Consider the following 55677-nt stretch of genomic DNA (forward strand, 5'->3'; position numbering starts at 1 on the left):
AAATTCGAGAATGTGAAAGAGCTTGAGATGGGCTTGAAGGAGTACATCCACTACTACAACAACGATCGGATCAAGATCAAACTAAAAGGGCTGAGTCCTGTGCAGTACAGAACTCAGCCCTCTATGGCCTAATCAGCCTTTTAAACCGTCCAACTTATTGGGGTCAGTTCATTGCTGTGGCTTTTTCTTTGGGACCCGCGACGGTCAGCGTGCAGGCCAGATCACTGATCGCTCAGGCGATCACTTCTTGTTTTTCTTATTGCTTTTTTTGTGTTTCTTGGCAGCTTTTTTGTCAGCCTTTTTGACCGCTTTCTTGGCGTGCTTTTTCTTGGCAGGAGCTTGTGCGTTGGTGGCCGGTGTCGTGTGGGTTTCTGGCGCAGCGGCTGCAGCCACGACAGGCACGGCAGCAGGTACTGTTGCAGGTGTGACAGTTTGTGCCATGGCGGCAACTGCCAACAAGCTGGTCACAAGGGCGGAAATGGACTTGATCATGCTAGGCCTTTTTGATGTTGTTGAGTTAAAAGACCACATTATCTTTGCCAAAAGTGGAAATTTTCGGATGCGATATTTTTTAATCGATGTCGAAAGCATGTGTTTCAAATTCTCCACTTTGACGATCTGCAAAGTAATGCACCAGGGTTTCGCGCACGGTTCTGAAGGCGAGTTCGTCCCAAGGGATCTCAGATTCGGAGAATAATTTGGCTTCCATCGTTTCATGGCCGGGGTCGAATTGGTCGCTGGTCAGGCGGGCCCTGTAATACAAATGCACCTGGCCCACTCGGGGCACGCTCATCACCGTGAACAGATTTTCCATGATGAATTGCGCGCCTGCTTCTTCGGTGGTTTCCCGGGCCGCGCCCTGTGAGGTGGATTCACCCAGCTCCATGAAGCCCGCGGGCAAGGTCCATTTGCCCTTGCGCGGCTCAATGTTGCGTTTGCACAGCAAGACCTTGTCGCCCAGCCATGGCACGGTGCCCACCACATTGAGCGGGTTTTCGTAATGGACGGTGTGGCAGGCCGTGCAAATGGCGCGCTCTTTGGTGTCACCATCATCGGGCAGGCGCCGCGCTACGGGGGCGCCGCATTGTCGGCAGTGTCGAATGGTGCGGTCAAACATCATGGGGGCTCAATGGGTGTGTGGCTGAAGTGTTCAGACAGAGTCTAACCACTTGAGTGCATGAAAAAGCCCCCAAGGTCATGAACCGAGGGGGCTTGGAAGCTTTCAGTGTGTCAGATCAGGTGAGGTACTGGATCAGAAACAGCGAGATGCCAGGGAAGAACAGCAGCAGCAAAGTGCGGATGGTGTCGCTGATCAGGAAAGGCATGATGCCTTTGTAGCTTTCGCTCAGTGGCACGTCTTTGGCCATACCGTTGACCACATAGACGTTCAGCCCCACTGGCGGTGCCAGCATGCCAAAACCCACGGTCATCAGCACCATGATGCCGAACCAGATGGCGGTGTGCTCGGGCGTCATGCCGAAGTCCAGCTTCATGATGATCGGGAAGAAGATCGGGATGGTCAGCAGCAGCATGGACAGCTCGTCCATCACCGCACCCAGCACCACGTACAGCAGCAAGATGCCCGAGACCACCATCAGCGGGGCCAGGTTCATCGACACCACCAGCTCGGCCAACTGACCGGGCACTTGGGTGCGTGCCAAAGACGCGTTCATGACGTCAGCGCCCATGAAGATCATGAAGATCATGGCGGAGCTGATGGCCGTGGCGTGGAAGCATTCCAGAAACTTGCCCCAAGTCAGCTCGCGCTTGAGCAAGGCTGCAACGAAGGTGGACGAAGCACCGACTGCAGCACCCTCTGTGGGCGTGAAGTAACCGGCATAGATGCCACCAAACACGATCACGAAGATGGTGGCAATCGGCAAGATGCCTTTGAGCGATTCAAAAGTCAGCTTCTCAACTTCTTCGGTGTCAGGGGCTTGGCCAGGCACCACGCGCACATAGATGGCGATGGCGATCATGTAGCCCACCATGGCGATGATGCCGGGCAGCATGGCGGCCGCAAACAGCTTGGCAATGTTCTGCTCCGTCAGAATGGCGTAGATCACCAGGGGCACGGACGGTGGGATCAAGATGCCCAAAGTGCCGCCTGCGGCCAGTGTGCCGGTGGCCAAGCGACCCGAATAGCCGTGACGCTTCATCTCGGGCAAGGCCACACCGGTGATGGTGGCCGCTGTGGCCACCGACGAGCCGCAGATGGCACCAAAGGCGCCACAAGCGAGCACGGCACCCATGGCCAGACCACCTTTGAAGCGGCCCATGACGGCGGCAGCGAACTGGAACAAGGCCTTGCTGATGCCGCCTTGCGTGGCAAAGTGGCCCATCAAAATGAACAAAGGGATCACCGACAGGTCATAGTTAGCAAGTCGGGCAAAAGCCAGGTTGTTCAAGAAGTTCAAGAAGGGCGAGACGCCTGTCTGCAGGATGAAGCCGGCCGCACCGGCCAGGAACATGGCGCCAGCGATGGGCACACGCACCACCATGAGCAGCAGCATGATGCCGAAAATCAGCAAAGCCAAAGTGATCGGGGTCATGACGAGGCCTTATCGTTGTTTTCAAATTTGGAGAGGGCTTGCATCGCTGCGATGAAAGCGGTGATCCCGAAGGGGATGCACATGCTGGTGAACACGATCCAGTCGGGAAAGCCCAGCAGCATCGAGGCGCCCATGGTCTCTTTGGCGTTGATGGCCGCAGCGCCGCAGCGCCATGACAGCAAGACAAAAATGACCGTCATGAACAGGTCACCCAAACGGTCGAGTTTGAAGTTGAAGGCTTCACTGCGGTTGGCGGTGAAGAAATCAACAATGATGTTTTCTCGCTTGAGTTGGCACAGTGGCATGAACAGCGCAATGGCGGCTCCTGCGCCGACCCCAGTCAGCTCGAAGTCACCGATCAAGGCGGTGTCGAAAATGTTGCGGCCAATCAGGCTGTAGCAAGTCATCAGCATCAGGCCGGTCATGACCAAGCCCCCTAAGATGCTGCAGAGCCGTGCTATCCGCTCTAAAGAGTGTGAAAACATCATGGTGTTTGCAGGATAAAAATAATAAAAATGTGCCTAATGTAGGGCACGGATGCTGTGGGTATCAGGACACAACAGCAGCAATAAAAAACCTGAGCAAGCTGCCTTCAGCCATTGCCCAGGTTCTCAGTGGTGCATTTACTTGGTGTATTGCTTGATCAGATCGGTCGCGCTTTGCAGCATGCCCTTGCCGTCCATGCCTTTGCCAGTCATTTCAGCGACCCAAGCATCGTCCAGTTGGTCGGTGGCTTTCTTCCATTTTTCCAGCTCAGCCTTGGGGATGATGCTGATTTTCTGGTTGGCAGAAGCTTCAAAGACCTTCTTGCTGGGTACGTCCTGACCGGCTTGGGTTTTGCCCAAGAATGCAGACAGTTCGCGACCGGAGTTCTTGTCGATGACCGCCTTCAAATCAGCAGGCAAAGATTCGTACTTGGCCTTGTTCATGGGGACCACGAACACGGTGGTGTACAGCGCGTTGTAGCTGCGGTCGGTTTCGGCGGTGAAGTTGGTCAACTCGTTGACCTTCAGGCCAGGTGCCACTTCGTATGGAATCACGGCACCGTCGATCACGCCTTTGGACAAGGCTTCAGGCACTTGCGGCACGGGCATGGCGACAGGCGTGGCGCCCATCATGGCGACCATTTTGTTGACCTGGCGTGTAGGGGCGCGCACTTTCATGCCCTTGAGGTCGGCCATGGTTTGCACGGCTTTGCTCTTGGAGTAAATATTGCCTGGGCCGTGCACGTGAATGGCCAGCATCTTCACGTCCTTGAAGTCTTCTTGGGCATATTTTTGCCCGAAGTCCCAAGCAGCGCGGCTGGTGGCTTCTGCGTTGGTCATCATGAAGGGCAGCTCGAACACTTCCAGCTTGGCCAATTTGGGGGTGTAGGCTTGCAGTGTCCAGGCCACATCGACCACGCCGTCACGGGCTTGTTCATACAACTGCACCGGTGTGCCACCCAATTGCATGGCGGGGAAGATGTCGCATTTCAGGCGGTCTTTGGAGTCACGGGCAATGGCTTTGCACCAGTCGCCCAGCATGGTGGTGTGCTGAATCGACTGTGGGCCCAGGAAGTGGTGAACCTTCAGGGTGATGGTCTGGGCTTGAACGCCCAAACCTGCGAGTGCCAAGCCAGCGGCCAGAACGGTTTGTTTCAACAGTTGTTTCATGCGAAGAACTCCTTTGAGGTTTGTCTGCGGACAATCATAAAACCAACCGATCGGTCGGTTAATTGGTGTTTACCCAATGCGTGCGCATCCATTTGGAAAAAGGGATCACATTGAGATGGATTGACATGAATTATGTTGCAAGTTGTTCTGATTTATATCGGGGTAAATACCGGTATTTCAGAAATTCATGCACTTTTTTTCATTTTTGAATGTCGACGGTCAAACTGCCCAAGCCAGTGACTTGGCCGACCAGTCGATCGCCTTGAACGACTGCCGCCACGCCTTCAGGAGTGCCTGTGAAGATCAGGTCGCCGGGTTGAAGTTCCCAGGCCGCTGACAGGTGCTCGATGGTTTCGGCAATATTCCAGATCAATTTGTCAATACTGCTGCGTTGACGGTCTGCACCGTTGACTTGCAAGCTGATTTCAGCGTTGATCACATCACCGGCTTTGTCTTTGGGTGTGATGGGGCCGATGGGGCCCGATTGGTCAAAGGCTTTGCCAATGCACCAAGGGCGCCCCTGTTTTTTCATGTCGTTTTGCAAGTCACGACGCGTCATGTCCAAGCCTACGGCGTAGCCGTATATGTGTTTCTCGGCATCGGCGGCTTGGATGTTTTTACCACCCACACCAATGGCCACGACGAGTTCAATTTCGTGGTGCAGGTTTTGGGTGAGGCTGGGGTAGGGCATGCTGCCGATTTGGCCGGCATCCACGACCACCAGGCTGTCGGTGGGTTTGAGAAAGAAGAAAGGTGGTTCACGCCCTGTGAAGCCCATTTCTTTGGCATGTTCTTCGTAGTTGCGGCCCACACAATACACGCGGTGGATGGGAAAACGCTCGGGCTGGCCTACAACCGGCAAGGCAACAGTGGACGTGGGTTCAAATACAAAACTCATGGAAGGCTTTCAGTGAAGAGGGTGAAAGAGCGGTGCTGTGATTGTTCGTAAGTGGGCTTACTATACGGGTTCGGCGCTGCAGTGCTGACCCGCAATAACCCTAGAAACATGGAAGCAGTGAGAGCATGACGAAGCATTTGGATGTGGCCACCGCGCCAGGGCACTTGATTCGCCGTGCGCAGCAAATCGCAGTGGCGATTTTTGCCGAACATTTGGCCGCAGCGGACATCACGCCTGTTCAATTTGCGATCTTGAATGCTTTGCGTGACACCCCCGATATCGATCAAGTGACTTTGGCCAAACGCGTGGCTTTTGATCCGGCGACTTCTGGCTCGGTGATCGGTCGTTTGGAGGCCAAGGGTTGGCTCAGTCGCCAGCCGCACGCCACAGACCGTCGCCGCAAATTGCTGGTGATCACGCAGCAAGGCGTTCAGGCCTTGGCGAACATGCAGGCCGCAGTGGCTCAGGTGCAGACACAGATTCTGGCCCCACTCAGTCTTGACGAGCAAAAACAGTTCGTGGCTTTGCTGGGCCGTTTGGTGGCGGGACACGAGGCGCAGTAAGGCCTGCAGGGCCGCAGACTCAGGCCGACTGGTACGTCAAGGCGAAGTGTTCGACTTGGGGTGGCACCGCAAAGAAGGGGCCCACAATGGCACGCCACTGCGTGAACAACTCGGATTCGCGAAAGCCGACGGTGTGGTCTTCCAGGGTGTCCCAGAAAATTTGCAAGACAAAGCGCTCGGGGTTTTCGATGCCGTGGTTGACCTTGGCACCGCGAAAGCCTTTGGCTTGGCTGGCGACCGTGTTCAGGCCATGTTCGATGGCTTTTTGAAAGGCGGCTTGCTGGCCGGGCTGGATGCGGATGTCGGCGATTTCAAGGATCATGGGGGGCTCCATCTGGCGGTTGCAAAGCCAAGACCTTAACGCAAGTTAAGGGGTGTTGGCCGGTGCCCAGGTTGCCTGCGCGACTGTTCAGATGGCCGCAATGCCTTGGCTCAGTTCAAGCGCGGCGGGCGTGATGCATGCCACACCAGCGCCGCAAACAGAAGGGACACGATGGCCAGTGCGCCTGTGCTGGTCATCCAGAAGGTGTCTACGCTGGGGCGTTGCGCCCAGGTTCCAAGGCCTTGGTAAGCCAGGCGATAACCGCCATACAGGCCCATGCCCCAAAGCAAGGTGGTGTACAGGATCAAGGGCGCCAAAGTGATGCGGTAGCACCGCAGTAAAAAGGCGCACACCGCTTGCACAGCATCCGCCAGGTGGTACAGGGCGACCCAGCCCAGCCACACCGTTGCAGCTTGTGCCACGGCGGCATCGCTGGTGAATGCCTGCGCAATCTCGCGGCGCCATGTGCCCAGCAATCCCGCACCGAGCAGGGCTGCTAGCACGGTCAATCCAATGCCCATGCCTGCGGCTTGCCGCGCCTTGAACGCTTGAGATGCGCCCAGCCAATAACCCGTGCGTGCGCTGCTGGCGATCCCCAGCGCCAGAGGCACCATGTACAGCACAGCAGCCAAGCTGGCGGCGATTTGGTGGCTGGCCGAGGACACAGCGCCCAGGCGTGCGATGAACAAGGCCATCAAGGTGAACGAGGTGACCTCGACCATGATGGACAAGCCCGCTGGCACGCCCAGTTGCAAAAAGCGCCAGAGCGTGGGCCCATGCGGGGCCTCCATTTTCTGCCACAGTTGATGGGGGCGGTAGATGTCTTGTGTGCGCAGCAGATACAGACCCGTCAGGCACATGAACAGGTTCACCCCCAGCGTGGCCCATGCACAGCCCACCACCCCCATGCCATCGATCTGGACACTGCCCAGCTGGAGACCAAAGGTCAAAGCATAGGACAGTGGGATTTTCACCAGCAAGGCACCCGCTTGCAGCGCGGTCACCAAACGGGGGTAGCCCAAACTCTGGTTGAGTGTGCTGTACATGCGAAACAGCAAAGAGGGTATCAAGGCAATGGCCAGCACTTGAAGGTAGCTGCGCACTTCTGGCCAAAGCGCGGGCGGCACATCGGTCCAGGCCAACCAGGGCTGTGGAAACCACAAAGCGGCGAAGCCGATCAGGGCCGCGCCTGCGCAGATGTAGAGCGCTTGTCGCACCGATGGTCCAATCTCGGCCAGTCGACCTGCGCCGCGCAACTGAGCCCAGACGGGCAGTGCCGATTGCAGCATGCCGTTGAGCGCCACATAGATGCTGATGTAGATCGATGACGCCAGCGACAGCACCGCCAGGGCTTGGGGGCTGTAGCGTCCAGCGATCAGGGTGTCGGCAACGCCAAAGGCCATGACGGCCAATTGCCCGACGAGAACAGTGCCCGCGTGGCGGGCGATGATGCCCAGCTCAGACATCGTTCAGGGCATGGCCGCTGTGGGCTTGAAGATGACAATGCTTTCTTCTTTGTTTTCCACACGAGGTGCTTGGGCCACTTCAGTCCAGCCGAGTTGTTTCAGTTTGGTGGACAGCAAGGACAGGTTGGTGCGATCCACAATCAGCCAACGGCAATCTGTTTGCGGCATGTGGACCGACATGAGTTGTACTTTGGCGTGAAATCGTAAGGCAGCGCCTTGCGCTCGGCTGATGCCTGCGTATTGGAGGCAATTGACAGGCCCTGTGAGTTGGGTGACTTTTTTCACCATGAGGACATAGCTGCGTGAGAAATCAAGCAAGGACAACCACAGGCTCATGACCAGCATCCAACACAGCACAGCACCACTGGCTGGTAACACCATGCTCTTCCAGATGGCCGTCCGATGGTGGCCAATTCGCCATTTGACGAGCCAGAACCAGGCCAGTGTCGCTGTCAGCGCAAGTGAAAAAGTGGCCCATGAGAATTCAGGTGCGAATCCTGGCACCAGTCTGGCGACATTGATTGCGGGTTGGGCAGGCATGCCTGTTTGCATTGAGATCCAGACGACCCAGACGATCAGTGCACAAATGCTGAAAAACAGCAGGGTGAACCAGTCAATCCAAGCGCTCAGGCTCCTGCGCAATGTGGGTAAAGCAAAAGCAGCCAACGTTGCCACGGCGGGCAGCGAGACAAGCAAAGCGCGGTCAGACAAGCCAGTGACCCATGTCGTTCCAATGGTCACTGAGGCAAACCACAGAGGGAGTCCCAGATGCGGATAGCGCCATCCCTGCGAGAGTTGGCCGCGCCAACGCCACAAAGACCACAATGCCAAGGGCCAAGCGGGCCAAGTGAACCACATCATGAGTTTGGCCAAGATGTGCAGGTCCACCATGTGATGAGGAACAACACGCCAGCGCCACAGATCCAAGACTCCTGCAGTGGTAATGCACAGCAGGCAAATCAGCGCCAGCAAACCCAACTCGAGCATGCTCAATCGCCGCTGACTCGGATCGGGTTGCGCGATGGCTCGAATCCATGAGCCACCAACGCCCAGCCATAACGCCAAACTGGGCGCACCCGACAAGGTCAGACCCAGCATGCCCACTGCAAAAGACAAACCGCTGTAGATGCGATGGTTGGGCAAAGTAGACAGGCCCAGAAAAAGCAAGGAGGCCAGACACAACTGACTGAGTGCAGGTGTTATTTCATGCGACAAGCGCGCTAGGCCAAGACATGCCATCAGCGCCAGTAAGCCGCCATCGGCCAGTGCGCAGGCGTAATCTTTGGGTTTGGCTTCCCCTCCAAAAGCGAAGGCAACGGGTTGCGCTGCAGGGTGACGGGCCAGCGCGTAAACAGCGTACCAAGTGGATGCAAGGGTCAGTGCCAACATGCCCATGAAAGGAACACGGGCAAAAAAATCTTCCCAGCCAGTGGGTGCAAGGCGGATAGCGGCGGCACCCAGCCAGAAAGGCAGCAGTGCCAGACTGTCGTCCTGCTGTCCGAGCAAGGTGGGTTTGAGCCAGCTGACAGCCTCGCCCCAGGCAGGTTGGGCCAATTGAAGCATGTAGCCAAAGGCTTCTATGTCTTCGGACTTCCAAGGTGCACGACCCAAAAAACCAGGCAGTACATAAGCAGCGCACAGCAATAGCAAGGCCAAACGTGGCAGACGGCGTACAGCATGTTGTGCAACGATGGCGGGGGTGGGCTGGTTCACAGGATCAGAAGATAGCAGGTCTGTTGCAAAAGAGGTGCCAGAGGCCATGCCAAGGCAAAAGGTTTTCCCAATGCAACAAGGGCAGACCGGTTGCCCGGACTGCCCTTGCGGGGAAGAAGAACAGCAGATTATTTGCCGCTGGAAATCTTGCCGAAACGGTTGCGGAATTTCTCCACGCGGCCACCCATGTTGTCCACTGACTTTTGTGTGCCAGTGTAGAAGGGGTGCGACTCGCTGGTTGTGTCCAGCTTGTACCAAGGCAATTCGCGACCGTCTTCCATTTTGATCATCTCTTTGGTGTTAGCGCATGAACGGGTCACGAACTTGAAACCATTGGACATGTCTTGGAAGCAAACTTCACGGTAGTTGGGGTGAATGCCGTCTTTCATGGGGAAATCCTTTTATTTTCGCTACGGTAGCCACACTTCAGACCATCTGAGTGCACTTTCCGCAAAACCTATCGATTATAGGGCATCAGCCGCCGCGTCGCATCATGTCGAAGAATTCGGAGTTGTTCTTCGTGGCTTTCATGCTCTTCAAGACCATTTCCATCGCCTCGATTTCGTCCATGTTGTACATGAATTGACGCAGGATGCGGGTTTTTTGCAGCACTTCGGGCTGCAGCAGCAACTCTTCGCGGCGGGTGCCGCTGCGGTTGAGGTTGATGGCTGGGAACACGCGTTTTTCGTACAGGCGGCGTTCCAGATGGATCTCGCAGTTGCCGGTGCCCTTGAATTCTTCAAAGATCACCTCGTCCATGCGGCTGCCAGTGTCAACCAGCGCCGTAGCGATGATGGTGAGGCTGCCGCCTTCTTCCACTTTGCGTGCGGCACCAAAGAAGCGCTTGGGGCGTTGCAAAGCGTTGGCGTCCACACCGCCCGACAACACTTTGCCCGAGGAAGGCACCACGTTGTTGTAGGCGCGGGCCAGTCGGGTGATCGAGTCCAGCAAAATGACCACGTCTTTTTTCAGCTCGACCAGGCGCTTGGCGCGCTCAATCACCATTTCGGCCACGTGCACATGGCGGGCAGCGGGTTCGTCGAAGGTGGAGGAGATCACTTCGCCGCGTACGCTGCGCTGCATTTCGGTTACTTCTTCCGGGCGCTCGTCGACCAGCAAGACCATCAGGTGCACATCGGGGTAGTTGGCCGTGATGGCGTGCGCGATCTGCTGCATCATCACCGTCTTGCCCGACTTGGGCTGGGCCACGATCAAGGCGCGTTGGCCGCGGCCAATCGGGGCAATGATGTCGATCACGCGGCTGGTGATGTTTTCTTCACCCTTGATGTCGCGCTCCAGGCGCATCTGCTCTTTGGGGAACAGCGGCGTCAAGTTCTCGAACATGACTTTGTGTTTGTTGTTCTCGGGCAGGTCGTCGTTGACCTTGTCGAGCTTGGTCAGGGCAAAGTAACGCTCGCCGTCTTTGGGAATGCGCACTTCGCCTTCGATCATGTCGCCGGTGTGCAAATTGAAGCGTCGTACCTGGCTGGGGCTGATGTAAATGTCGTCTGTGCTGGCCGTATAGCTGGAGTCGGGGCTGCGCAAAAAACCAAAGCCATCGGGCAGGATTTCGAGCACGCCATCGGCAAACACCTGTTCACCGCCTTTGGCGCGCTTTTTGATGATGGCAAACATCAGTTCCTGTTTGCGCATGCGACCCGTGTTCTCGATTTCGAGCGTATCGGCTTGCTTCAGGAGTTCGGACACATGAAGTGCCTTGAGTTCATTCAAATGCATGGGAGTTGGCCTGTATATCAACGATCCGTTGGGGATCGTCATCAGTGAACCGGGTGGAGGTGTTCAGAACCGGAGGTCGCCCGGGGTCAGGGGCAGTAAGTACCGGTGGTCAAGGCGGATTTCCCTGTTGGGGGTGCCTTAAGGGAAATTATGACAGGTTTTTGGCCGTGCCAGAAAAAGAAAAACCGGGTACGAATGTCCCGGTTTTATCTGCTGTCCTGCGGGTCATTCCGCCGACATCTTGATCAGGCCAATTGCTGGTCGATGAAGGCGGTCAATTGCGATTTGCTCATGGCACCGACTTTGGTAGCTGCCAGTTGACCGTCTTTGAAAATCATCAAAGTGGGGATTCCACGGATGCCGAATTTGGCCGGGATGTCGCGGTTTTCGTCCACGTTCATCTTAGTCACTTGCAGTTTACCTTCGTAGGCACCAGCCACTTCGTCCAAGATCGGGGCGATCATTTTGCAGGGGCCGCACCATTCGGCCCAGAAGTCCACCACCACCGGTTGGCTCGACTGGAGCACGTCGGCGTCAAAACTGGTGTCGGTGATGTGTTTGATCAAATCGCTGGCCATGGCCTTTTCCTTGTGAACATTGCAGATGCGGCTAAAGTTACGGCTATTTTGACAGAATCCAGACATGCGCATCTGTCACGCGTGTGTTGCCACCCTTTGTTTTGATGTCTTTGATCACACCAACTCCCCAAGTCACGCCATCCTCCGATCTTTCAGTGGATGTCGCCATCATCGGAGGCGGGCCTGCTGGCCTGATGGCTGCCGATGTGTTGTCTCATGCCGGGGTGTGTGTGCATCTGTTTGACGCTATGCCATCTGTGGGGCGCAAGTTTTTGCTGGCGGGGCGTGGTGGCTTGAACCTCACCCATTCCGAGGATGCAACTTCATTTCGCCATCGCTATGGTGAAAAGGCTGCCCAAGTCGGGCGCTGGCTGGATGTCATGGATGCGCAAGCGGTCAGGGATTGGGCGCATGATTTGGGCATCGAAACGTTCGTCGGTACGTCCGGACGTGTTTTTCCGATCGAGATGAAAGCAGCCCCGCTGCTGCGGGCCTGGCTTCACCGATTGCGGCATCCCGCCTCGGGTGTGCCTGTGCAGTTCCACATGCGCCACCGCTGGCTGGGTTGGCAGCAGGAGAGGCTGCTTTTTGATCAATCTGTGCAAGCGACGACGCTGGCCGTGCGTGCCAAAGCGACCGTATTGGCTTTGGGCGGTGCGAGCTGGCCACGTCTGGGCTCGGATGGCGCCTGGGTGCCTTTGCTGGGTGCCCGAGGTGTTGCTGTGAATGCCCTGAAACCTGCCAATTGCGGTTTTGATGTTCTTGGGCGGGGGGCGGCCGGTTGGAGCGATCACTTTCGGACGCGATTTGCAGGGCATCCTGTGAAGTCGGTGGCGATTTTGGTGCCAGCTTGGGCTGACGACAATGCGCCAGCGCGGTTTTTACGCAAAGGCGAGTTTGTGGTGACCGAGTCCGGCATCGAGGGCAGTTTGGTGTATGCCGCATCCGCATGGATGCGTGATGATCTGCAAGACCACGGTCAAGCCCGACTGCTGATGGATTTGCTGCCGGACAAGTCTCCGGAGCAGGTCCTGTCCGCGGTCAAGTGGCCTCGGGGCAGTCGCAGCTTGTCCAGCCATCTCAAGAGTCGTCTGGGCTTGGACGGGGTCAAAATGGGCCTTTTGCACGAGCTTTGCTCCCCAGAGGTGCTCAGCCAGCCCGAAAAATTAGCCCAGCAGATCAAAGGGTTGCCTCTGCCACTCAAAGCAGCCAGACCTGTAGACGAAGCAATCAGCACAGCCGGAGGCGTGGCATTCGAGGGCTTGACGGCAAGTTTGATGGTTCAAAATTGTCCCCATGTCTATTGCGCCGGTGAGATGCTGGACTGGGAGGCGCCCACTGGGGGCTACCTGCTGACGGCTTGCCTGGCCAGTGGAAAACATGCTGCGCACGGTATTTTGGAAAATATTTTCAAAAAAACTTGAGATCGATGTATTCCAAACTGTCTTGTGCTGCGTTGAGGATGTGTGAGTAACTTCATCCAATGAACGAGGTCGACATGACTCCAGATACATCCAAGGAATACCAGTGTGCCGTTGAAGAGGCTGCCAACGCCTTCATGAAAGTGATGGCCCTGCGTGGTTTCAGTGTTCGAGACTACCCTCAAAATTTTGTGGCTCAAATGGCCCAGCAAACCCGTCTGGCCTTTGAATCCAACCGCACTGGCGCACATGCCAATGCCAATGCGTTGGTTGCCGAGTTGTTGCGCGCAGCGCCTGAGGTGCCTCGTTTGGTGAGCTCCAATAAAGTTAAATCTTTGCCATTTCCATCCTTGCGTCGCCGCATGGCCTGATATTTTCGAATGGTTCGCTTACAGCGGGCTGGTTTGCCGAGGCACCCTTTGGGTGCCTTTTTTTTGGGGTTAACCAGCCGTGGGTTTTCCGATTGGAATATCGGCCAAGTGGCACTGGAACCTGTGTGCCTGAGTTTTGATAACGCCAAATCTTTCAGGCACCAAAAATCAACACAAGTTGTCATTGAGATGACATTTATATCTGTTTAGGCACTTTTTCTGGGCGAAACCATAAAAAATCATCATCACGGGTGCCGTGATGGAGGTCATGGGTTGGCACATTTGTTGCGTTGCAGCAATGGATGCAATTTGCATTCCTTTGTCATCCACCCGGAGGTCTCATGAAAACTGTGTTTCAAAAATCATTGCTCGTGTGTTTGTTCGGCAGCGTGGGCTTGTCAGCCCAAGCGGAAGGCTTTAATTTTTACGCCCTGCTTGACGGTGGTCTCGCCAGCACGTCCATCAACCATGGTGGCGGCAGCAAAACAGAATTTGTGACGGGCGGCTATGCCCCCAACTTCATGGGTATGAGCAGCGAAAAAACTTTGGGCAACGGGTTGTCGGCTGGCTTCAAACTGGAACAAGGGTTCTTGCTCAATGCCAAGGACGGCACTTACTGGTGGTTTGGCAAGGACAGTTTGTTCAACCGCCAAGCCAATTTGTACGTCAAAGGTGGCTTTGGCACCGTCACAGCCGGTACGCAAGGCAATTTGGCATTCAGCAGCGTCTTGTTGGGGGAGCCACGCGCTGGCTCCAACTATGGCAGCGCGCTGGCCTCCATTGCCATTGACGGCGGTTTGGGAACGGTTGATCAAGGCACCATTGCCTACACTTCGCCCACAGTCAATGGCTGGACGGGGGCTGCGGCTTATGTGCCTGAAACTGCCTCGGTCAAGTCGGGTGAGCGTTATTCGGTGACCTACGCGTCTAAAGACTACGCGGCTACCGTTGCGGGTTATGCCAACGACTTGGGTGCCAGCAAAGCCAAAGGTTATGTGGCGGGCGCATCCTATAAATTGGGCGCGTTGACGGTCAAAGGTTTGTTCATGAACCAAGACAATGGCAGCACATTGGCCAATTTGGAGACCTATGGTGCAGGTGGTAGCTACGCCGTCACGCCAGAGCTGACAACCGATTTTGGCCTGTACAAATCGTTTGATTCCTCCGCCAGCTACAAGACATCGACTTTTGCAGTCGGTTTGCAGTACAAATTCCTGAAGGATCTGGTGGTGTATGGCCAATATGCCAATGTCAAGAATCAGGACGTCAAGGCCGTCGCCTTTAATTTTGCAGGCCCGACTTTGCTGACCGGCTCTGTGGCGGCAGGCCAAACCGCCAGCACCGTGAACGTGGGTTTGCTGTACAGCTTTTTCTGAGTATTTCGCTTCAGAAACAAAAATGCGCCCTGCGGGGCGCATTTTTTATCGGGTGTTAGTTGACGAGCCTTGACCCCGGCACTGGCTCCACAGTTAGGGCTGCTTGGTTCCCCACCTGACCCTGTAGACCATTCCACAACTTGGTCAAACGATGCTCAACTTTATCCCCAGGTGCTACATTGATGTGCTACAAAAAATGGCAGTGTAAGCGTGTCTAAACGGCCTGGCAAGTTGATGTCGGTCCACCATCCGTCAGGTTGAAGTACAGCCTATCTTCACAGCGTCGATCCAGTCGAATAGTGTCAGGATAGATTCGATATTTATTTCTTTGACACTCTGTAAAGGTCCATCTAAGATCCTTGTTAGACAAAACGAGGTATCAAGCGATGGCAAAAGGACAATTGGTCGGTTACATCCGAGTGAGCACTGAGGAGCAAAACACCGCTCGTCAGCAAGAGGCATTGGCCGACTTCAATCTTGACAAGACCTTCACCGACAAAGCCTCGGGCAAAGACACTGAGCGCCCACAACTTCAGGCAGCTCTCGCCCATCTTCGTGAGGGCGACACATTCATCATTTATTCCATGGACCGGCTGTCCCGCTCACTGACTGACCTGATCAACACGGTCAAGGGGCTGACTGCCAAAGGCGTGAAAGTTCAGTTCATCAAGGAAGCGCTGACCTTCACGGGCGACAACAATCCGATGGCCAATTTGTTGCTCGGCGTTATGGGATCACTTGCTGAGTGGGAACGAGCCGTGATCCGTGAGCGTCAGTTGGCCGGCATCGCCATCGCCAAGACAAAAGGTGCCTACAAGGGCAGAAAGCAAGCCCTGAACAGCGAAGAGCAAACCCAGCTCAAAACACTTGCCGAATCTGGTGTCAGCAAGTCATTGTTGGCCCAGCAATTCGCTGTGTCCCGTCAGACGGTCTACGCCTATCTGAAATAAAAAATCAGATATTTGATTGCCGGGATAAATACCTGGCATGAGAACAACCCTTCAAGATCAGATCACAGACGCTGCCGAGCAGCGCCAGCAAGCTCACAAGCAAGACCACTTCGAGTGGATGCTTGCCCATGAGCGCCTGATCACCCATGCCGTCACACTGACATTCGATCCTAAAAAGATCGATGGTTATACCGCTGCCTTCAATCGCTCACTCACTCGGAACCATCCGGAAATGATCGAGCGCTACAAGGACAGCGTGAAACTGTTTGCCAATATTCTTGACCGCTCCCTGTTCGGGAACATGAGTCAACGAAAAGGCAGTCCGTTCCTGTTTGTGCCGGTGATTGAGGGAATGAACAACGGGCAAGTCCCACACTTTCATTGCTCAGTTGGCATCCCGGAAAACCGATTTGATGTCTTTGAGCAGAAGGTGCTGGATGCTTGGCAGTGTGTGCCGTTTTCAGGCTTTGCCATAAAAGTTGTGCCATATCGTGATGAGGGATGGCTCACCTATTCAACCAAGGGAAGCAAGTTCCCCAATCGTGAATCCATCGATTGGCTGAATGTCCGTATTCCCAGAAGTCCTGACCTCATCACCACCAAGTCCTGAGCCACGCTCGTCAAGGTGTAGGTCCAGCCGCTCTCTCAAGGGATCGGTAATGGCCTCGCCATGCCGATTGATGCTTCAATGTCTGGTTCATATCAATAAAGATGCTAAATTCGGTAACTTCTGGTAGAATGAAAAGTAAAATATTATCAAAAATTTTAAATTGGATAAATTGATGAATCAAGACAAACTCTCAAATTTTGAAATTGAAAAAACATTGAAAGAAATATCTGAATATTGGGGACTTGTTGTGTCATCCCCGAATAGTTGGAAGGCTCAATTTGAATGTGAATTCAATGGCGAAAAAGTAATCTGTAACGTTTTGCCGTTATCACTTACTTTTGGTAGTGACATTCCTACAGATAATAATTTTTTCGTTTTTTCAAATAATCAAAAAGTCGATTTTGATGGCAAAGATGGCTATGTAATTGATTATCGCGGTGAATCGTGTGTAATGAGAGTATTGAGAGCTATTGATAGAGACAATGGTGTGGATTATATATATTTGATGAAAAATTCTTTTTCAGGAGAAATGTTGTCTTGGCAACTGATAAGACCTGACATTAGGAATTCATAAGAATTCACGGGCTCATCAATAGTGATTGAAAACAGCAGAACACCTGCCAAGATGAAATCAAGGCTCCCGATTGATGTCTGCCAGTTGATTCTGAGCATCACGAACCCGATTGATGGCCTTCGTCTTACGATTCTTCTTGCTGATTGCCCGCTTGGTGTCTGCCATTGCCTTCTTCATGCCCTGTGATGGAGTCATGGGCTTGATCGGTCGAATGATGCTTGGCGACGGTCCGACAGGCTTGATTGACTTCTCCAGCACGGTCTGATGAATGCTCAGGATATTGGCGCGACCGTAGACCCTAGCCAGTAAATACCTAGCCAGACTGAGACCATCACAGCGTATCTGAACCCGTGTGGTCATCGCTCCCATGCCATCGACAGCACAGCGAACCATGGCCTCAAAGGACATCAGGCCATCACCAACGACTTCGCTGATCTTCATTTCATGCCCCAGATGACTTCGAGGTAGCGACCACACATGTCACGGGCATTGCCGCTTTCATGACTGAGCCTCAGGGCATCCAGTGCCATGTCGAGGTTCTGTTTTGACCTGAAGACGGGTAACCAAATATTGGCAATGACCTCGGCAATTTCCTGATCGCTATCGCTATCGCCGTCGGCATAGTTCATTGCTTCGGCGAGCACTTCGATAGCGCTGGGTGGGTGTTGAGTGGCTTGGGTGTTCATGTCTTATTTATTTGATTTCGACAAAACACCACTCGACCTGTATTTGGTTGCCCAGCCACGGCACATCGCTGGAAAACAGGAAAACGCTCTTGTGATGAATAAATACATCAATCAAACAAGGAGCACAGACCACCATGATGCTGAACAAAATTCCAGCCAACACCTCTCTTCAGTCGATACTGACCTACCTCGACACGTCAACCAAGTGGGGAGCCAGAAATCGGGCGTTATTCGCCATTCGTCAGCAGCTCAGGATCAAGGACATCTCGGATCTGCTCGTGTCTGACATAGTCAAACCCGACATGACCCTTCGTCGGATCTTCATTTCCAGAGATGGCACCCGGTTCGAATTGAGCGAAGAAGTTCAGGCTGAGGTTCGCCGCTATTTGATTGCCCGCTTCGACATCAAGGGCACATCTCTCGAACCGCTGCTGGCGCTGGACCTCAACGTGTCTATGTTCCCGACCCAAAAGCGTTGTCAGTTCTCGCCGAACACACTTGCCCAGCACTTCAGCCACCTTGACAAAAGAATCCAGGAGCGGTTCCAAGCGACAGTACGAGGCAGGAGCGATCAAAATAGATCAGACAGTAGTGCCATGACAGCGCCAGCGAAACAGTCGCCCTTAACCCGGCTTATTCTGTTGCTCGGAGGGCTTGAAAAACGTAGATGAACATCCAGTAAATCGATACTTATCTTGTCAGTAGTCTAATGGAGCAAGAGAAATTTTTTATTTTAACTAGGTTAGAGCTTTCTTTTTTCTATTATCTCTTTCAGCTGAGCGGCTGTAGGACTTTTCGTCGCGAACATATTGCCATTTCTTTTTGAATATTCTTCAAAAGAAGTTGTGTTTCTGAGTTTTTCCTCTAAATCCTCTAGTGATAAATGGCTAAAATCCCCTATGGATTCATTTAACTGAATTGTCAAATTATTTTCGATTTCAGAAAGTTCATTTATTACTCGAGTTGGAGCGCCAAATCTTTTGGCGATAAAAATATGTTTCTTGAATTCTTCTATTAATAGGCGTCTATCATTGTTGGATTTCGGTGAATTTTCTGAAGGATAGTTTTTTTCAATGTAAAATCCATTATCTGTAATAAGCCAGCGTAAATCCTCGGAAATTCGCGCCTCTATACCAATTCCAGTGGAATTCCTTAGAGAGCTTGTCCAGATATACATCCAGCCTCTAAGTGTGTCTGATGTTACATTTTGAGAAACGGCTTCGCTGATATTAATTTTTCTTTCAAGAACATTGGCCATTCCGCTCAAATTGAATACATTTTTATTTCTAGACGCGGTGGCTTCGTTTATTATATTTTGAGTCTTGATTTTGAAGTGCTCGGGTTCGGAGACTCTTGGATTATTTGAAAACATATCAAATCCGATCAAAGCCGTATTGACTCGGTTCTTTAGTCGATTTTCCGCCTCAGTTGGTGTAGCACCATGAGCCCAAAAAATCACGTTATTGTGATTTAATTTAACTAAAGTGTGATTGAAATTACTCATGATTTTGATGGAGATAGTGAAATGAAATTTGCTTAATATAACCAATGGCTGTACTAATAAATTTTATTTTATGAAAATTTATAATTATTCAATATTGATAATAAACAAATTTTCTTTTGCTCTGGTCAGTGCGACGTATTTCAATCGAGAGTCAGAATTCAAAAGCCATTCATCCCCACGACTCACGCTAACCAATGCCACATTAGCTACTCCCATGCCTTTAGATGTATGAATTGTTTGAACATGTATTTTTGAATCATTGGATAATATATCTTGTCGATGGAGAAAATGAGGAATATTCATTGCTTTCAATCCTCGCGAGATTTTGTCACAAGTTGCCCTGGTAGGTGCCATAATTAACCATTCTTCAGATTTTTTAATTTGAATAATTTGAAATAAATCTTTCAATTTCAATGGTCGAAATTTCGGTGGTATGTTTATTCTGGAATCACCCTCTTGAATCAATATACTGGTCGAAACTTTGCCAGCATGAATGTGATCTGGGTTTTCTGTCCATGCCTTATCTTTTCTGTATTTATATGAATCAAGATTTACAGATTTATCTACATATGATTTTATATTTTTTGGAAGTCTCCAGGAAATATTCAGCACTTTATCTGGGAGAGATGTAGGAAATTCAGTAAATAATTGAGGTGCTGCGCCAAATGACTCCATAATTGCTTGGTCATCATCTCCAGCAATGATTGTTTCTTTTGCTTTGCTCGCCAGTTTGTGAACAACATCCCACTGAAGAGCACTAAGGTCTTGGGCTTCATCAATGATTAATAATTCAAAAGTAGGAATCTTGTCCTCTGGGAAAGACTCTTTTGCTACTGAAAATATAACATCATTGAAATCTGCTAGATTATTTTGTTCTTTGAAAAATTCATAATCTCTAAAATATCTCTCGGCATATTCTTCAACCCTTCCGAATGGGATTTGAATTTTGTAATAATTTCCCAACAGCATTCTGGCATCATCATGCGATTTTCCTGAGAATTCCGGAGCATCCTTTTTCTTATTTAACATTATGCTGTATTCACTAAGTACTGGATGAATAGGTCTAACAACAACGCTAGTTGGATCACCAGCTCTTAACCATTCTTCTCTAGCACCGATGTTTAGATCAAATTTTTGTAAATGCTCTTTTTGACATAACTGCTTACCCTCGGTGCCACCCATTCGGGTTGTCAAGCTGTGTAAAGTGGAAAAATTTATAAATCTAGATTTTGGGATGTCAAGTTTTTCGGAAATTTTATCTCTGGCTTCATCCGCGGCAACATTTGTGAAAGCAAAGTATCCAATATTTTCAGGTGGAACTCCCTGGCTAATAGCCATTATTGCGATATTTACTAACTCGGTGGTTTTTCCTGTTCCAGGAGGGCCGTAAATTCTCCGGCTTGATTGCGACCCCCATAAAATTCCCAAAGGGAAATTAATGGGCGCTATCTTTTCATTTGTGTCTTCGTGTTCCATATGAATTAGGTATTGTTGGTATTTAAATTGATTTTTTACAAAATAAGAATTTTCGAAATTTAAGTTGTGATCTGGAAAGCATTAAATTTATGAAATTGGTTCTTATGGATCAATTTTAAAAGGTCGCTCATTCTGAACTGTCTGCCAGCAGTGCCAAACGCCTATTCAATTGTCGCCACTCCGATAAGCTGATTGAGTCTGACTTGCTGGCGACGGTCAATCATTGATAACGTGACTGTCCCGTAACTGGACGCTCACACAAAAAATTCATCAGTCACCAGCATAGTGAATTCTTCGAGCATCCTCAACGGTTTTCTTTTTGCTGAGGGCAGAGGTCAGATCTAGCTCCCACCACTGATCTTCCAGCTTGGCATGGTGAGCATCTTGCTTGCTTGAAAACCGAGGCGGTGTGACCAATTGATCTTCCTTGATGACAGCAAACCGCCCAACTTCGACGTAGCTCAGTAATGACTTAGCTCTGGCAAGAACACGGCTGACCTCTGATCTCATATTCCTGGATTTCCGGGCAACCACTTCAGGTGTACCAACCAATTCAGAGTTCTGAGGACTCAAACCATAGAGCTTGCCGATCCTGAAGAGATTGCCGTCCTCGTTGTGCTCACTCAGGTCCTTGCCCTTGCCTAAGCGTGCCAGTGCTTTCGGCTTTTCGATCAGTTCACGATGAAGGCAATACACCTCATGGGCCTGCCCAACAACGGTCAATCGAGTCAGGACGGGTTCGATTCGATACCGTGATGTGCTCGTGTCCAGACGGCTCAACGCTCGCTGTCGCTGATTCGAGTTTGATTGATCTTGGGAGTCCTGTTGGTCGGCCCAAAAATGGTTGACTAGCCGATTTCGCTCCACAGCATTTTGATCAAGGATTTGATTGAGTTGTTTTTGAACAGTCTCACGAGTCAATTGAAGTGGAATCTCGACAAGGATTTTTCCGGCACGGCTACCTGATGTGGCGCTCTCAACCGAGGTGATTTGTTGGACCTTCGGAGGCAGCTGCTGCTCAGCAAACAAGGCTGAACCCGTACGACGCCACCAGTCTTCAAACGTGCCTTCATGGACGTTACCGAAGTCTCTGAAGATTTGGGCCAACGTTTCATCATATGTCTCTGGTTTTCCCTCAGGGCACGTCATACACAGCAGCCAGTAGTCCTTACTGAGCCTCAAGTATTCCCACCACCAGCGCCGAATGCTTTCGCTGGCATCTTTGACCTGTTGCTCCATCGTCCGGTGACGGAAATTGTCCATACCCTTTTGTGGCGGCAGTTCGTATTCGTCCATTTAGGTTCCAACGTGATGGCTTGATTGGCAATTCTGCTTCGGGATCAGTTCGTCAATCCCCTGGCATGGAAAGTATCAACGCCGGACAGCGAGCAACAGCAACAGGTGCTGAATACGTATCCGGTGATTCAGATTCTAAGGAGCAAGCCGACGAAAAAAGCTCAGTGAAGACGAGATTGGCAGAACTCATTCCAGATGAGTTCGTCAGCACCCCGGCCTCGACATTATCAACACCGGACAGCGAGCAAGAGCAACAGGTGCTGAAGCCGAAACCGGTGATTCAGATTCTAAGGAGTACGCCGATGAACAAAGCCCACTGATTTAGCCGATTGGCAGAACTCATTCCAGATGAGTTCGTCAGCACCCCAGAGAAAACACTATCAATACCGGACAGCAAGACACAAGCAGCAGTTGCTTGACGGCCAGTCCGGTAGCTCAACCAAGGAGAACCCCATGAGCAAGCAATCCATCACCAATATCGCCGCCCAACAATTCGCCAATGACACCGTCCAGAAACTGGACGCTCTGTTCAAAACCCGTGAGAACTGGGAAGCCACTGACTTCAAAAAGTCCAATGAAGGGCTGTACTGCCTGCTGGGCGAATGCCTCGGTGTTTTCAATGCCACATTCATCAAGGTAACTGATGATCAGCGCCGTGCCCTTCGCTCTGAACTGACATCCAAGCTCAGCGCTGCTGGTGTCAAGGTTCAGAAAAACACAACAAGCTTGATGATGCTCGTTCGCTTCGTCTTCAATTCCGACCGTAAGCGTGCCCATGGCTACGCCACTGTTTTGGCAGCAGCGATTGCTGATGGCGTCAGTCCTACCGATTTGCCAGCCTACATCCTTGCTGCTGGCGGTGTTGAAGAGATCAAGCGCCGTCAAGTCAAGTCGGCAGAGGCCATCGCTAAGCATCAAAAAATCGAGGATGCCAAGGCAAACGTGATGCTTGAAGTTGAACTGGCAGCAGCGACAACGCCACTGGCAACTGTTCAGATTGAAGACGTCACTGGCACATTCGCTTTGCTGCTGGTCAAACCCTCACTCAATGGTTCCGCCGCTGTGGTTGGTGTCCTGTCTGAACTGCCTGAATCTATGGTCAAAGCGTTGATCACTCGTATGGCCAAAGTTCGTGTCAGCGAGCAACAGCAGGCAGATCTGACGAACACGGCTGACAAAGACATTCTGGCCGCTGCCATCAAAGCCAGCAACGATGACCAGATGCTGAACGCCGCCTAAATCAACCTGCCGAGGGGCGTTTCCCTCGGCACCACAACAAGTAATAAAGAAAAGACCATGAACAACTACATCCCGACCAACCTCGACGAAATCATCTATCCAAACGCTTCAACTGAGCTTCGCCTCAAAGCCATTGGCGCTGGCAGCATTGATTCTCATGTGATCATTCACGGCCCTCGTGGCACAGCAAAGACCACGACGGCAAATCTGCTGGCAAACGCCATCGGAGGACCTAACGCTCACATCGAGACCAACTTTTCCACCTTGCTGGCTATGCCCGATCTGTTGTTCTATCTCAAGCAAGCATGCCACTTCGCCAAGCTGACCACGGGTTCCAAGTGCTTCTTGCTGTTCAACGAGTTCGACAACTTCAAGGGCACTCCGTACCAGCTGTGGGACGCCATGGATCAGATCGATCGCTCCGACTTGATGCTCATCATTACGACCAATGATCTCATGGCAATCCACCCGAGCATCCGTTCCCGCTGCCGCCTGATTGAATTTCCGGCTGTCACGGCATCGGCGATGTTGCCCCGTGCTCAGGCGATTCTGGCCTCTAACAGCTTGGCTTTGCCCGACGCTCAGGTCCTGAGCTACTTGAAAGGTGATGAGCGCTTTGGCGACATCCGGAAGTACCTGGACCTCATTGATGAACTGCTGCTCATTCAGAAATCGAGGATGGCGTTCCCACAGTGGGGCGGTCAAAAACCCTCGCTCACAGTAGCGAAGCCTTGACAATAAACTGCTGTCCTTAGAGACTGAAGAACGCTGGGAGTTTCAAATCCAAGGTGTCGCTGATCGCCTCTGTGGCATCTTTGAGAGTTGTGACTGAAATGTGGGTGTAAACCTTGGCACCCACACTTCCAGGTGTCTCATGTCCTAGCAAACGATCAATGATGACTTCGGAGATACCTTTCTCAGCCAGAGCAGACCTGAAGGTATGTCGGAAACTGTGGAAAACAATATCTGGTGGGATGCCCAGGTTTTTCCTCAAGCCGCCAAAAAACTGGCTGAAAAACCCACCAGCTTTTCCATCTCGTTTTGGCAATTTCCCCCAAAGCGCCGCTCCGGTTTGGCGCTCAACAAAGTTCATAAATCCAAGTTCAAGAAGCTTGCTGTGGATCGGTATGACTCTAAGCCCAGCGGCGCTCTTCACACTTTGACCTTCTCCACTGTCAGTAATTTTGAAAATCGGTACGCCATCAACAGCCTGGATATTCCTGACCTCAAGTTGGCAGATTTCTGACAGCCTAGCGCCACTGTAGAGAGCAATAAGCGGAATCCAATAAGCAGCTTCGCCTCCAGCGAGTTTGATCGTTGGCATGACACCTCTTTGCCAGATGTCGTGACTGAACAAGCGTGTCAGATGGTCCTTGTCCCAAGGTCTTCGTACCAGCGTGGTTTGGGTTTTTATTTCCAAGCCGACCCAAGGATTTTTGGGTAGTAGTTCAAGATCTTGACTGGCGTATTTCAATAAAGTTTTGAGCCAATTCAGCCTGTCCCTAGCTGTTTTCGTCGTGGTTGTTTGCTCGACCAGCCACGAACGAAATGTATCACCGTCGCGTCGCGTCAGTGATTGAATATCTCGGTCGCCCAGCACAGTTTCATAAAGCCTGACTGAACGCTCCATTGCCGCTGCTGTGTCCTCACTACGGATGGCAGCCTTACACCAACGTTCATAGACTGTTCTGAGTCGAACGGGCGGAGCTGTAGGCGCTGATTCTGGATTGAATCCATAAAGTAATTCGGCTCGCTTGACTGTGCCTCTTTGGTTGGCTTCAATGAACGAGCACTGACCGAGGGTGACCACATGACGGCCATTTCTGTAGCGGTGTTTGAGCGGGTGGTTTTGAGGCAGGACGACCTTCAAATAGTATGAGCCGCCACGCCGAAACAGACCTGTAACTTTTCTCACGATGTCAACACTTTCCATGAAGTGCTACATCAATGTGCTACAAAATGAAGAAAATGAAGCGTAAATCAACGGTAAGTTGTTGATTTCATTCAGATTCTTGGAATAAGTTGACGAGCCTTGACCCCGGCACTGGCTCCACAGTTAGGGCTGCTTGGTTCCCCACCTGACCCGGTTGGCCGCTTCACCATGCGGGAAGGCCCGTCAGTGTTGATTGTAGGCGAGCTTGTGGATCTTTCTGTGCCAGGCCTGACTTTTTCCCTTTTTAAGCGGATGACTTGAGGCTTTGATTTTCACCTTTGCTGGAATGGCTTGGCGGCCCGATAGAATCAGACGCATGTCTTACCTTGTTCTCGCGCGCAAATACCGCCCCCGCAATTTCACCGAAATGGTGGGGCAGGAGCACGTGGTTCAGGCTTTGACCAATGCTTTGGTGCAGCAGCGTTTGCACCATGCTTATTTGTTCACCGGGACACGGGGCGTGGGCAAGACCACGGTGTCTCGTATCCTCGCCAAATCGCTCAACTGCCAAGGGGCAGACGGGCAGGGCGGCATCACCGCTGAGCCGTGTGGCGTTTGCCAGGCTTGCCGTGACATCGATGCCGGCCGCTTTGTCGATTACACCGAGCTCGATGCTGCGTCCAATCGCGGTGTCGACGAGGTGCAAAGCCTGCTGGAGCAGGCTGTTTACAAGCCTGTGCAGGGACGTTTCAAGGTCTTCATGATCGACGAGGTGCACATGCTCACCAACACCGCTTTCAATGCGATGTTGAAGACGCTGGAAGAGCCACCTGAATATCTGAAGTTTGTCCTGGCCACGACCGATCCGCAGAAGGTGCCTGTGACGGTGCTCTCGCGGTGCTTGCAGTTCAACCTGCGCCCCATGGCCCCAGAGACCGTGTTTGAACACCTGACCCAGGTGCTGGCTGCAGAACAATTGAGTGCTGAACCGCAAGCACTTCGCTTGTTGTCCCGCGCCGCGCGCGGCTCCATGCGTGATGCCTTGAGCCTGACCGACCAGGCCATCGCTTTTGGCAACGGGCAGTTGCAAGAAGCGGGCGTGCGTCAAATGCTGGGCAGCGTGGACCGGACCCATGTGCTGCAACTCATCCGCGCTTTGACCGACGGCGATGGCGCGACCGTGGTGGGGCAGGTCAATGCCTTGCGCCTGCAAGGGGTGTCCGCCGCGGCCACGTTGGAAGACATGGCCATGCTGCTGCAGCGCATGGCTGTGATGCAGATGGTGCCGGGCATGGCCCAGGATGGCGATGACCCCGATACCCAGGGTTTGGCCGATTTGGCCCAGGCCATGCCTGCCGAGGAAACCCAGCTGCTTTACAGCCTGTGCCTGCATGGGCGCACCGAGTTGGGCTTGGCGCCTGATGAATACGCGGCTTTGACCATGGTGTTCTTGCGTTTGCTGGCTTTCAAACCCCCAGCAGGAACGGCAGAAAAAAAAAGTCCGCGAATCAGCCTTCAGCCAGTAACTGAAGTCGCAGCGGCAACTTCTCGGCCACCTTCTGTGCCACCTGCTGCAGTTGCCCAGCCCCGGGCAGAACCTGCTGCGCAGTCCCCTCAAGTGCCCACGTCAGCGGCACAAACATCGCCAGTACCCACTGCACGCCCTTCAACAGTGCCGGTGTCAGAGCCCCCACCTTGGGAAGACCTGCCCGACACCGCAGACTATGCCAGCGACGATGCCGCAGATGCGTTTGTGGCGTCTTTGCCAGCGTCTGTTCCTGCCGCGTCGGGTCTTCGCGCCTTGCCTGTTCGCGAAGCCTCTGACTCTGCGCGTGTGGATGTGCCCAAAGCCGCATCCTCGACCCCTTTGCAGACCACGCCCGAAGGTGATGTCTGGTTTGGCGTGGTGCAAGGCTTGCTGGCGCAAGAAGCCATCACGGCATTGGTGCGCGAATTGGCTTTGCAGTCGCAGTTGGTGGCGCGCGATGCCGACCAATGGATGCTGCGCATTGAACGCGAATCCCTTAACCACGCAGCCAGCCGCGAACGCTTACAAACCGCTTTGGCGACAGCAGGACACGGTCAGGTGCAACTGCAAATCGAGCTGGGACCGGTGGTGGACTGCCCGGCAAAACGTTTGGCCATCGCGGCAGCCGCCAAAATGGTGGCCGCTCAGGCATTGATCGAAAACGATCCGATGGTGCAGGCCATGGTGCGGGATTTCGGTGCACGCATCGTGCCTGGCAGTTTGCAGGTGGTCTGACCTTTTCTCTCTGAAACAACTGAAATCAAAGGAAACAACATGTTCAACAAAGGACAACTCGCGGGCTTGATGAAACAAGCACAGGCCATGCAGGACAACTTGAAAAAGGCCCAGGATGAATTGGCCAACGTCGAAGTCGAAGGTCAGTCCGGTTCTGGCATGGTCAAGATCTTGATGACGTGCAAACACAATGTGCGCCGCGTGACCATCGACCCGAGCCTGCTGGCCGATGACAAGGACATGCTCGAAGACTTGGTGGCCGCAGCGTTCAACGATGCCGTGCGTCACGCCGAAGAAGTGTCCCAGCAAAAAATGGGCAAGCTGACGGCAGGGTTGCCACCGGGCATGAAATTGCCTTTTTAATTTTCAGCGCATCTTTACACACCCATGGCCGATACCCACGCTCTTGCCACTTTGGTGCAAGCCCTCAAGGGCTTGCCGGGGGTGGGCATCAAGTCGGCTCAGCGCATGGCTTTTCAGCTGCTGCAAAACGACAGGGCCACGGCCCGCCAATTGGCAGCGGCTTTGCAAAACGCCGTGGACCATGTGCGCCACTGTGAGTGTTGTCACACCTTCACGGAGGCAGAGCTTTGTGACACTTGCCAGGACGTGACACGCGATCGCAGCCAGCTGTGCGTGATCGAAACCCCGGCAGACCAATCGGCGATCGAGCGCACCGACACTTACCGCGGTTTGTACTTTGTGTTGATGGGCAAACTCAGTCCACTCGATGGGATCGGTCCGCACGATATCGGCTTGGCCAAACTCAAAAAGCGCGTCACTGACGGCTTGGTTCGCGAAGTCATTTTGGCCACCAACTTCACCGCTGAAGGCGAGGCCACAGCACATGTCATCTCCGAGATGATTCGCCAGCAGGGCTTGAAGGTCACTCGTTTAGCGCGTGGTGTGCCTGCAGGCAGTGAACTCGAATATGTGGATTTGGGGACCATTGCCCATGCTTTGGTGGACCGGCGTTGAAATTTTTTTGATCTCCGTTCCAAGCGCCTGGCAAGCTGGGCCGAGATTTTATGGATTACTTGAAATCCATTACGTGAAAACCCGCTCGGGATTGATACCGATGTGCTCTTGAGGAAGCGCACTTAAGCTTCCTGCATCAAGTTTTGATGGTTCAAGGGGGCTCATTTTGTTGCGGTTGGTTTGCCCACGACGTTCATTCTTGCTCGCATCCTTGGGTTCGCTGGCCAGTGGTGTGTTGTCGGCTGCAGAGGCTCCGCGGCCTCATCTTCGTGTCAGCATAGCGTTGGCAGCGCGTCAAAGTCTTTACCACTTGCCTTTAACGCTGGCTGAGCAGTTGGGTTTCTTCAGACAGGCTGGCTTGGCGGTTGAGTGGACTTCTCAAGAGGGCGGTGCCAAGGCCTTGGCCAGCGCGCTCAGCGGACAAGCCGATGTGGTCGCCGGCGCGTTTGAGCATTTGTTTGGTCTGCAGCAAAAAGGGATGGCTTACCAGGGTTTTGTGCAGATGGGGCGTACACCTCAAGTCGCTTTGGGGGTGTCTACGCGCAAAGGTGCCGCCATGCGTTCGATGATGGAGTTGAGAGGCGCACGCATTGGTGTTTCGGCGATGGACTCGGCGACGCACTGGATGACTTGCCAATGGTTGCTGCAACATGGTCTGTTGCCAGAGGATGTGACTTTCCTCGAGGTGGGCGCTTCGGCCAATGTGGCAGAGGCATTGCGCCAGGGCACGATCGATGCCTTGTGCAACCCGGATCCCGTGATGCATGCGCTGGAACAGAAAAATGAAATTCGTATTCTGGGGGACGCGCGCTCCAGGGCCGCCACACGCAAAGTGATGACAGGTGATGTGCCTGGTGCTTGTTTGTTTGCCCGAACCGATTACTTGGAGAGTCAGCCTGAGGTGGCTCAGGCATTGAGTGATGGTGTGATCCATGCACTCAAGTGGATGCAAACGGCGGGCCTCACCGACATTTGGAAAAACGTGCCTGCGGCACATTGGCTGGGTGATCGCGCCATTTATCTGGGCGCGTTTGAAAAATTGCGGGAATCGTATGCCATGGATGGCTTGTTCGACGTGCAAGCCGTGCTCAATGCCTGGCGTGCCCATGCCAGATTGATGGGTTATGGCCCAATGAATCGGCAGGCTTTGATACGGCTTTACACCAACCATTTCGCAAACAAATCCAAGAGCCGATTCGTGGCCTGAATCCTGGTTCAGCGTTTGACGGGTTTGGTCGCTGGGCGGTGTGCGATAGGTGCTGATTTAGCCCTTTTGTGTGGCGCTGGCTTTGCGCTCAGCCGTGGTGATTGCGAAGTGGGTACCAACACGGCCAGGCTTTGACCGGCGCTCAGGTTGACATTGGGCTTGAGTTTGTTCCAAGTGGCCATGTTGGCTGCGCTCACCCCATGACGGGCCGCCAAGCTGGCCAATGTATCGCCCTTGCGTGCACTGACCATGATGCGGCGCAAGACAATTTCCGGGGCAAAAGCCAGTTGCGCGTTGTCCGCCATGTGCTCGCTCACGTCGTTGTCGAGTTGGCCTTTTCGATGAACCAGCAAGGTCGACCCGGCTTTGACCATCATGTGAGCCGGTATGCCGTTGGCTGAACGCAGTTGATCAACGGGCATATTCACCAAGTTTGCAGCCTCGTCGGCTTTCATGGTGCGTGGCGCTTGCCAAGCTGTCCAAGTGGCCAGGCGCTGACTGGCATGGTTTTGCAAATTGATGTCGAAGCTGGTGGCGTTGTCCCATGGCAGCAAGATTTGAGGCGTGCCAGCAGCCAAAATCACCGGCCTGTTCATGGAGGGGTTGAGCGCCTTGAAGTCTTCCACACTGATGCCCGCCAGGCGTGCGGCAACAGCCACATCGATGTCGCGTTCGATTTGTACGCTCTTGAAGAAGGGGTGGTTCTGGATCAGTGGCAACTGCGTGTTGAACGCTTCGGGTTGTGCCACGATGTTTTTGACCGCCTGTAGTTTGGGCACGTAATAACGAGTCTCGTTGGGCATGTTCAGGTCGCTGTAGGTCAACGGCTTACCTTGGGCCTTGTTGCGTGCCAAGGCCCTCCCGACGCTGCCTTCGCCCCAGTTGTAGGCGGCCAGGGCCAGGTGCCAGTCGCCAAACATGCCGTAGAGTTTTTGCAGGTAATCCAGCGCAGCTCGGGTGGACTCGAGCACGTCGCGGCGTTCGTCTCGAAACAAATTTTGCTTCAGGTCGAAGTACTTGCCGGTGGCGGGCATGAATTGCCACATGCCAGCGGCCTTGGCCGAGGACACTGCATGGGGATTGAAGGCCGATTCAATGAACGGCAGCAAGGCCAGCTCTGTGGGCATGTTGCGCCGCTCCAGCTCTTCAACAATGTGAAAGAGGTAGGGTCGTGAGCGCTCGGTCATGCGCAAGATGTAGTCGGGGCGGCTGGCGTACCACTGTTCGCGGTTGCGAACATGGTCGTCATCCAAGTCCGGCATGGCAAAACCGCGGCGAATGCGCTCCCAGATGTCCGTTGCGGGTATCAGTCCCAGATGGGTCCGTGGCTTGAGCATGACCTCCCGCTCTTGCTGGTCTGCCTTCGTGGTGTTGGTCACAGGAGGTGCTGTAACAGGGCGTGGCGTTACCGCTGGCGTGGTTGTGGGCTCCGGGCTGGGGAGCGAAGTCGCACAGCCTGTGAGAAACAGGCTCAATCCAGCCCACACCGCCAAAGCGGCTGGGCGGCATGAATGCCATAAGGGATAAAGCTTGTTCATTTGAATTCGTTTTTCCAAGCGCGCAATGCTGCAAAGGTCGTGGCATCGTCCACAGCCAACGCGTCGCGCTGTCGAACTGCTGCTGCCACTGTGTGGTTGCGGCTTCGCAAAAAAGGGTTGATCGCCAACTCTGTCGACAAGCGGGCGGGCAAGGTGGGCAGGCCTTGTTGGCGCAACTGTGTGCACACGCTGAAGTAGGCGTTCAACGCTGCATTATCAGGGTCAACCGCCAAGGCAAACTTCAGATTGGATAAGGTGTATTCGTGTGCGGGGCAGACGCGCGTGTCACCCGGCAAGGCCGCCAGACGGTCCAGCGAGTCGAGCATTTGCGCTGGTGTGCCTTCGAACAAGCGGCCGCAGCCGCCTGAAAAGAGGGTGTCGCCGCAAAAGAGCACGGGTGGCTGATCTGGTAGCGCAGTCCAAAAGGCGATGTGCCCCGCCGTGTGTCCCGGCACATCAAGCACTTGCAGACGCAGCCCGTGCCAGAAGATGTCCTCGCCTTGCTGAACGCCATGCACTGCAACCGGCATCTTTTCCATGGTCGGCGCGTGGACTGTTGCGCCCGTGTGTTCTGTCAGCTCAGACAGACCTGCGGTGTGATCGGCATGGTGGTGGGTGACTAGAATGGTGTCCAGTTGTACTTGGGGGTTTTGCGCAAGCCAAGCCAACACCACGGCACCATCGCCCGGGTCTACCACCAAGGCATGGCGGTCATCGTGCAACAACCAAATGTAGTTGTCTGTGAATGCGGGCAAAGGGATGAGTTTCATGAAGTCCCCGATTATAGAAAGTAAGTATTCAGACCCCTCTTGGCTGAGCCATTTGGGTTCACCTGTGGCTGACCGTGTCTTGGCTTGGGAGCAAACCCAAGCCGACGCGCTGTTGGGCGACGTGTTTGGTTACCACGCCTTGCAAATCGGATGGCCCGCACTGCAAAGTTTGCGCAGCAACCGCATGCCGCATCGTTGGACGGTGGGCACAGAATTTGAAACCCATCGCTTATCTGATGCCCACCAGACCGCCACGATACCGGATTTTGATGTGTGTTTTGACAGCCGTGCCTGGCCATGGAGTGCAGACAGCCTGGATCTGGTGGTCTTGCCGCACGCCCTGGAGCGCTCTGCCGATCCCCACGCCTGCTTGCGTGAAGTGGAGCGTGTGTTGATTCCCGAAGGGCAGGTCTTGATCACAGGTTTGAATCCCATGAGCTTTTGGGGCTGGCAATACGAACGGGTTCATTGCAAAACACCGAATGCATCAGGTTTGAAGGGGGGATTGATCGGGTACCGGCGATTAAGAGACTGGCTGCGTTTGCTCGGATTTGAAGTGCAAATCAGCCGATTTGCGGGATGGACGCCAGCCCTGACCAGTGAACGCTGGATGCGCCGCTTCCATGCGCTGGAGGTCTTGGGTCCGCGCTGGTGGCCGATTTTGGGGGGCGTTTATTTGATTTTGGCCACCAAACGGGTGCCCGGTGGCCGCTTGCTCGATGCGCGTCGCTGGCGCGCGGTACGATCGCCCGCTGTAGCAGCGGTGCCCTTGGCCCGTTCTGATTCCCCCATCGGCCGCCAGACGGCCCCGAAAGACATTTCTTGAATCACGTCGTTATCCATACCGATGGTGCCTGCAAAGGCAACCCTGGCCCCGGCGGCTGGGGTGTGCGCCTGCAATCGGGTCAGCATGTGCATGAGCTTTTTGGTGGTGAATTGGGCACAACCAACAACCGCATGGAATTGACCGCCGTGATCGAAGGGCTCAAGGCGCTCAAGCGACCTTGCAAAGTCACGCTGTTCCTGGACAGTGAATATGTGCGCAAGGGCATCACCGAATGGATCCACGGCTGGAAAGCCAAGGGCTGGCGCACGGCGGCCAAACAACCGGTCAAAAACGTGGAGCTTTGGCAGGCGCTGGACCATGTGGTGTCGACTTCGGGACACCAGATCGAGTGGCGCTGGGTCAAAGGCCATGCGGGCGATCCGGGCAATGAGCGGGCCGATGCATTGGCCAACAAGGGTGTAGAGCAGGTCTTGGGCCGTTGATGGATTGCTCACTGCACTCTGAAGCGGTCCCGTAGCACCAGGTGCCGCATTGGTGAAAACCCAATTTGGCAACACCACCAATACTGTTAAAGTTTTATGCGCGCATCATGGCCATTTCTCTTGATGGCCCCGAAGTTTCAGCTTCACCTGAACTTTACAAAAACAACAATTTCTTCACCTACACTGACTAATTGATGGTGCCTTTCTCAAAATGACAATGGGTAGTGATGGACATGAACGGTAATTTTCCTGCTTTGGCTCTGAATAAATCTGCCTGCGTGATCGGCGTGTGCTTGGTCTTGTTGGCCGCTTGCTCTAAGGAGGCGGTTGTTCCAGCGCCCGCTGCCGACGCCTCGGCACCTGCCTCGGCGGCTTCAACACCGGCTTCTGCCCCTGCTCAGGCCAGCGGCCCCGTTTCCGTTGTCACGGTCAGGGCTGCCAAGCGGGATGTGCCTATTTCTGTCAAGGCTGTCGGTTCTGTGGTCTCCTTGGCCAACGTGGACATTCGGCCTCAGCTGACCAGCACGATCATGAAGGTGCACTTTAAGGAGGGTCAGTTCGTCAAGCAAGGTGACGCACTCTTCACCCTCGACACTCGAACTGACGAGGCGAACCTGCTCAAGGCCAAGGCTCAGCTGGCCAAAGATCAGGCGGCACTGAACGACGCCAAGCGCCAACTCCAGCGCAGCCAAGACTTGGTGGCCAAGAATTTCGTTTCTGCCGCCGCGCTGGACACCGCGCAGTTGCAGGTCGAGTCGCAGGCGGCCACGCTGGCGGCCGATGCAGCGGCCGTGCAGGCGGCGCAGGTGGCGGTTTCTTATGGCCGCATCACCGCCCCGTTTTCCGGACGGCTGGGTGCGCTGAACTCTCAAATCGGAAGCGTGGTTCAGGCCAACATCACCGTTCTGGTCAACCTTGTAAAGGTCAATCCCATCGCGGTGTCGTTCACGGTGCCACAGTCTGAGTGGAGCAACCTGATGGCGGCTCAAAAAAGCGGTGCCAAAGTCAAAATTCGCGCCGCGCTGCCAGACCAAAAAGAGGCGATGCTGGGCCGATTGGAATTCATCGACAACAACATCGATGCCAATTCGGGCACCCTCAAGCTCAAGGCGGTGTTTGACAACCCGGACAGCAAGTTGTGGGTAGGTCAGTTCGCCAACATGTCGATGGAAGTGGGTGCTATGCCCGGAGCGATTGTGGTACCCCAAGCGGCCATCGTCCAAACTGCGCGCGGCTCGATCGTGTACGCCGTGGTGGACGGCAAAGCAGCGCTCAAACCCGTCAAGATCCTTTACTCAGCAGGGCCTGATGCGGTGGTCTCGGGTGTCGAAGAAGGCATGGTGGTGGTCACAGACGGCAAACAAAACCTCAGGCCCGGTTCAACCGTGGTGGATCGCCAAGCCCAAGCTGCGGCCAAGCCCGATGCCGCTGCGCCTGCCAAAGCAGACGCGGCCAAATAACCTGCTCACATTGGTGAGCCAACCCCATATTTCCACGCCGGAAACAAGGCAGGTTTGAGATGAATTTTTCCGAGCTTTTCATTCGTCGTCCCGTGATGACGGTTTTGTTGAACACGGCCATCCTGCTGGCGGGTGTCGTTGGCTATAAAAACATTCCAGTGTCAGCGTTGCCCAGTTATGACACTCCCGTGATCAGTGTCACGGCAACATTGCCCGGGGCCAGTCCTGAGACCATGGCCAGTTCGGTGGCGCTGCCACTGGAAAAGCAATTCCAGACGATTCCGGGCCTCAAGGTCATGAGTTCGACCAGCACGCTGGGCTCGACGTCTGTCACGCTCGAATTCATTGAAAGCCGCAACATCGATTCGGCGTCTCTGGACGTGCAGGCCGCTTTGCTGCGCGCACAGCGCACTTTGCCGATTGACATGACGATCCCCCCGTCCTATCGCAAGGTCAACCCTGCAGATGCACCTGTGTTGTTCATTTCTTTGCGTACACCTTCCATGGCGCAATCGGAATTGCAGGATTACGCTGAGCATTTGATCTCGCCGACTCTGTCCACCATCGATGGCGTGGCCCAAGTCAACATTTTTGGTGCCAAGCGCTTTGCCGTGCGTGTGCGGGTCAAGCCCGAGGCCTTGGTGGCCCGCAATATTGGTCTGGATGAGCTGAGTTCAGCCCTCAAACTGGCCAACGTGAATACCCCTGCGGGCACCTTTGAAGGTGACAAGCAGACTTTGGTGATCCAGGCCAACCGCCAGATGGGCTCGGCCAGCGAATTTGCCGAACTGATTGTGAGCAACAAAGGTGGCAACCCAGTGCGCCTCAAGGATGTGGCCTCGGTGGAAGACAGTGTCGAGGTACTCAAGACCTGGGCCACGCTGAACGGCGAGAACAGCATCAGCTTGGCCATCCTGCGTCAGCCGGGTGCCAACACCGTGCGTGTGGTCGACGCGGTGATGAAAACTTTGCCCGCCTTGCAGGCGCAGATGCCTGCATCGGTCACCATGACGCCTGTCAACGACCGCTCTGTGTCCATTCGCCACGCGCTCGAAGACGTGACATTGACGCTGCTGGGCACCATCATTTTGGTGGTGCTGGTGATCTTTTTGTTCTTGCGCCGATTTGTGGCCACGGTCATTCCTGCGCTGTCCTTGCCCGTCTCGTTGGTGGGGGCGGTTGCGCTTTTGTGGGGCCTGAACTACAGCTTGGACAACATTTCGCTGCTGGGTCTGACGCTGGCGGTGGGCTTGGTGGTGGACGACGCCATTGTGGTGCTTGAGAACATCATTCGTCACATTGAGGAAGGGGTCGAGCCCTTCAAGGCAGCCGTGATCGGTGCGCGTGAAATGGGCTTCACCATCATCTCGATTTCGACCTCCCTGGTGGCGGTGTTCATCCCCATCTTTTTCATGCCTGGCGTGATCGGTTTGTTGTTCCACGAATTCGCTGTGGTGGTGGGCTTGTCGATCGGTGTGTCGGCATTCGTGTCGCTCACCTTGGTGCCGATGCTCGCCAGCCGCTACCTGACCGGTGAGGACCACAAGAAAAAGCCAGGCCTGATCGTTCGTTATTTTGAAAAAGGTTTCAACGCCACCTTGGCAGCTTATTCACGCACATTGGATTCGGCTTTGGGTCATTCCAAGTGGGTGCTGATGGTGGCCGCCGCAACATTTGCAGCCACAGTGTGGATGGTCATGGTCATCCCCAAAGGCTTTTTCCCAGAAGAAGACATTGGACAGATTCAAGTGACCACCGAAGCGGCTGAAGACGTGTCTTTCGACGCCATGGTGAGCTTGCAAGAGCGGGTGGTTGCCTTGATTCGCAAAGACCCCAATGTCGATGCCGTGAGTTCCTTCAACGGCGGCACGGGTTCTCTCAACACAGGCCGCATGTTCATCGTGCTCAAACCCCAAGGCGAGCGCAAGCCGATGAAGGGCGTGGTCGAGGATTTACGCAAAAAATTGCGATCGATTCCGGGCATCAACGTGTTCATGCGCCCTGTGCAGAACCTGCAGTTGGGTGGCCGTCAGAGCAAGGCACGCTACCAATACATCCTGCAAAGCGTGCAGGCCGATCAGCTCAACGTCTGGGCCAACAAGCTCCAGGAGAAGATGCGGGCCGATCCGATCTTCCGTGACGTGACGAGCGACGCGCAACTGCGCGGCCTGCAGGCCCAGATCAAGATTGACCGCGACCGTGCCAACACCCTTGGCGTGTCTGTGGACGCCATCCGCACAGCGCTGTTCAGCGCTTTTGGTGAACGCCAGGTCTCGACCATGTATCTGGCCACCGACAGCTACCAGGTGATCATGGAAGTGGCCCCTGAGGCCAAGCAAGACGAATCCGCTTTGACGGGTATCTATGTGCGATCGGGCAATGGCGCTTTGGTGCCTTTGTCCAGCTTTGCCACTGTGGAGCGCACCGTTGGCCCCACGGCCATCAACCATGTGGGCCAATTGCAAGCGGTCACCGTGTCTTTCAACTTGGCCCCCGGTGCCGCTTTGGGTGACGCCACGGCCAAAATCGAGCAAGCCAGCGATGCGATCCAGCTGCCCAAGTCCATCATCACCACCTACGGTGGCGATGCGGCGGTGTTCAAGGACTCGCAAGGCAGCCAGTCCATCCTGATCATTTCGGCTTTGCTGGTGATTTACATCTTGCTGGGCGTGCTGTACGAGAGCTACATCCATCCCATCACCATCTTTGCGGGTCTGCCTTCTGCGGCCGTGGGCGCTTTGGGGACTTTGATGCTGTTCGGCCAGGACCTGACACTGATCGCCACCATCGGTGTGCTGCTGCTGATCGGTATCGTGAAGAAGAACGCCATCATGATGATCGACTTCGCGTTGGAAGCCCAGCGCCACCACGGCATGACCCCCAAAGAGGCCATCCGTGAGGCCTGTGTCTTGCGGTTCAGGCCCATCATGATGACCACCATCGCGGCCATGATGGGTGCCTTGCCCATCGCCTTGGGCTTGGGTGCGGGTGCTGAACTTCGCCAACCCTTGGGGCTGGCGGTGGTCGGTGGCTTGATCTTCTCCCAGGCCGTGACCCTGTACATCACCCCCGTGATTTACTTGGCACTGGAGCGGTTCAGCGGCAAGGGGCCCATTGTGGGCGACGATCCACGGGGCACTGCGGTGTGATCTGAAACAAAAGGGGCCAATCTATTCAATTGGCCCCTTTTTTGAATGTCAGGCGCTCGGGCACGTCATGAGAGATGCCCGTCAAACATCATCACATCTACTTCATCGCCCACGGCCACGTTGCCTTGAGAATGGCCAAGCACCATCAGGCCATTGGCCTGCACCATGGAGCTGAGCACGCCCGAGCCTTGATTGCCAGTCAGACTGACGACCAGTTGGCCTTGGGCATTGGTCGAGACGGTGCCGCGTTGGTATTCTGTGCGGCCCGGTTTTTTGCGCAAGGCTTGCAGGCTGTGCGCCTTGAGCAGTGGCAGCGCAGGGGCTTTCCAGCCCATCAGTTGCTGCAAGGCCGGACGCACAAATGCGGCAAAGGTGACCATCACCGCCACGGGGTTGCCCGGCAGGCCAAACAAAACGGCCGCGTGATTGGTTTCGCGGATGCGGCCTACTGCCATCGGGCGACCAGGCCGCATGGCGATGCGCCAGAACGCGACATCCCCCAGCTTTTTCATCATGGCCTTGGTGTGGTCGGCTTCGCCCACGCTCACGCCGCCACTGGTGATGACCGCATCGGCTTGCTGTGCCGCTTGGCGAAAGGCTTGTTCCAACGCAGCGGGTTCGTCGCGCACAACGCCCATGTCGATCAGTTCGCAGCCGAGTTTTTGCACCAAGCCGGCCACGGTGTAACGGTTGCTGTCGTACACAGCGCCTTCGCGGGGAGCTTCGCCCAGGCTCAGGATTTCGTCGCCGGTAGAGAAATAGGCCACTTGAGGGCGGCGCCACACCTGCACACATGCCAAGCCCAAGCTGGCCACCAGGCCACAAGCAGCTGGGGTGAGCCGAGTCCCGGCGGACAGCGCCACTTGCCCCGCCATCAGGTCTTCACCCAGCAAGCGCCGGTTGTCGCCCGCTTGCAGCAAGCCAGGGGGAATGGTCACTTGGTCTGCTGTGGTTTGGACGAATTCTTGGGGCACCACGGTGTCCAAGCCCTGCGGCATGATCGCGCCGGTCATGATGCGCACGCATTCACCGGTTTGAACTTGGCCTTGCCACGCTGCACCGGCGAGGGCCGTTCCTACCACTTTGAATGTACTGGCCTGGCTGGCCTGCAGTTCGCTGCCGCGCAAGGCATAGCCATCCATGGCCGAGTTGTCGTGTGGCGGCACGCTGATGGGGGAAACCACGTCCTGCGCCAGGATGCGGCCCAAGGCCTGCATCAGCGGCACGGATTCTTGTTCGCGCACAGGGGTGACCAATTCGGCCAGAAAAGCGTTCACATGGCCCGCAGGCAGGGCTTGCGGGTCGTACCCCTGCAGGCCTTGTGCAATCTCGTCTAGTGAAGGAAGCTGGGTCATGACCTTGGGGCGATGCCGCTGTGGCATCGCGTTTTAAATGGATTCGAGTTGCAGCAATTCCTGCAAGGTGTTCGCGTTGGCAAAAGCATGGGGATCATCGCCAGGCTGGTTGAAGGCGACCAGCGCACAGCGGTGTTCTGCAGTCCAAGCGTCGATCTTGCGGCCGCCGCTTTGCGTGAATTTCACCAAGCTTTCGAGCAAAGACACTTTGAGCAGGCAAAACACCGGTTGTGCTCTGATCTGGCCATCGGTTTCGGGTGCTGTGGCCATGGCCAAGTCGGCATCTTGTTCGTGCAGGGCCTGCGCCAGCCGTTCTAGCAAATCCAGCGGGAACAAAGGTGAGTCGCAAGGCACCGTGAGCAGCAGTGGTGTTTCGCAGCGCTCCAGCCCCGTGAGGAAGCCTGCCAGAGGACCGGCATAACCATCGATGCTGTCGGGCCAAACGGGCACACCCAGGGATTCGTAGGCCGACAAATTCCGGTTCGCATTGATCAGGATCTCCTGCACGGGCAGGCTTTGCATTTGCAGCCGCATCAGGGTTTGCAAGGCCAAAGGCAAGCCACGGAAATTTTGCAAGCCTTTGTCGACGCCGCCCATGCGCGAGCCGCGCCCACCGGCCAGGATGAGGCCGGTGATGGCCGGTAGATGAACGGTCATGGGCATCAGCCTCCGATGTAACTCATTTCGACCCGGCGGCCCGGGCCGCCGGCGGTGTCGGGGCCGCGCAAGCTGCGCAAAACCGAATACTGGTCGGCGCGGCCTTGCCAGATGGCATCGATGGTGGCGGCCATCGCCTCATCCGTGCTGATCTGGTCGCGCAGCAACTGGCGCAGGTCATAGCCCTGGCTGGCGAACAGGCACAGGTACAGGCGTCCTTCTGTTGATAGCCGCGCGCGGTTGCAATCCCCGCAAAATGCCTGGGTGACGCTGCTGATGACACCCACTTCGCCAAGTTGGGGGTCGTAATCCCCTTGGGCATTGGCGTAGCCCCAGCGCTCGGCAGTCTCGCCAAGCGCCGAGTGCCCCAGTTGCACCAAGGGCATCTCGGCCTGGATGCGTTGCACCACCTCGGCACTGGGCAGAACCTCGTCCATGCACCAGCCATTGGTGGCGCCCACGTCCATGTACTCGATGAAGCGCAGCACCACGCCTGTGCCCTGGAAATGCCTGGCCATGGGCAAAATTTCGTGGTCATTGGTGCCGCGCTTGACGACCATGTTGACCTTGATGGGCCCCAGACCTGCCGCTTTGGCCGCTGCGATGCCTTGCAAAACCTCTTCAACCGGAAAGTCGACATCGTTCATTTGTCGAAACACGGCATCGTCCAGACCGTCCAGGCTCACAGTCACCCGCTGCAGGCCGGCATCCTTGAGGCTTTGGGCCTTGCGCGCCAGCAAAGAGCCGTTGGTGGTCAGCGTCAGGTCCAGTGGCTGTCCATCGGGCGTTCGCAAGGCCGCCAGTTGGCTGATCAGGATTTCGATGTTCTTGCGCAGCAGCGGTTCGCCCCCGGTCAAACGGATTTTGCGCACACCCCGGCCGACAAACACGGTTGCCAGTCGGGTGATTTCCTCAAAACTGAGCAAGTGGCTTTGCGGCAAATAGGCGTAATCCTTGTCGAACACCTCTTTGGGCATGCAGTAACTGCAGCGGAAGTTGCACCGGTCCGTGACGCTGATGCGCAAGTCCGTCAAAGGCCTGCGCAAGGCATCGGTCGGTGTTGTGCTCAGGGCTGCGCCTGCCGCGTGGGGCAAAGGCAGACTGGGGTGGCGCTGGTCAACCAGCGGTATAACGCGTTCAGACATGGCTTCGATTGTGCCCGAGTGTTCAGGCCCTCAGCGGCTTGTGGACAAGCACCAAGCTGCGGTGCAGGTCTCTTAACCGTGTTGAATCGCCACGGTTTTGAGTGTGGTGAAACCCAGCAGGGCTTCAAACCCTTTTTCGCGCCCATAGCCCGAAGACTTGACCCCGCCAAAGGGCAGCTCCACGCCACCGCCTGCGCCGTAGTTGTTGATGAACACCTGGCCGCTGCGCACGCGTTTGGCCATGCGGAACTGCCGCCCGCCGTCACGCGTCCAGATACCGGCCACCAAACCAAATTCGGTGGCGTTGGCCAATTCGACCGCATGGTCCTCGTCTGTGAAGGCCATTGCCGACAGCACCGGGCCAAAGACCTCTTCTTGCGCCAGGCGGTGCATCACCGGCACATCGCGCAGCAGGGTGGGGGCTTGGTAAAAGCCGCCTGCAGGTACGCCTGCCGCGATTTGCCCTTGGGCCACGGTGGCGATGCCGTCCGCTTTGGCTTGGTCTAAAAAGCCGGTGACGCGCTCCAGCTGGCTGGCCCGGATGAGCGGTCCCAAGTCCAGGTTCATGGCGGCTGAACCCACCTGCAGGCGGCTGAAGGCTTCACCTAGGCGCTTCAAAAGCGGTTCGTAAATGCCCTGCTGAATCAGCACGCGCGAGCCTGCGCTGCAGGTCTGGCCAGAGTTTTGCACGATGGCGTTGACCACCACCGGAACGGCCGCGTCCAGATCGGCGTCGTCAAAAATGATTTGCGGACTTTTGCCGCCCAGCTCCAGTGTGACCGGGCAGTGGCGCTCAGCCGCGACTTGCTGGATGAGCGTGCCCACGCGGGGGCTGCCTGTGAAGCTGATGTGGTCAATGCCGGGGTGGCGGGCCAGCGCATCGCCCACTTCGTGGCCATAGCCGGTAACGATGTTGATGGCTCCGGGCGGAAAGCCCACCTCGGCGGCCAGCTGCGCCACGCGAATCAGGCTCAGGCAGGCATCCTCGGCGGGCTTGACCACGCAGGCATTGCCTGCGGCCAAGGCGCCACCCACGCTGCGGCCAAAGATTTGCATGGGGTAGTTCCAAGGGATCACATGGCCAGTCACGCCATGGGGTTCGCGCCAAGTCAGCACGCTGTAGCCGTTTTGGTAGGGCAGGGTCTCGCCATGCAGTTTGTCGCACGAACCCGCATAAAACTCAAAGTAACGGGCCAGGGCCACCGAATCGGCTGCGGCCTGTTTGGTGGGCTTGCCGCAGTCGCGCTGCTCCAGTGCGGCGAGCTCAGCGGCGTGCTCATTCACTTTTTGCGACAGCTTCATGAGCAAGCGTCCACGCTCCACGGCGGTCAGCTTGCCCCAAGGGCCGTTGAAAGCGGCGCGGGCTGCTTGTACCGCGGCATCGATGTCGGCGGCTTGGCTGCGCGGGATCTGATCGAACACCTGCCCGTCAGACGGGTCGAGCACGTCGATGGTTTGGCCTGCCAGGGCCGGAACGGATTGGTTGGCGATGAAATTCAGTTGCATGGCCCCGATTGTGATCCCACCTCGGTATTTGGAAATCACGCCAGAGACAGCCCAAAATTGCCGGGGGAGGCGCAAGCCCGGTGAAAGTAAAATCGGGGTTAATCCCTAGGATTCCAATTCCCTCAACTTTCCCAACGAGACAACCATGTCCCTGAACAAAGTCACCCCCGGCAGCAAAATTCCTGAAGCGTTCAATGTGATCATCGAAATCCCGATGAACTCCGACCCTGTGAAGTACGAAGTGGACAAAGAGTCCGGTGCTTTGTTTGTGGACCGTTTCATGGGCACCGCCATGCACTACCCCACCAACTACGGCTACGTGCCCCAGACCATCGCCGGTGACGGTGACCCGGTCGACGTGTTGGTGATGACCCCCTTCCCTTTGCCCCCAGGCGTGGTGGTGACTTGCCGCGCCATTGGCATCTTGCTGATGGAAGACGAAGGCGGCATGGACGGCAAAATTTTGGCCGTGCCTACGGAAAAAATCTTGCCTGTCTACGCCAACATCAAAACCTTGGCCGATGTGCACGAGCTGCAGCTCAAGCAAATCGCCCACTTCTTTGAACACTACAAAGACCTCGAAAAAGGCAAGTGGGTCAAGGTCAAGGGCTGGGAAGGCGTCGAGTCTGCTGCCAAAGAACTGATGGACGGCATCGCCAATTACCAAAAAGCCTGATGGGTCTTTGCCAGCGGCTTCTGCCTGAAGCTGCTGGATCCGCTGAACGCCTGCCCGGTTTGCGCCGCGCAGGCGTTTTTTTGGGGTTTTTACTGGGGCTTTTTCAAAGGCGAGTGCTGCTGCAGGGCTTCCATGTAATTGTCAATCCCCGCTTTTTCGCGCTCCAAATACCGCGCCACCGCTTCTGAAAACGCCGGGTGCGCCAGCCAGTGGGCGCTGTATGTGGGCGTGGGCAGCAGGGCGCGGGCCATTTTGTGCTCACCTTGGGCCCCGCCTTCAAAGCGCTTGACGCCATTGGCGATGCACCACGCGATGGGCTGGTAGTAACAGGCCTCAAAGTGCAGGCAGTCCACCCGCGCCAGCGCGCCCCAATAGCGGCCATAGGCCACTTCGGGTTGGCCTTGGGCATCCAGGTGCAGGCCGATCAGGCTGATGCCGATGGGCTGCGCTTCGTGTTCGGCCACAAAAAGCAGCCAGTTTTGGGCCATGTCGGTGCGCATGGACTCAAAAAACGCCGGGGTCAAATAGGGCGCGTTGCCGTGTTCCCAATAGGTTTGCTGGTAGCAGCGCAGCAGCAAGGCCCAGTCGTCCCCGGTCATGTCGGGGCCGCGCACGGCGCGGAACGTCACGCCCGCCTCCTGCACTTTGCGGCGTTCTTGCCGGATTTTTTTGCGCTTTTCTTGCGTCAGGCTGGCCAAAAAATCGTCGAAATCGCGCCAGCCCTGGTTCTGCCAATGGAACTGCACCTGGTCGCGCTGCAGCAGCCCGGCTTGTTCGCAGGCCTGCAGGTCGTGCGGGCTGCCAAACAAAATGTGCAGGGACGGGATGTGGTTGGTTTGGCAAATGTCCAGCAAGGCGGCCAGCAGGGCTTGGCGGGCGGCGTCAGACTCGGCCAGCAAGCGGCTGCCAGGCACGGGGGTGAAGGGCGAGGCGACCAGGGCTTTGGGGTAGTAGTCGAGGCCGTGGCGCTGGTAGGCGTCTGCCCATGCGTGGTCAAACACGTATTCGCCGCGTGAGTGGGTCTTGATGTAGAGCGGGCAGGCGGCGGCCAAAACCTCGCCTTGCAGGGTGCTGCGCCAAAGGCTGATGACTTGCAGCGTCCATCCGGTCTCGGGCGAGGCCGATTGGCTGGTCAGCATGGCCGACAAATAGGCATGCTGCATGAAGGGGGATGGCGCGTCTTGCCGGGCGAGCAGGCCGTCCCAGGCTTCAGGCGCGATGGCACTCAGGTCGTCTTCCACCCGGGTGACATAATTCAAGCTCACATTTTCCAGCACCTGTATGACTCTCCAAATTCGTGTGGCCCAGCTCAACTTTGTCGTCGGTGACATGCAGGGCAATGCCCGCAAGATCATCGATTTCGCCACCCAGGCCCATGCCGAGGGTGCGCGCCTGGTGCTGACGCCCGAGCTGTCGATTTGCGGCTATGCGGCCGAAGACCTGTTGCTGCGCCCCGCTTTCATTGACGCCTGTGATGATGCACTGAAAACAGTGGCCCACGAACTGGCTGGGTTAAAAGGTTTGCATGTGGTGGTGGGCCACCCCGAAGGCGGCGGCGTGCGCACCCGCAGCGTGGCGGTGACGCGCCGCCACAACCGCGCCAGCGTCTTGTGCGAAGGGCAAGTGGTGTGTGCTTACGACAAACGCGAGCTGCCCAATTACCAGGTGTTTGACGAGCGCCGCTACTTCACGCCCGGCAACGGGGTGGGGGTGTTTGAGGTCGAGGGCGTGCGTGTGGGACTGTTGATTTGCGAAGACGCCTGGTTTGACGAACCGGCTCGCCTCGCGCGTGACGCGGGCGCGCAAATGCTGGCGGTGCTGAACGCCTCGCCTTTCCATGCGGGCAAGGGCCCGGAGCGCGAGCAACGCATGCGCGAGCGCGTGGCCGATTGCGGCTTGCCCTTGATTTACGCCCATTTGGTGGGCGGTCAGGATGAGGTGATTTTTGAAGGTCGTTCGTTTGCGCTCAATGCCCAAGGCGAAACCGTGGCGCGGGCCGAGGGTTTCCGTGAATCGGATTTGGCGGTGCAGGCAACAGTTGGGCCGAATGGCGTGGCACTGCGCGCCGCTGCCGATGCCCTTGTGCCTTTGGCCAGCGCCGATGCCGAGCTTTGGGACGCGCTGGTGCTGGGCGTGCGCGACTATTTGGGCAAGAACGGTTTCAAGGGCGCGATTTTGGGCCTGTCGGGCGGCATCGATTCGGCGCTGGTGTTGGCGATTGCGGTGGATGCGATAGGGGCTGACAAGATCCACGCGGTGATGATGCCGTCGCCCTACACGGCCGACATCAGCTGGATCGATTCGCGCGACATGGTCAAGCGCTTGAACGTGCGTTACGACGAGATTTCGATTGCACCGCTGTTTGATGGCTTCAAGCTGGCGTTGTCGGCCCAATTTGAGGGCTTGAAAGAGGACACGACCGAAGAGAACATCCAGGCCCGCATTCGCGGCACCCTGCTCATGGCGCTGTCCAACAAAACCGGGGCGATTGTGCTGACCACCGGCAACAAGAGCGAGATGGCTACGGGTTACTGCACCCTGTATGGCGACATGGCGGGCGGCTTTGCAGTGATCAAGGACGTGGTCAAGACCCGTGTGTTTGACCTGGCCCGCTGGCGCAACCTGAACGACCCTTATGGTACGGGCAGCCAGCCAATTCCTGAGCGCATCATCACCCGACCGCCCAGCGCTGAACTGCGACCCGACCAAAAAGACCAGGACAGCCTGCCCGCTTATGAGGTGCTGGACGCCATCATCCAGCGCTACATGGAAAATGACGAGGGTGTGGAGGCACTGATTGCCGACGGCTTTGAACGGGCCGATGTGGAAAAAGTGACCCGCCTGATCAAGCTCAATGAGTACAAGCGCCGCCAGTCCCCGGTAGGCATTCGCGTGACACACCGCAGTTTTGGCAAGGATTGGCGTTATCCTATGACCAACAAATTCCGCGCCTGATGGCGTGTTTTATACATTTTGAAAGACTTTTGCCATGAAACAGATCACTGCCGTCATCAAGCCGTTCAAACTCGAAGAAGTCCGCGAAGCTTTGGCTGAATGCGGCGTGACCGGCTTGACGGTGACCGAAGTCAAGGGTTTTGGCCGTCAAAAAGGCCACACCGAGCTGTACCGCGGCGCGGAATATGTGGTCGACTTTTTGCCCAAGGTGAAGGTGGAAGTGGTGATCAAGGACGATGATGTGGACCGTTGTGTAGACGCCATCATCAAAGCGGCACGCACCGGCAAGATCGGCGATGGCAAGATTTTCGTGACCTCGGTCGAACGTGTGGTCCGTATTCGCACGGGCGAACAAGACGACACCGCCATCTGATCGCCAACAAGTCGGTGGACTATGGCGATTTGCCACAGCCCCAGCTGGTCGTGTCAGATCAATTCAGAGCGAGCGGGCAGGCTCATGCCCGATTGTTCAACCAGCGACTCAAGCAAGGCCCTAGGCTCTGTGGCCGTGGTCACCAGTTCGGTTTGCCACGTTCCCATGAAGTCGTGTGACACAACCTGACCGATGAAGGCCATCAGGCTGTCGTAATAGCCATGGCAGTTCAAGATGCCGATGGGTTTGTCGTGGTAACCCAGTTGGCGCCAAGTCCAGACTTCAAATAACTCTTCAAAGGTGCCGATGCCGCCTGGCAACGCCAAAAACGCATCGGCTTTCTCGGCCATCATCCTTTTGCGTTCATGCATGGTGTCCACCACATGCAGTTCGGTCAGGCCGTGATGAGCCCATTCTTTCTCCACCAATGCGGTGGGGATGATGCCAACGACCTGTCCACCAGCGCCCATTGTGGCCTGAGCGACGATGCCCATCAGGCCGTTGCGGCCACCGCCGTAAACAAGTTGCCCGCCGTGTTCGCCGATCCAGGTGCCGACTTGTCTTGCCATTTCGGCAAAGCGCGGGTCATCGCCGTTGCGTGAGCCACAGTAAACGCAAAGGGAAAATGCAGGCGCAGCCATGTTGAGGTGCCTTGTCAGGCCTGCAAGGCCTGTTGGATGGCCGCCATCCAAGTGCCGACACACAGCAGCAAGCTGAGCAATACGGCTGCGCTGCCCATGTCTTTGGCGCGCTTGGACAAGTCATGCCACTCTGGGCCGATGCGGTCGATGGCCGATTCAATGCCTGTATTGAGCAGCTCAACAATCATGACCAACAAAACCGAGCCAGTCAGCAGGGCGGTTTCTACCCAGTTTTGCCCGAGCCAAAAAGCCAGTGGCAACAGGACCACAGCAGCGATCGCTTCTTGGCGAAAAGCGGTTTCGTGCCAGCCAGCCAAAAGGCCTTGAAGTGAATAACCTCCCGCATGCAAGACGCGGCTCAAGCCGGTTCGTGCTTTTTGCGGGTTGACAGGGGTGGCCTTAGATGGACGTTGATCGGACATGGGGTCATTCATTGGGTTGAAATCAACCGGGTTCCAGCCCATGCATCATGCCAAAACTGGCGTTGTGGGTGAAAGCGGCTGAGCAAGGCCCAGACGAGGACCCAGCCCAGCGTGAGCACTGCAACTTCCAGTGCAGGCAGTTGAAAGGGCAGGGTCACCATCAAGGGTGGCAAGAACCAAAGCCAGGACAGGATGTAGCGCAAAAGGGCCCGTGGCTGGGTCAGGCGCTGACCCGCAGCGTCCACAGCGCTGATGTGCCAAGTTTTCATGGCCAGGGTTTGACCGCGCGACCAAAACCAGGTGAAGTAAATGCCCAGAATTAAAAATAAAAATGCTTGCAAGCCAGGGCGATTGTCCATGGCGTGTTTGGTCTGGCTGAGGGCGCTGAAAAGGTAGCCTGAGATGAAAACCACACCAAAAAGCAGCATGCCCTCGTAAAGCCAGCAGGCCATGCGTCGTTTCAAGGGGGGCGCTGTCAAGTCTGTCTGCACTGGTACCGCCGGATCGTGTTTCGTCAAGAGGTAGAGCCTTCAGAGTGCGATGGTGAATCTGTAGGCTGCTGTGTGTTGGCCGCTTTGGGGACTTTGGGGAGCAAGGTTTTTCGGTCCAACGGCTGCGTGCTGCCGCCTGTTCGGGTGATGTCCTTGGCGCTGTCAATGGCGCGCGCTTGCGGGGCCACCAAGCGAACGGTTTCGGCGGGTTTAGAAATGGTGGCGGCACTTTTCGCCGGGCCCGTGGTGCCGGCCGATAGCAAGCGTTTGTCTTCGGCAGACAAGGCTTGGTAGGCTTCCCATTTGGCTTTCTTGTCCTCAGTGGACAAGCTTTGGATCGCGTAGTAGTTGAAGCGGGCTTGGTTGCGTTGCTGCGGGCTCATACCGACCCAATCGGCCATGCGCGTGTGCATGATCGCTTGCTCATTGGCTGGCAGCTGGGTGAAGTTTTGCGAAATGGCCAGCCATTTGCTCTGTTGCTGAGGCGTCAAGCTGCCCCATTGCGCCGCCAATGGTGCCAAGGCCAATTTTTGCTGAGGTTTCAGCGCTTGCCAGTTGCTGCCCGCATTAGCCGCAGCTGTAATGGACGGCACCGGTGCAGGTGCCGTTTGCGCCGCACTGCTTAAAAAACAAGCAGTCAGCGCTATGCCGCAACACAGTTTGACCATATCTGCTGTGTCAGTTTCGCGGTTTTTTGCTTCAGTCATTCTTGGCTCTGTCACCGATACCTTGTTTCAAAAACTGGACAAAGCCTGCATCTGCATAGGCGTCAGGTGGCAATTCGTCAGTCAGTAAAGCCGAGTCGATGGCAGCGAGTTCATTGGTGCGGCTGTCTTGTTGGATCCATTGAATGGCCGTCAAGCCCACCACCAGTACCAGCAAGGGCAGCACGGAAGCCAGAATGCTCCAAAGGTTGAGACCTTCGTCGCCAGATGCGGTCAAGGTGCCATTGCTTTGAATGCCTGTTTTTTTGGCAAAACTCAGTTGCATGACCGGCTTGCGCTCAGCCAAGGCCCGCTGGCGTGCCACGCGCAAGCGCTCTGAGATATCGTGGCTCAGGCTGGGTGTGGCCATGGTCAGTTGGGCTGAGAAATGCCTGCCTAAACGGTCCATGTTCAGTTCTGCTGATGTATTTTGAATTTTCATGGTCTCAATCCCTGGTTTTCCAATGTTTGGCTCAAGGCCTGAATGGCCCGGGAACAATGGGTTTTGACGCTGCCTTCTGAGCAGCCCATCACGGCCGCAGTTTCTGCTACGTCCAACTCCTCCCAATAACGCAGCAGGAAGGCTTCTCGTTGACGTGCAGGCAACGACATCACAGCCGATTCGATGTGTTCAAGGGTTTGTAGCCTGCCAACCCACTCTTCTGCGCTCTCAACGTTGTTACCTTGGTCGCTGCTGTTGCTCACTTCCAGCAGGTCAAAATCCCCATCGGTGTCATCCGATCCAAAGTCACTCAGGTTGGTGAACAGGGCGTTGCGCGTTTTTTTGCGGCGAAACCAGTCTAAAACAGTATTGGACAGGATGCGCTGGAACAACAAGGGCAATTCGGCAACAGGCTTGTCGGCGTAATTGCTGCAAAGCTTGATCATGCTGTCTTGCAAGATGTCCAAGGCCGCATCTTCGTCCCGCACATGGTAGAAGGCGCGCTTGAAGGCCTTTTTTTCCACATTTTTCAGAAAATCTGAAAGTTCTGAGTCGGATGCCAACTTGATTTCCTGCCTTCGCGTTGGCGAGGCTGTTGCCTGTTTGTCATGAAAGGGCATGCATTTCTTCAAAGGGTCTGCATACGGTCGCGTTGATTATCGCACCGGGCGCTTGTGTGATCTTGCTTGACGCGGTCTTTTTGGAAACCTTCTGTACAAATGCGATAATGCGCGATTGCAATTGAAAAAAAGCAAACGGATCACCGTCCGGCACTTTTACAGTTTGGTGCCCATGTCGGTGGTCTTAAGTCCCAAAGCCACTCCACAAGAGTCGCGCCCAGGGGCACCCAAGGTTTTTCGTTAGAGAAATTCACAAAGGTTGAATATGGACATGAACAAGGCCGAAACGGCATCTGCTGCTGCGAGCGCGCAAGAATTGCGCGGCGCTGAAATCCTCGTCAAAGCGCTTCAAGCTGAGAACGTTCAGTACATCTGGGGATATCCCGGTGGTGCTGTGCTTCACATTTACGACGCTTTCTACAAACAAGACACCATCCAGCACGTTTTGGTGCGCCACGAGCAAGCTGCCGTGCACGCAGCCGACGGCTTTGCGCGCGCCACGGGTGAGGTAGGTGTAGCGCTGGTCACTTCGGGCCCCGGCCTGACCAATGCCGTGACCGGCATTGCCACCGCATACATGGACAGCATCCCCATGGTGATCATCAGCGGGCAAGTACCCACTGCGGCCATCGGCCTCGATGCTTTCCAGGAATGCGACACCGTGGGCATCACGCGTCCCATCGTCAAGCACAACTTCTTGGTCAAAGATGCCAAGGACATGGCCGAGGTCATGAAAAAGGCCTTCCACATTGCACGCAGCGGCCGTCCAGGCCCCGTGGTCGTGGACATCCCCAAAGACGTGTCGTTCAACAAGGCGCTGTACACCGGTTACCCCGAGTCGGTTGAAATGCGTTCGTACAACCCGGTGCGCAAGGGGCACGGCGGACAGATCCGCAAGGCCTTGCAGCTCTTGATGTCGGCCAAGCGCCCTTACATCTACACCGGTGGTGGCGTGCTGATGAGCGAAGCCAGTGGCGAGTTGCGGGCACTGGTCGATCTGCTGAACTACCCCGTGACCAACACCTTGATGGGCTTGGGCGCGTTCCCTGCGACCGATCGCCGCTTTCTGGGCATGCTGGGCATGCATGGCACGCTCGAAGCCAACAACGCCATGCAAAACTGCGATGTTTTGCTGGCCATCGGTGCCCGTTTTGACGATCGCGTGATCGGCAACCCCAAGCATTTCGCTTCGGTCGAGCGCAAGATCATCCACATCGACATCGACCCTTCGAGCATCTCCAAGCGCGTCAAGGTGGATGTGCCGATCGTGGGTGACGTCAAGGACGTGTTGACCGAGCTGATGGGCATGATCCGCGAGTCTGGCCAAAAGCCCGACGCTCAGGCGCTGGGCCAGTGGTGGGAAACCATCGAAGGCTGGCGCAAACGCGATTGCATGAAGTACGACAACAGCAACAGCTTGGTGATCAAGCCACAAAAGGTCATCGAGACCTTGTGGAACATGACCAAGGACGCCGATGCGTACATCACCTCCGATGTGGGCCAGCACCAGATGTGGGCCGCCCAGTACTACAAGTTCAATGAACCGCGCCGCTGGATCAACTCCGGCGGTCTGGGCACGATGGGTGTGGGCATTCCCTACGCCATGGGCATCAAGCTGGCCAAGCCAGACAGCGAAGTGTTCTGTGTGACCGGCGAGGGTTCTGTGCAGATGTGCATTCAAGAACTCTCGACTTGCCTGCAGTACAACACGCCCATCAAAGTAGTGGCCTTGAACAACGGTTACTTGGGCATGGTGCGCCAGTGGCAGGAGATTGATTACTCCGGTCGTTACAGCCACAGTTACATGGACGCGCTGCCCAACTTCGTCAAGTTGGCCGAGGCTTATGGCCACGTTGGTATTCTGGTCGAAAAACCGGAAGATGTGGAGCCTGCTTTGCGCGAGGCCCGTCGCCTCAAGGACCGGACTGTGTTCCTGGACATTCGCACGGACCCCACAGAGAACGTTTTCCCCATGGTGAAGGCGGGCAAGGGCATCACCGAGATGCTGCTTGGCGCGGAGGATCTGTAATCATGAAACACATCATCGCTGTACTGATTGAAAACGAAGCCGGTGCCCTGTCCCGCGTGGTGGGCTTGTTCTCGGCCCGTGGTTACAACATCGAGTCGCTGACGGTGGCCCCCACCGAAGACCCGAGCTTGTCGCGCATGACCATTCTGACCAACGGGTCGGATGACGTGATCGAGCAGATCACCAAGCATTTGAACCGCTTGATCGAAGTGGTCAAGGTGGTGGACTTGACCGAAGGCGCGTACACCGAGCGCGAGCTGATGCTGGTGAAGGTGCGCGCCGTGGGCAAGGAACGCGAAGAAATGAAACGCATGGCCGACATCTTTCGCGGCCGCGTGATCGACGTCACCGACAAGAGCTACACCATTGAGCTGACCGGTGACCAGTCTAAGAACGACGCCTTTTTGGAGGCGATCGACCGCAGTGCCATTTTGGAGACCGTGCGCACGGGTGCATGCGGTATCGGGCGCGGCGAGCGCATCCTGCGCGTCTAAACTTAACTCTTGAAACTGTTTATTCCTAAGGAGAACCCCCATGAAAGTTTTTTACGACAAAGACTGTGATCTGTCCCTGATCAAAGGCAAAACCGTGGCCATCATTGGTTACGGCTCGCAAGGTCACGCACACGCGCAAAACCTGAACGAGAGCGGCGTCAAAGTCGTGGTCGGTCTGCGCAAAGGTGGCGCATCTTGGGACAAAGTCGCCAAAGCGGGCCTGACCGTGATGGAAGTCAACGACGCTGTCAAAGCCGCTGACGTGGTCATGATCTTGTTGCCTGACGAAAACATCCCTGAGGTCTACCAGAACAACGTCGCGCCCAACATGAAGCAAGGCGCTACTTTGGCGTTTGCCCACGGCTTCAACGTGCATTACAACCAAGTCATCCCACGCGCTGACCTGGACGTGATCATGGTCGCCCCCAAGGGCCCAGGCCACACCGTGCGTTCCGAATACCTCAAGGGTGGCGGCGTGCCATCCCTGATCGCTGTGTACCAGGACAAGTCCGGCAAAGCCCGTGACCTGGCCCTGTCTTATGCCATGGCCAACGGTGGCGGCAAAGGCGGCATCATTGAAACCAACTTCAAAGAAGAAACTGAAACCGACCTGTTCGGTGAGCAAGCCGTGTTGTGCGGCGGCGCGGTGGAATTGGTGAAGATGGGCTTCGAAACTTTGACCGAAGCTGGCTACGCGCCTGAAATGGCTTACTTCGAGTGCTTGCACGAGTTGAAGCTGATCGTGGACTTGATGTACGAAGGCGGCATCGCCAACATGAACTACTCGATCTCGAACAACGCCGAATACGGCGAGTACGTGACGGGTACTGAAGTCATCAACGAAAAGTCTCGCGAAGCCATGCGTGCTGCCTTGAAGCGCATCCAGACCGGTGAGTACGCCAAAATGTTCATCTTGGAAGGCAAGACCAACTACCCAAGCATGACCGCACGTCGCCGCTTGAATGCCGAGCATTCGATCGAAACCGTGGGTGCCAAACTGCGCGCCATGATGCCTTGGATTTCCAAGAACAAGCTGGTCGACCAGACCCGCAACTGATTTGCTTTTTGCAATTTGGGGAAAGGCCACCGCGGTGGCCTTTTTTCATGGGCGACTGAGTGACTTAAACTCATAGGCTGACGCCGTGCTCTGCAGCCTATGGACTGGAATGGATGATGAACAACGATACCGATAAATTCGATGACGCTGAAATGCTGGCCTTGAATCGCAAGCCATCCAAGGGCATTTACATGTTGCCCAACATGATCACCTTGGCCGCCTTGTTTGGTGGTTTCTACGCCATTGTGATGGCGATGAATGGGCGTTTCGACCTGGCCACCATCGGTATCTTGTGTGCCATGGTGTTGGACAGTCTGGACGGCCGAGTGGCCCGCATGACCAATACCCAGAGTGCATTTGGCGAACAAATGGATTCTTTGTCTGACATGGTGTCTTTTGGCGCAGCGCCTGCCCTGATTGCTTATGTCTGGGGCCTCAAGAGTCTGGGGCGCTGGGGCTGGATCGCTGCCTTTGTCTATTGTGCTTGCGCCGCACTGCGCTTGGCGCGTTTCAATGTGAATACAGCGGTGGTCGACAAGCGTTATTTCCAGGGCTTGCCTTCTCCGGCCGCCGCCGCTTTGGTGACGGGCTTCATCTGGATCATGATTGAAAACGCCATCGATCCTCAACGTGTGGCTTGGTGGATGTTTGCGGTGGCCTTGTTTTCGGGCTTGACCATGGTGACCAATGTGCCGTTCTACAGTTTCAAAGACATGCACATGAAAAAGACGGTGCCCTTTGTCTCGCTGGTCTTGGTGGCTTTGGGCATTGCTGTGGTGAACATTGACCCGCCAACGGTCTTGTTCGCAATTTTTGTGGGTTATGGTTTGAGTGGGTATGCCATTTACATTTGGCGCAAGGCCAAAGGCCAGCCTGCCAGCATGATCAGTACGTCAACCGATGAACCCGAAGAGCGCGGCCTTCACCAGTGATGTCTTGTCCATGACAAGGTGTTGATTTTTCTGTGATAAAGTGAATACATGAAACAACTTTTGCTGGCTCTACTGCTAACGCCTCACGGGCGGGATGTGTAGCGCAGGCGAACATTGTCCTCAAAGGCCCGTATGCCATCCGCAACGGGCCTTTTGCATTGGTGCATGGAATTTGCGGGTATTGACCAGGAGTGAACATGACTGACAAATTGATTATTTTCGACACCACCTTGCGCGATGGCGAACAATCGCCTGGCGCATCGATGACCCGTGACGAGAAGTTACGCATCGCTCGTCAACTGGAACGCCTGCGTGTGGACGTGATTGAAGCTGGGTTTGCCGCAAGCTCTAACGGGGATTTCGAGGCTGTTCAAACCATTGCCAATGCGATCAAGGATTCCACCATCTGTTCCTTGTCGCGCGCCAATGACCGCGACATTGCCCGTGCTGCAGAGGCTCTGAAAGGGGCCAACAGCGGGCGGATCCACACCTTCATTGCCACGTCGGCTTTGCACATGGAAAAAAAGCTGCGCATGACACCGGATCAGGTGCTTGAGCAAGCCAAACAATCTGTGCGCTTTGCACGCAATTTGATGGGGGACATCGAGTTCAGCCCGGAAGACGGTTACCGCAGTGACATCGACTTCTTGTGCCGCGTGCTCGAAGCCGTCATTGCAGAAGGTGCCACCACCATCAACGTGCCCGACACGGTGGGTTATGCCGTGCCAGAGTTGTACGGTAACTTCATCAAGACTTTGCGCGAACGCATTCCCAACTCGGACAAGGCCATCTGGTCGGTGCATTGCCACAACGATTTGGGCATGGCCGTGGCCAACTCCTTGGCGGGGGTCAAGATTGGCGGCGCACGTCAGGTCGAGTGCACGATCAACGGCCTGGGCGAGCGCGCAGGAAACTGCTCGCTCGAAGAAGTGGTCATGGCGCTCAAGACACGTCGTGATTACTTTGGCCTGGATGTGGGCATCGATGCCAGCCATATCGTGGCAGCCAGCCGCATGGTCAGTCAGACCACTGGCTTCGTGGTGCAACCCAATAAAGCGGTCGTGGGTGCAAATGCCTTTGCGCACGCCTCCGGTATCCACCAGGATGGCGTGCTCAAGGCGCGAGACACTTACGAGATCATGCGGGCCGAAGATGTGGGATGGACCACCAACAAGATCGTTTTGGGTAAGCTCAGTGGTCGCAACGCGTTCAAGCAGCGCTTGCAGGATCTGGGTGTGACGCTCGACAGCGAAACAGAAATCAACAACGCTTTTGCCAAGTTCAAGGAGTTGGCAGACCGCAAGAGTGAAATCTTTGACGAAGACATCTTGGCCCTGGTGAGCGACGAAAGCGTCACGGTCGAGAAGGAGCAGTTCGGCTTTGTGTCCATGTCCCAGCACAGTGAAACCGGTGAGCGCCCGCAGGCCTCGGTGGTGTTCATGGTCGCTGGGAAAGAGGTTCATGGTCAGTCCGACGGCAATGGGCCTGTGGATGCCTCCCTCAAGGCCATCGAGTCCATTGTGAAAAGCGGTGCTGAAATGGTGCTGTATTCGGTCAACGCCATCAGCGGGTCAACCGAAAGCCAGGGCGAGGTGACAGTGCGTCTGCAAAACAGTGGCCGTGTCGTCAATGGCGTGGGATCGGACCCGGACATTGTGGTGGCATCGGCCAAGGCGTACCTCAG

Annotated in this window: 59 protein-coding genes and 1 other RNA gene (1 of these 60 only partly in view); 28 read left to right on the top strand and 32 right to left on the bottom strand. The window is 55.5% G+C overall.

Annotated elements, in window-relative coordinates:
* The coding region (locus tag B9Z52_RS14955) for an IS3 family transposase (protein WP_146182808.1) at positions 1 to 132 on the top strand (132 nt) is incomplete at its 5' end.
* A 108-nt stretch (positions 133 to 240) separates the two neighbouring features.
* Here B9Z52_RS14955 and B9Z52_RS14960 read toward each other — a convergent pair.
* The 6 genes from B9Z52_RS14960 to B9Z52_RS14985 form a co-directional block, all read right to left on the bottom strand.
* Complete coding sequence (locus B9Z52_RS14960) at positions 241 to 591, bottom strand: hypothetical protein (protein WP_146182869.1); 351 nt, start codon at positions 589 to 591, stop codon at positions 241 to 243.
* Positions 572 to 1120 carry an NUDIX hydrolase gene (locus B9Z52_RS14965; protein WP_108414660.1) on the bottom strand — a complete coding sequence of 183 codons (549 nt, stop codon included), beginning with the start codon at positions 1118 to 1120 and terminating at the stop codon, positions 572 to 574. Before B9Z52_RS14965 ends, B9Z52_RS14960 begins: the two co-directional genes overlap by 20 nt.
* A 115-nt stretch (positions 1121 to 1235) precedes the next feature.
* On the bottom strand, positions 1236 to 2552 hold the full coding sequence (locus B9Z52_RS14970) for a TRAP transporter large permease (RefSeq protein ID WP_108414661.1): 1317 nt from the start codon (positions 2550 to 2552) through the stop codon (positions 1236 to 1238).
* The gene (locus tag B9Z52_RS14975) at positions 2549 to 2977 is read right to left on the bottom strand and encodes a TRAP transporter small permease (RefSeq protein ID WP_233251982.1); all 429 of its coding nucleotides are present in this window, start codon (positions 2975 to 2977) and stop codon (positions 2549 to 2551) included. The genes B9Z52_RS14970 and B9Z52_RS14975 overlap by 4 nt, the downstream gene beginning before the upstream one ends.
* A 198-nt stretch (positions 2978 to 3175) precedes the next feature.
* Positions 3176 to 4207: a TRAP transporter substrate-binding protein gene (locus B9Z52_RS14980; RefSeq protein WP_108414663.1), complete on the bottom strand. Its 1032-nt coding sequence runs from the start codon at positions 4205 to 4207 to the stop codon at positions 3176 to 3178.
* Between the two features lie 199 nt (positions 4208 to 4406).
* Entirely contained in the window at positions 4407 to 5105 is a 699-nt protein-coding gene (locus B9Z52_RS14985; protein WP_108414664.1) for a fumarylacetoacetate hydrolase family protein, read from the bottom strand.
* 125 nt (positions 5106 to 5230) lie between these two features.
* On the opposite strand from B9Z52_RS14985, the gene B9Z52_RS14990 reads away from it, so the two are divergent.
* Positions 5231 to 5668 (top strand): MarR family winged helix-turn-helix transcriptional regulator, encoded by a 438-nt coding sequence (locus B9Z52_RS14990; RefSeq protein WP_108414665.1) that lies wholly within the window; start codon positions 5231 to 5233, stop codon positions 5666 to 5668.
* Between the two features lie 19 nt (positions 5669 to 5687).
* Here the strand turns inward: B9Z52_RS14990 and B9Z52_RS14995 are convergent, their stop codons facing one another.
* The 6 genes from B9Z52_RS14995 to trxA all read right to left on the bottom strand — a co-directional run bounded on the left by B9Z52_RS14995 (position 5688) and on the right by trxA (position 11484).
* On the bottom strand, positions 5688 to 5990 hold the full coding sequence (locus B9Z52_RS14995; protein ID WP_108414735.1) for an antibiotic biosynthesis monooxygenase: 303 nt from the start codon (positions 5988 to 5990) through the stop codon (positions 5688 to 5690).
* A gap of 110 nt (positions 5991 to 6100) precedes the next feature.
* Entirely contained in the window at positions 6101 to 7456 is a 1356-nt protein-coding gene (locus tag B9Z52_RS15000) for an MATE family efflux transporter (RefSeq protein WP_108414666.1), read from the bottom strand.
* A 3-nt stretch (positions 7457 to 7459) separates the two neighbouring features.
* Positions 7460 to 9169: a hypothetical protein gene (locus tag B9Z52_RS15005; protein ID WP_108414736.1), complete on the bottom strand. Its 1710-nt coding sequence runs from the start codon at positions 9167 to 9169 to the stop codon at positions 7460 to 7462.
* Between the two features lie 128 nt (positions 9170 to 9297).
* Positions 9298 to 9558, bottom strand: coding sequence for a type B 50S ribosomal protein L31 (locus B9Z52_RS15010; RefSeq protein ID WP_108325113.1), 261 nt, complete (start codon positions 9556 to 9558; stop codon positions 9298 to 9300).
* A gap of 85 nt (positions 9559 to 9643) precedes the next feature.
* The gene (gene rho, locus B9Z52_RS15015) at positions 9644 to 10906 is read right to left on the bottom strand and encodes a transcription termination factor Rho (protein WP_108414667.1); all 1263 of its coding nucleotides are present in this window, start codon (positions 10904 to 10906) and stop codon (positions 9644 to 9646) included.
* Between the two features lie 245 nt (positions 10907 to 11151).
* Positions 11152 to 11484: a thioredoxin TrxA gene (trxA, locus tag B9Z52_RS15020; protein WP_108414668.1), complete on the bottom strand. Its 333-nt coding sequence runs from the start codon at positions 11482 to 11484 to the stop codon at positions 11152 to 11154.
* A 104-nt stretch (positions 11485 to 11588) separates the two neighbouring features.
* Between trxA and B9Z52_RS15025 the strand changes: the two genes are divergently transcribed.
* From B9Z52_RS15025 to B9Z52_RS17720, 6 genes are all read left to right on the top strand, one after another.
* Positions 11589 to 12908 (top strand): TIGR03862 family flavoprotein, encoded by a 1320-nt coding sequence (locus B9Z52_RS15025; protein WP_108414737.1) that lies wholly within the window; start codon positions 11589 to 11591, stop codon positions 12906 to 12908.
* 74 nt (positions 12909 to 12982) lie between these two features.
* Positions 12983 to 13276 carry a hypothetical protein gene (locus tag B9Z52_RS15030; protein WP_108414738.1) on the top strand — a complete coding sequence of 98 codons (294 nt, stop codon included), beginning with the start codon at positions 12983 to 12985 and terminating at the stop codon, positions 13274 to 13276.
* Positions 13277 to 13617: 341 nt separating this feature from the next.
* A complete protein-coding gene (locus B9Z52_RS15035) occupies positions 13618 to 14652 on the top strand; it encodes a porin (RefSeq protein WP_158270571.1) in 1035 nt (344 codons plus the stop codon).
* Between the two features lie 386 nt (positions 14653 to 15038).
* The gene (locus B9Z52_RS15040; RefSeq protein WP_108414670.1) at positions 15039 to 15602 is read left to right on the top strand and encodes a recombinase family protein; all 564 of its coding nucleotides are present in this window, start codon (positions 15039 to 15041) and stop codon (positions 15600 to 15602) included.
* Positions 15603 to 15639: 37 nt separating this feature from the next.
* Positions 15640 to 16212, top strand: a complete 573-nt coding sequence (locus B9Z52_RS15045; RefSeq protein WP_108414671.1) for a hypothetical protein — start codon at positions 15640 to 15642, stop codon at positions 16210 to 16212.
* Positions 16213 to 16384: 172 nt separating this feature from the next.
* Complete coding sequence (locus B9Z52_RS17720) at positions 16385 to 16786, top strand: hypothetical protein (RefSeq protein WP_146182870.1); 402 nt, start codon at positions 16385 to 16387, stop codon at positions 16784 to 16786.
* A 57-nt stretch (positions 16787 to 16843) separates the two neighbouring features.
* On the opposite strand, the gene B9Z52_RS15050 is transcribed toward B9Z52_RS17720, so the two are convergent.
* Complete coding sequence (locus B9Z52_RS15050) at positions 16844 to 17227, bottom strand: hypothetical protein (protein WP_108414672.1); 384 nt, start codon at positions 17225 to 17227, stop codon at positions 16844 to 16846.
* Positions 17224 to 17472, bottom strand: coding sequence for a hypothetical protein (locus tag B9Z52_RS15055; protein ID WP_108414673.1), 249 nt, complete (start codon positions 17470 to 17472; stop codon positions 17224 to 17226). The genes B9Z52_RS15050 and B9Z52_RS15055 overlap by 4 nt, the downstream gene beginning before the upstream one ends.
* Positions 17473 to 17606: 134 nt before the next feature.
* Between B9Z52_RS15055 and B9Z52_RS15060 the strand changes: the two genes are divergently transcribed.
* Positions 17607 to 18143 carry a hypothetical protein gene (locus B9Z52_RS15060; RefSeq protein WP_108414674.1) on the top strand — a complete coding sequence of 179 codons (537 nt, stop codon included), beginning with the start codon at positions 17607 to 17609 and terminating at the stop codon, positions 18141 to 18143.
* Between the two features lie 71 nt (positions 18144 to 18214).
* Here the strand turns inward: B9Z52_RS15060 and B9Z52_RS17725 are convergent, their stop codons facing one another.
* The 3 genes from B9Z52_RS17725 to B9Z52_RS15070 form a co-directional block, all read right to left on the bottom strand.
* A complete protein-coding gene (locus tag B9Z52_RS17725) occupies positions 18215 to 18976 on the bottom strand; it encodes a hypothetical protein (protein ID WP_146182871.1) in 762 nt (253 codons plus the stop codon).
* Between the two features lie 84 nt (positions 18977 to 19060).
* The gene (locus B9Z52_RS15065; RefSeq protein WP_108414675.1) at positions 19061 to 20452 is read right to left on the bottom strand and encodes a UvrD-helicase domain-containing protein; all 1392 of its coding nucleotides are present in this window, start codon (positions 20450 to 20452) and stop codon (positions 19061 to 19063) included.
* Positions 20453 to 20722: 270 nt separating this feature from the next.
* Entirely contained in the window at positions 20723 to 21748 is a 1026-nt protein-coding gene (locus B9Z52_RS15070; protein WP_108414676.1) for a hypothetical protein, read from the bottom strand.
* Between the two features lie 65 nt (positions 21749 to 21813).
* On the opposite strand from B9Z52_RS15070, the gene B9Z52_RS15075 reads away from it, so the two are divergent.
* From B9Z52_RS15075 to B9Z52_RS15085, 3 genes are all read left to right on the top strand, one after another.
* Positions 21814 to 22068 carry a hypothetical protein gene (locus B9Z52_RS15075; protein WP_108414677.1) on the top strand — a complete coding sequence of 85 codons (255 nt, stop codon included), beginning with the start codon at positions 21814 to 21816 and terminating at the stop codon, positions 22066 to 22068.
* Between the two features lie 133 nt (positions 22069 to 22201).
* Entirely contained in the window at positions 22202 to 22987 is a 786-nt protein-coding gene (locus tag B9Z52_RS15080) for a hypothetical protein (protein WP_108414678.1), read from the top strand.
* A 57-nt stretch (positions 22988 to 23044) separates the two neighbouring features.
* On the top strand, positions 23045 to 23722 hold the full coding sequence (locus B9Z52_RS15085; protein WP_108414679.1) for an AAA family ATPase: 678 nt from the start codon (positions 23045 to 23047) through the stop codon (positions 23720 to 23722).
* A gap of 16 nt (positions 23723 to 23738) precedes the next feature.
* Here the strand turns inward: B9Z52_RS15085 and B9Z52_RS15090 are convergent, their stop codons facing one another.
* Complete coding sequence (locus tag B9Z52_RS15090) at positions 23739 to 24920, bottom strand: site-specific integrase (protein WP_108414680.1); 1182 nt, start codon at positions 24918 to 24920, stop codon at positions 23739 to 23741.
* 88 nt (positions 24921 to 25008) lie between these two features.
* An RNA gene (gene ffs, locus B9Z52_RS15095) (signal recognition particle sRNA small type) lies at positions 25009 to 25105 on the bottom strand.
* A gap of 131 nt (positions 25106 to 25236) precedes the next feature.
* Here ffs and dnaX point away from each other — a divergent pair.
* From dnaX to B9Z52_RS15115, 4 genes are all read left to right on the top strand, one after another.
* Positions 25237 to 27123: a DNA polymerase III subunit gamma/tau gene (dnaX, locus tag B9Z52_RS15100; protein ID WP_108414681.1), complete on the top strand. Its 1887-nt coding sequence runs from the start codon at positions 25237 to 25239 to the stop codon at positions 27121 to 27123.
* 39 nt (positions 27124 to 27162) lie between these two features.
* The gene (locus B9Z52_RS15105) at positions 27163 to 27486 is read left to right on the top strand and encodes a YbaB/EbfC family nucleoid-associated protein (protein ID WP_108414682.1); all 324 of its coding nucleotides are present in this window, start codon (positions 27163 to 27165) and stop codon (positions 27484 to 27486) included.
* A gap of 24 nt (positions 27487 to 27510) precedes the next feature.
* Complete coding sequence (gene recR, locus B9Z52_RS15110) at positions 27511 to 28101, top strand: recombination mediator RecR (RefSeq protein ID WP_108414683.1); 591 nt, start codon at positions 27511 to 27513, stop codon at positions 28099 to 28101.
* 199 nt (positions 28102 to 28300) lie between these two features.
* Complete coding sequence (locus B9Z52_RS15115) at positions 28301 to 29308, top strand: ABC transporter substrate-binding protein (protein ID WP_233251983.1); 1008 nt, start codon at positions 28301 to 28303, stop codon at positions 29306 to 29308.
* 8 nt (positions 29309 to 29316) lie between these two features.
* On the opposite strand, the gene B9Z52_RS15120 is transcribed toward B9Z52_RS15115, so the two are convergent.
* Positions 29317 to 30846 (bottom strand): transglycosylase SLT domain-containing protein, encoded by a 1530-nt coding sequence (locus tag B9Z52_RS15120; RefSeq protein WP_108414685.1) that lies wholly within the window; start codon positions 30844 to 30846, stop codon positions 29317 to 29319.
* The gene (gene gloB / locus B9Z52_RS15125) at positions 30843 to 31616 is read right to left on the bottom strand and encodes a hydroxyacylglutathione hydrolase (RefSeq protein WP_108414686.1); all 774 of its coding nucleotides are present in this window, start codon (positions 31614 to 31616) and stop codon (positions 30843 to 30845) included. Before gloB ends, B9Z52_RS15120 begins: the two co-directional genes overlap by 4 nt.
* On the opposite strand from gloB, the gene B9Z52_RS15130 reads away from it, so the two are divergent.
* The 4 genes from B9Z52_RS15130 (at position 31615) to B9Z52_RS15145 (ending at position 37494) form a co-directional block, all read left to right on the top strand.
* Positions 31615 to 32442, top strand: coding sequence for a class I SAM-dependent methyltransferase (locus tag B9Z52_RS15130; RefSeq protein ID WP_108414687.1), 828 nt, complete (start codon positions 31615 to 31617; stop codon positions 32440 to 32442). The genes gloB and B9Z52_RS15130 overlap by 2 nt on opposite strands.
* A complete protein-coding gene (rnhA, locus tag B9Z52_RS15135; protein WP_108414688.1) occupies positions 32439 to 32885 on the top strand; it encodes a ribonuclease HI in 447 nt (148 codons plus the stop codon). Before B9Z52_RS15130 ends, rnhA begins: the two co-directional genes overlap by 4 nt.
* 233 nt (positions 32886 to 33118) lie before the next feature.
* Positions 33119 to 34345, top strand: coding sequence for an efflux RND transporter periplasmic adaptor subunit (locus B9Z52_RS15140; RefSeq protein ID WP_158270572.1), 1227 nt, complete (start codon positions 33119 to 33121; stop codon positions 34343 to 34345).
* A 59-nt stretch (positions 34346 to 34404) separates the two neighbouring features.
* On the top strand, positions 34405 to 37494 hold the full coding sequence (locus B9Z52_RS15145) for an efflux RND transporter permease subunit (RefSeq protein WP_108414690.1): 3090 nt from the start codon (positions 34405 to 34407) through the stop codon (positions 37492 to 37494).
* Positions 37495 to 37559: 65 nt separating this feature from the next.
* Here B9Z52_RS15145 and glp read toward each other — a convergent pair whose 3' ends face one another.
* The 4 genes from glp to B9Z52_RS15165 all read right to left on the bottom strand — a co-directional run bounded on the left by glp (position 37560) and on the right by B9Z52_RS15165 (position 42157).
* A complete protein-coding gene (gene glp, locus B9Z52_RS15150; protein ID WP_108414739.1) occupies positions 37560 to 38849 on the bottom strand; it encodes a gephyrin-like molybdotransferase Glp in 1290 nt (429 codons plus the stop codon).
* A 33-nt stretch (positions 38850 to 38882) separates the two neighbouring features.
* A complete protein-coding gene (gene mobA, locus B9Z52_RS15155) occupies positions 38883 to 39506 on the bottom strand; it encodes a molybdenum cofactor guanylyltransferase MobA (protein ID WP_108414740.1) in 624 nt (207 codons plus the stop codon).
* A gap of 5 nt (positions 39507 to 39511) precedes the next feature.
* The gene (gene moaA, locus B9Z52_RS15160) at positions 39512 to 40651 is read right to left on the bottom strand and encodes a GTP 3',8-cyclase MoaA (protein ID WP_108414691.1); all 1140 of its coding nucleotides are present in this window, start codon (positions 40649 to 40651) and stop codon (positions 39512 to 39514) included.
* A 72-nt stretch (positions 40652 to 40723) separates the two neighbouring features.
* Entirely contained in the window at positions 40724 to 42157 is a 1434-nt protein-coding gene (locus B9Z52_RS15165) for an aldehyde dehydrogenase family protein (protein WP_108414692.1), read from the bottom strand.
* Positions 42158 to 42302: 145 nt separating this feature from the next.
* Here B9Z52_RS15165 and ppa point away from each other — a divergent pair, with 145 nt between their 5' ends.
* A complete protein-coding gene (gene ppa, locus B9Z52_RS15170) occupies positions 42303 to 42833 on the top strand; it encodes an inorganic diphosphatase (protein WP_108414693.1) in 531 nt (176 codons plus the stop codon).
* A gap of 89 nt (positions 42834 to 42922) precedes the next feature.
* Here ppa and B9Z52_RS15175 read toward each other — a convergent pair whose 3' ends face one another.
* Positions 42923 to 44110, bottom strand: a complete 1188-nt coding sequence (locus B9Z52_RS15175) for a GNAT family N-acetyltransferase (protein ID WP_108414694.1) — start codon at positions 44108 to 44110, stop codon at positions 42923 to 42925.
* Positions 44111 to 44114: 4 nt separating this feature from the next.
* On the opposite strand from B9Z52_RS15175, the gene B9Z52_RS15180 reads away from it, so the two are divergent.
* The gene (locus B9Z52_RS15180; RefSeq protein WP_108414695.1) at positions 44115 to 45788 is read left to right on the top strand and encodes an NAD+ synthase; all 1674 of its coding nucleotides are present in this window, start codon (positions 44115 to 44117) and stop codon (positions 45786 to 45788) included.
* Positions 45789 to 45822: 34 nt separating this feature from the next.
* Complete coding sequence (locus B9Z52_RS15185) at positions 45823 to 46161, top strand: P-II family nitrogen regulator (protein WP_108414696.1); 339 nt, start codon at positions 45823 to 45825, stop codon at positions 46159 to 46161.
* 53 nt (positions 46162 to 46214) lie between these two features.
* Here the strand turns inward: B9Z52_RS15185 and B9Z52_RS15190 are convergent, their stop codons facing one another.
* Genes B9Z52_RS15190 through B9Z52_RS15215 form a run of 6 tightly spaced genes read right to left on the bottom strand, consistent with a single transcriptional unit; the run spans position 46215 to position 49424 of the window.
* The gene (locus B9Z52_RS15190) at positions 46215 to 46802 is read right to left on the bottom strand and encodes a TIGR00730 family Rossman fold protein (protein ID WP_108414697.1); all 588 of its coding nucleotides are present in this window, start codon (positions 46800 to 46802) and stop codon (positions 46215 to 46217) included.
* Positions 46803 to 46816: 14 nt separating this feature from the next.
* The gene (locus B9Z52_RS15195; RefSeq protein WP_108414741.1) at positions 46817 to 47224 is read right to left on the bottom strand and encodes a diacylglycerol kinase; all 408 of its coding nucleotides are present in this window, start codon (positions 47222 to 47224) and stop codon (positions 46817 to 46819) included.
* A gap of 8 nt (positions 47225 to 47232) precedes the next feature.
* A complete protein-coding gene (locus tag B9Z52_RS15200) occupies positions 47233 to 47688 on the bottom strand; it encodes an RDD family protein (RefSeq protein ID WP_369907940.1) in 456 nt (151 codons plus the stop codon).
* A gap of 50 nt (positions 47689 to 47738) precedes the next feature.
* The gene (locus tag B9Z52_RS15205) at positions 47739 to 48422 is read right to left on the bottom strand and encodes a DUF3106 domain-containing protein (RefSeq protein ID WP_108414699.1); all 684 of its coding nucleotides are present in this window, start codon (positions 48420 to 48422) and stop codon (positions 47739 to 47741) included.
* On the bottom strand, positions 48415 to 48861 hold the full coding sequence (locus B9Z52_RS15210; RefSeq protein ID WP_108414700.1) for a DUF3619 family protein: 447 nt from the start codon (positions 48859 to 48861) through the stop codon (positions 48415 to 48417). Before B9Z52_RS15210 ends, B9Z52_RS15205 begins: the two co-directional genes overlap by 8 nt.
* Positions 48858 to 49424, bottom strand: coding sequence for an RNA polymerase sigma factor (locus B9Z52_RS15215; protein WP_108414742.1), 567 nt, complete (start codon positions 49422 to 49424; stop codon positions 48858 to 48860). The genes B9Z52_RS15210 and B9Z52_RS15215 overlap by 4 nt, the downstream gene beginning before the upstream one ends.
* A 322-nt stretch (positions 49425 to 49746) precedes the next feature.
* Between B9Z52_RS15215 and B9Z52_RS15220 the strand changes: the two genes are divergently transcribed.
* The 5 genes from B9Z52_RS15220 to B9Z52_RS15240 all read left to right on the top strand — a co-directional run.
* Positions 49747 to 51510 carry an acetolactate synthase 3 catalytic subunit gene (locus B9Z52_RS15220; protein ID WP_108414701.1) on the top strand — a complete coding sequence of 588 codons (1764 nt, stop codon included), beginning with the start codon at positions 49747 to 49749 and terminating at the stop codon, positions 51508 to 51510.
* A 2-nt stretch (positions 51511 to 51512) separates the two neighbouring features.
* Positions 51513 to 52004 (top strand): acetolactate synthase small subunit, encoded by a 492-nt coding sequence (ilvN, locus tag B9Z52_RS15225; protein WP_108414702.1) that lies wholly within the window; start codon positions 51513 to 51515, stop codon positions 52002 to 52004.
* A gap of 40 nt (positions 52005 to 52044) precedes the next feature.
* Positions 52045 to 53061 carry a ketol-acid reductoisomerase gene (ilvC, locus tag B9Z52_RS15230; protein ID WP_108414703.1) on the top strand — a complete coding sequence of 339 codons (1017 nt, stop codon included), beginning with the start codon at positions 52045 to 52047 and terminating at the stop codon, positions 53059 to 53061.
* Positions 53062 to 53177: 116 nt separating this feature from the next.
* Positions 53178 to 53993 carry a CDP-diacylglycerol--serine O-phosphatidyltransferase gene (gene pssA / locus B9Z52_RS15235; RefSeq protein WP_108414704.1) on the top strand — a complete coding sequence of 272 codons (816 nt, stop codon included), beginning with the start codon at positions 53178 to 53180 and terminating at the stop codon, positions 53991 to 53993.
* 197 nt (positions 53994 to 54190) lie between these two features.
* Positions 54191 to 55677, top strand: the 5' portion of a protein-coding gene (locus tag B9Z52_RS15240; protein ID WP_108414705.1) for a 2-isopropylmalate synthase. Its footprint extends 52 nt past the window's final position; 1487 of the gene's 1539 nt are visible here — the first part of the coding sequence; its start codon is at positions 54191 to 54193; its stop codon lies off the right edge, out of view.

It is taken from the genome of Limnohabitans sp. Jir72 (genome assembly GCF_003063575.1).
GTDB lineage: Bacteria > Pseudomonadota > Gammaproteobacteria > Burkholderiales > Burkholderiaceae_C > Limnohabitans_A.

Coding starts and splice junctions, on each gene's coding strand:
- B9Z52_RS14960 (WP_146182869.1), bottom strand. CDS start 591: ATGCTTTCGACATCGATTAAAAAATATCGCATCCGAAAATTTCCACTT.
- B9Z52_RS14965 (WP_108414660.1), bottom strand. CDS start 1,120: ATGATGTTTGACCGCACCATTCGACACTGCCGACAATGCGGCGCCCCC.
- B9Z52_RS14970 (WP_108414661.1), bottom strand. CDS start 2,552: ATGACCCCGATCACTTTGGCTTTGCTGATTTTCGGCATCATGCTGCTG.
- B9Z52_RS14975 (WP_233251982.1), bottom strand. CDS start 2,977: ATGACCGGCCTGATGCTGATGACTTGCTACAGCCTGATTGGCCGCAAC.
- B9Z52_RS14980 (WP_108414663.1), bottom strand. CDS start 4,207: ATGAAACAACTGTTGAAACAAACCGTTCTGGCCGCTGGCTTGGCACTC.
- B9Z52_RS14985 (WP_108414664.1), bottom strand. CDS start 5,105: ATGAGTTTTGTATTTGAACCCACGTCCACTGTTGCCTTGCCGGTTGTA.
- B9Z52_RS14990 (WP_108414665.1), top strand. CDS start 5,231: ATGACGAAGCATTTGGATGTGGCCACCGCGCCAGGGCACTTGATTCGC.
- B9Z52_RS14995 (WP_108414735.1), bottom strand. CDS start 5,990: ATGATCCTTGAAATCGCCGACATCCGCATCCAGCCCGGCCAGCAAGCC.
- B9Z52_RS15000 (WP_108414666.1), bottom strand. CDS start 7,456: ATGTCTGAGCTGGGCATCATCGCCCGCCACGCGGGCACTGTTCTCGTC.
- B9Z52_RS15010 (WP_108325113.1), bottom strand. CDS start 9,558: ATGAAAGACGGCATTCACCCCAACTACCGTGAAGTTTGCTTCCAAGAC.
- rho (WP_108414667.1), bottom strand. CDS start 10,906: ATGCATTTGAATGAACTCAAGGCACTTCATGTGTCCGAACTCCTGAAG.
- trxA (WP_108414668.1), bottom strand. CDS start 11,484: ATGGCCAGCGATTTGATCAAACACATCACCGACACCAGTTTTGACGCC.
- B9Z52_RS15025 (WP_108414737.1), top strand. CDS start 11,589: ATGTCTTTGATCACACCAACTCCCCAAGTCACGCCATCCTCCGATCTT.
- B9Z52_RS15030 (WP_108414738.1), top strand. CDS start 12,983: ATGACTCCAGATACATCCAAGGAATACCAGTGTGCCGTTGAAGAGGCT.
- B9Z52_RS15035 (WP_158270571.1), top strand. CDS start 13,618: ATGAAAACTGTGTTTCAAAAATCATTGCTCGTGTGTTTGTTCGGCAGC.
- B9Z52_RS15040 (WP_108414670.1), top strand. CDS start 15,039: ATGGCAAAAGGACAATTGGTCGGTTACATCCGAGTGAGCACTGAGGAG.
- B9Z52_RS15045 (WP_108414671.1), top strand. CDS start 15,640: ATGAGAACAACCCTTCAAGATCAGATCACAGACGCTGCCGAGCAGCGC.
- B9Z52_RS17720 (WP_146182870.1), top strand. CDS start 16,385: ATGAATCAAGACAAACTCTCAAATTTTGAAATTGAAAAAACATTGAAA.
- B9Z52_RS15050 (WP_108414672.1), bottom strand. CDS start 17,227: ATGAAGATCAGCGAAGTCGTTGGTGATGGCCTGATGTCCTTTGAGGCC.
- B9Z52_RS15055 (WP_108414673.1), bottom strand. CDS start 17,472: ATGAACACCCAAGCCACTCAACACCCACCCAGCGCTATCGAAGTGCTC.
- B9Z52_RS15060 (WP_108414674.1), top strand. CDS start 17,607: ATGATGCTGAACAAAATTCCAGCCAACACCTCTCTTCAGTCGATACTG.
- B9Z52_RS17725 (WP_146182871.1), bottom strand. CDS start 18,976: ATGAGTAATTTCAATCACACTTTAGTTAAATTAAATCACAATAACGTG.
- B9Z52_RS15065 (WP_108414675.1), bottom strand. CDS start 20,452: ATGGAACACGAAGACACAAATGAAAAGATAGCGCCCATTAATTTCCCT.
- B9Z52_RS15070 (WP_108414676.1), bottom strand. CDS start 21,748: ATGGACGAATACGAACTGCCGCCACAAAAGGGTATGGACAATTTCCGT.
- B9Z52_RS15075 (WP_108414677.1), top strand. CDS start 21,814: ATGGAAAGTATCAACGCCGGACAGCGAGCAACAGCAACAGGTGCTGAA.
- B9Z52_RS15080 (WP_108414678.1), top strand. CDS start 22,202: ATGAGCAAGCAATCCATCACCAATATCGCCGCCCAACAATTCGCCAAT.
- B9Z52_RS15085 (WP_108414679.1), top strand. CDS start 23,045: ATGAACAACTACATCCCGACCAACCTCGACGAAATCATCTATCCAAAC.
- B9Z52_RS15090 (WP_108414680.1), bottom strand. CDS start 24,920: ATGGAAAGTGTTGACATCGTGAGAAAAGTTACAGGTCTGTTTCGGCGT.
- dnaX (WP_108414681.1), top strand. CDS start 25,237: ATGTCTTACCTTGTTCTCGCGCGCAAATACCGCCCCCGCAATTTCACC.
- B9Z52_RS15105 (WP_108414682.1), top strand. CDS start 27,163: ATGTTCAACAAAGGACAACTCGCGGGCTTGATGAAACAAGCACAGGCC.
- recR (WP_108414683.1), top strand. CDS start 27,511: ATGGCCGATACCCACGCTCTTGCCACTTTGGTGCAAGCCCTCAAGGGC.
- B9Z52_RS15120 (WP_108414685.1), bottom strand. CDS start 30,846: ATGAACAAGCTTTATCCCTTATGGCATTCATGCCGCCCAGCCGCTTTG.
- B9Z52_RS15130 (WP_108414687.1), top strand. CDS start 31,615: ATGAAGTCCCCGATTATAGAAAGTAAGTATTCAGACCCCTCTTGGCTG.
- gloB (WP_108414686.1), bottom strand. CDS start 31,616: ATGAAACTCATCCCTTTGCCCGCATTCACAGACAACTACATTTGGTTG.
- B9Z52_RS15140 (WP_158270572.1), top strand. CDS start 33,119: ATGAACGGTAATTTTCCTGCTTTGGCTCTGAATAAATCTGCCTGCGTG.
- B9Z52_RS15145 (WP_108414690.1), top strand. CDS start 34,405: ATGAATTTTTCCGAGCTTTTCATTCGTCGTCCCGTGATGACGGTTTTG.
- glp (WP_108414739.1), bottom strand. CDS start 38,849: ATGACCCAGCTTCCTTCACTAGACGAGATTGCACAAGGCCTGCAGGGG.
- mobA (WP_108414740.1), bottom strand. CDS start 39,506: ATGACCGTTCATCTACCGGCCATCACCGGCCTCATCCTGGCCGGTGGG.
- moaA (WP_108414691.1), bottom strand. CDS start 40,651: ATGTCTGAACGCGTTATACCGCTGGTTGACCAGCGCCACCCCAGTCTG.
- B9Z52_RS15165 (WP_108414692.1), bottom strand. CDS start 42,157: ATGCAACTGAATTTCATCGCCAACCAATCCGTTCCGGCCCTGGCAGGC.
- ppa (WP_108414693.1), top strand. CDS start 42,303: ATGTCCCTGAACAAAGTCACCCCCGGCAGCAAAATTCCTGAAGCGTTC.
- B9Z52_RS15180 (WP_108414695.1), top strand. CDS start 44,115: ATGACTCTCCAAATTCGTGTGGCCCAGCTCAACTTTGTCGTCGGTGAC.
- B9Z52_RS15185 (WP_108414696.1), top strand. CDS start 45,823: ATGAAACAGATCACTGCCGTCATCAAGCCGTTCAAACTCGAAGAAGTC.
- B9Z52_RS15190 (WP_108414697.1), bottom strand. CDS start 46,802: ATGGCTGCGCCTGCATTTTCCCTTTGCGTTTACTGTGGCTCACGCAAC.
- B9Z52_RS15195 (WP_108414741.1), bottom strand. CDS start 47,224: ATGTCCGATCAACGTCCATCTAAGGCCACCCCTGTCAACCCGCAAAAA.
- B9Z52_RS15205 (WP_108414699.1), bottom strand. CDS start 48,422: ATGACTGAAGCAAAAAACCGCGAAACTGACACAGCAGATATGGTCAAA.
- B9Z52_RS15210 (WP_108414700.1), bottom strand. CDS start 48,861: ATGAAAATTCAAAATACATCAGCAGAACTGAACATGGACCGTTTAGGC.
- B9Z52_RS15220 (WP_108414701.1), top strand. CDS start 49,747: ATGGACATGAACAAGGCCGAAACGGCATCTGCTGCTGCGAGCGCGCAA.
- ilvN (WP_108414702.1), top strand. CDS start 51,513: ATGAAACACATCATCGCTGTACTGATTGAAAACGAAGCCGGTGCCCTG.
- ilvC (WP_108414703.1), top strand. CDS start 52,045: ATGAAAGTTTTTTACGACAAAGACTGTGATCTGTCCCTGATCAAAGGC.
- pssA (WP_108414704.1), top strand. CDS start 53,178: ATGAACAACGATACCGATAAATTCGATGACGCTGAAATGCTGGCCTTG.